General features: G+C 58.2%; 61 protein-coding genes (2 of these 61 only partly in view). 15 read left to right on the plus strand and 46 right to left on the minus strand.

Annotation, left to right across the window (positions count from 1 at the left end; translation table 11 throughout):
- Positions 1-565, minus strand: the 5' portion of a protein-coding gene (locus AB5Y90_RS18700; protein WP_123173786.1) for a PilW family protein. Its footprint begins 59 nt before the window's first position; the window shows 565 of its 624 coding nt (coding positions 1-565); it begins with the start codon at positions 563-565; its stop codon lies off the left edge, out of view.
- Positions 556-1098 carry a GspH/FimT family pseudopilin gene (locus tag AB5Y90_RS18705; protein ID WP_100646787.1) on the minus strand — a complete coding sequence of 181 codons (543 nt, stop codon included), beginning with the start codon at positions 1096-1098 and terminating at the stop codon, positions 556-558. The genes AB5Y90_RS18700 and AB5Y90_RS18705 overlap by 10 nt, the downstream gene beginning before the upstream one ends.
- Positions 1099-1193: 95 nt before the next feature.
- On the opposite strand from AB5Y90_RS18705, the gene AB5Y90_RS18710 reads away from it, so the two are divergent.
- A complete protein-coding gene (locus AB5Y90_RS18710) occupies positions 1194-1580 on the plus strand; it encodes a type IV pilin protein (RefSeq protein ID WP_100646788.1) in 387 nt (128 codons plus the stop codon).
- Between the two features lie 4 nt (positions 1581-1584).
- On the opposite strand, the gene tppA is transcribed toward AB5Y90_RS18710, so the two are convergent.
- The 12 genes from tppA to murJ all read right to left on the minus strand — a co-directional run bounded on the left by tppA (position 1585) and on the right by murJ (position 15546).
- Positions 1585-1986, minus strand: a complete 402-nt coding sequence (gene tppA / locus AB5Y90_RS18715; RefSeq protein WP_100646789.1) for a type IVa pilus pseudopilin TppA — start codon at positions 1984-1986, stop codon at positions 1585-1587.
- An 8-nt stretch (positions 1987-1994) separates the two neighbouring features.
- Positions 1995-5354 (minus strand): pilus assembly protein, encoded by a 3360-nt coding sequence (locus tag AB5Y90_RS18720; protein ID WP_368167560.1) that lies wholly within the window; start codon positions 5352-5354, stop codon positions 1995-1997.
- Between the two features lie 10 nt (positions 5355-5364).
- Entirely contained in the window at positions 5365-5841 is a 477-nt protein-coding gene (locus AB5Y90_RS18725; RefSeq protein WP_123173790.1) for a PilX N-terminal domain-containing pilus assembly protein, read from the minus strand.
- Positions 5842-5852: 11 nt separating this feature from the next.
- Positions 5853-6953 (minus strand): PilW family protein, encoded by a 1101-nt coding sequence (locus tag AB5Y90_RS18730; protein WP_123173791.1) that lies wholly within the window; start codon positions 6951-6953, stop codon positions 5853-5855.
- Positions 6950-7345 (minus strand): type IV pilus modification protein PilV, encoded by a 396-nt coding sequence (gene pilV / locus AB5Y90_RS18735; RefSeq protein ID WP_272950156.1) that lies wholly within the window; start codon positions 7343-7345, stop codon positions 6950-6952. The genes AB5Y90_RS18730 and pilV overlap by 4 nt, the downstream gene beginning before the upstream one ends.
- 14 nt (positions 7346-7359) lie before the next feature.
- Entirely contained in the window at positions 7360-7863 is a 504-nt protein-coding gene (tppE, locus tag AB5Y90_RS18740; RefSeq protein WP_100646794.1) for a type IVa pilus pseudopilin TppE, read from the minus strand.
- Positions 7864-8113: 250 nt separating this feature from the next.
- Positions 8114-9049 (minus strand): 4-hydroxy-3-methylbut-2-enyl diphosphate reductase, encoded by a 936-nt coding sequence (gene ispH, locus AB5Y90_RS18745; RefSeq protein WP_159143005.1) that lies wholly within the window; start codon positions 9047-9049, stop codon positions 8114-8116.
- On the minus strand, positions 9049-9501 hold the full coding sequence (gene fkpB / locus AB5Y90_RS18750) for an FKBP-type peptidyl-prolyl cis-trans isomerase (RefSeq protein ID WP_368167561.1): 453 nt from the start codon (positions 9499-9501) through the stop codon (positions 9049-9051). The genes ispH and fkpB overlap by 1 nt, the downstream gene beginning before the upstream one ends.
- Positions 9498-9995 (minus strand): signal peptidase II, encoded by a 498-nt coding sequence (gene lspA / locus AB5Y90_RS18755; protein WP_005340447.1) that lies wholly within the window; start codon positions 9993-9995, stop codon positions 9498-9500. Before lspA ends, fkpB begins: the two co-directional genes overlap by 4 nt.
- Entirely contained in the window at positions 9995-12856 is a 2862-nt protein-coding gene (gene ileS / locus AB5Y90_RS18760; RefSeq protein WP_368167562.1) for an isoleucine--tRNA ligase, read from the minus strand. Before ileS ends, lspA begins: the two co-directional genes overlap by 1 nt.
- Positions 12856-13830 (minus strand): bifunctional riboflavin kinase/FAD synthetase, encoded by a 975-nt coding sequence (gene ribF / locus AB5Y90_RS18765; protein WP_111901026.1) that lies wholly within the window; start codon positions 13828-13830, stop codon positions 12856-12858. The genes ileS and ribF overlap by 1 nt, the downstream gene beginning before the upstream one ends.
- Before the next feature lie 153 nt (positions 13831-13983).
- Entirely contained in the window at positions 13984-15546 is a 1563-nt protein-coding gene (murJ, locus tag AB5Y90_RS18770) for a murein biosynthesis integral membrane protein MurJ (RefSeq protein WP_005348927.1), read from the minus strand.
- 191 nt (positions 15547-15737) lie between these two features.
- On the opposite strand from murJ, the gene rpsT reads away from it, so the two are divergent.
- Complete coding sequence (gene rpsT / locus AB5Y90_RS18775) at positions 15738-16001, plus strand: 30S ribosomal protein S20 (protein WP_005308808.1); 264 nt, start codon at positions 15738-15740, stop codon at positions 15999-16001.
- A 49-nt stretch (positions 16002-16050) separates the two neighbouring features.
- On the opposite strand, the gene AB5Y90_RS18780 is transcribed toward rpsT, so the two are convergent.
- From AB5Y90_RS18780 to rppH, 8 genes are all read right to left on the minus strand, one after another.
- Entirely contained in the window at positions 16051-16353 is a 303-nt protein-coding gene (locus AB5Y90_RS18780; protein ID WP_013724128.1) for a metalloregulator ArsR/SmtB family transcription factor, read from the minus strand.
- A gap of 51 nt (positions 16354-16404) precedes the next feature.
- Positions 16405-17337: a transcriptional activator NhaR gene (gene nhaR / locus AB5Y90_RS18785; protein ID WP_005340434.1), complete on the minus strand. Its 933-nt coding sequence runs from the start codon at positions 17335-17337 to the stop codon at positions 16405-16407.
- Complete coding sequence (locus AB5Y90_RS18790; protein ID WP_005348920.1) at positions 17324-17731, minus strand: hypothetical protein; 408 nt, start codon at positions 17729-17731, stop codon at positions 17324-17326. Before AB5Y90_RS18790 ends, nhaR begins: the two co-directional genes overlap by 14 nt.
- A complete protein-coding gene (nhaA, locus tag AB5Y90_RS18795) occupies positions 17728-18918 on the minus strand; it encodes a Na+/H+ antiporter NhaA (protein ID WP_005358003.1) in 1191 nt (396 codons plus the stop codon). Before nhaA ends, AB5Y90_RS18790 begins: the two co-directional genes overlap by 4 nt.
- 223 nt (positions 18919-19141) lie before the next feature.
- Positions 19142-19936, minus strand: a complete 795-nt coding sequence (gene thyA, locus AB5Y90_RS18800) for a thymidylate synthase (RefSeq protein ID WP_005340427.1) — start codon at positions 19934-19936, stop codon at positions 19142-19144.
- Complete coding sequence (gene lgt / locus AB5Y90_RS18805) at positions 19936-20760, minus strand: prolipoprotein diacylglyceryl transferase (RefSeq protein WP_058058352.1); 825 nt, start codon at positions 20758-20760, stop codon at positions 19936-19938. Before lgt ends, thyA begins: the two co-directional genes overlap by 1 nt.
- 67 nt (positions 20761-20827) lie before the next feature.
- Entirely contained in the window at positions 20828-23107 is a 2280-nt protein-coding gene (ptsP, locus tag AB5Y90_RS18810; protein ID WP_005340422.1) for a phosphoenolpyruvate--protein phosphotransferase, read from the minus strand.
- Between the two features lie 14 nt (positions 23108-23121).
- Complete coding sequence (rppH, locus tag AB5Y90_RS18815) at positions 23122-23649, minus strand: RNA pyrophosphohydrolase (RefSeq protein WP_005340421.1); 528 nt, start codon at positions 23647-23649, stop codon at positions 23122-23124.
- Positions 23650-24382: 733 nt separating this feature from the next.
- Here rppH and mutH point away from each other — a divergent pair.
- The gene (gene mutH / locus AB5Y90_RS18820; protein WP_042084339.1) at positions 24383-25057 is read left to right on the plus strand and encodes a DNA mismatch repair endonuclease MutH; all 675 of its coding nucleotides are present in this window, start codon (positions 24383-24385) and stop codon (positions 25055-25057) included.
- An 80-nt stretch (positions 25058-25137) separates the two neighbouring features.
- Entirely contained in the window at positions 25138-25461 is a 324-nt protein-coding gene (locus AB5Y90_RS18825) for an isoamylase early set domain-containing protein (protein WP_005348910.1), read from the plus strand.
- A 108-nt stretch (positions 25462-25569) separates the two neighbouring features.
- On the opposite strand, the gene rplS is transcribed toward AB5Y90_RS18825, so the two are convergent.
- From rplS to ffh, 5 genes are all read right to left on the minus strand, one after another.
- Positions 25570-25917: a 50S ribosomal protein L19 gene (rplS, locus tag AB5Y90_RS18830; RefSeq protein WP_005313505.1), complete on the minus strand. Its 348-nt coding sequence runs from the start codon at positions 25915-25917 to the stop codon at positions 25570-25572.
- Positions 25918-25949: 32 nt separating this feature from the next.
- The gene (gene trmD, locus AB5Y90_RS18835) at positions 25950-26699 is read right to left on the minus strand and encodes a tRNA (guanosine(37)-N1)-methyltransferase TrmD (protein WP_005340400.1); all 750 of its coding nucleotides are present in this window, start codon (positions 26697-26699) and stop codon (positions 25950-25952) included.
- Positions 26700-26733: 34 nt separating this feature from the next.
- Positions 26734-27255 carry a ribosome maturation factor RimM gene (rimM, locus tag AB5Y90_RS18840; RefSeq protein ID WP_005340394.1) on the minus strand — a complete coding sequence of 174 codons (522 nt, stop codon included), beginning with the start codon at positions 27253-27255 and terminating at the stop codon, positions 26734-26736.
- A 24-nt stretch (positions 27256-27279) separates the two neighbouring features.
- A complete protein-coding gene (gene rpsP, locus AB5Y90_RS18845) occupies positions 27280-27528 on the minus strand; it encodes a 30S ribosomal protein S16 (RefSeq protein ID WP_005340392.1) in 249 nt (82 codons plus the stop codon).
- Between the two features lie 177 nt (positions 27529-27705).
- A complete protein-coding gene (gene ffh / locus AB5Y90_RS18850; protein WP_005357987.1) occupies positions 27706-29082 on the minus strand; it encodes a signal recognition particle protein in 1377 nt (458 codons plus the stop codon).
- Between the two features lie 202 nt (positions 29083-29284).
- On the opposite strand from ffh, the gene ccsA reads away from it, so the two are divergent.
- Positions 29285-30073 (plus strand): inner membrane protein YpjD, encoded by a 789-nt coding sequence (gene ccsA, locus AB5Y90_RS18855; RefSeq protein WP_005340390.1) that lies wholly within the window; start codon positions 29285-29287, stop codon positions 30071-30073.
- Between the two features lie 42 nt (positions 30074-30115).
- Positions 30116-31396, plus strand: coding sequence for an HlyC/CorC family transporter (locus AB5Y90_RS18860; RefSeq protein ID WP_216949688.1), 1281 nt, complete (start codon positions 30116-30118; stop codon positions 31394-31396).
- Between the two features lie 40 nt (positions 31397-31436).
- Here the strand turns inward: AB5Y90_RS18860 and AB5Y90_RS18865 are convergent, their stop codons facing one another.
- Positions 31437-31907: an Rrf2 family transcriptional regulator gene (locus AB5Y90_RS18865; RefSeq protein ID WP_005340388.1), complete on the minus strand. Its 471-nt coding sequence runs from the start codon at positions 31905-31907 to the stop codon at positions 31437-31439.
- A gap of 111 nt (positions 31908-32018) precedes the next feature.
- On the opposite strand from AB5Y90_RS18865, the gene hmpA reads away from it, so the two are divergent.
- Positions 32019-33212, plus strand: coding sequence for an NO-inducible flavohemoprotein (gene hmpA, locus AB5Y90_RS18870; protein ID WP_368167563.1), 1194 nt, complete (start codon positions 32019-32021; stop codon positions 33210-33212).
- 99 nt (positions 33213-33311) lie between these two features.
- Here the strand turns inward: hmpA and AB5Y90_RS18875 are convergent, their stop codons facing one another.
- The 6 genes from AB5Y90_RS18875 to AB5Y90_RS18900 form a co-directional block, all read right to left on the minus strand.
- Complete coding sequence (locus AB5Y90_RS18875; protein WP_005357982.1) at positions 33312-33896, minus strand: tetratricopeptide repeat protein; 585 nt, start codon at positions 33894-33896, stop codon at positions 33312-33314.
- Positions 33897-34291: 395 nt separating this feature from the next.
- A complete protein-coding gene (gene mdh / locus AB5Y90_RS18880) occupies positions 34292-35227 on the minus strand; it encodes a malate dehydrogenase (protein ID WP_005340384.1) in 936 nt (311 codons plus the stop codon).
- A 221-nt stretch (positions 35228-35448) separates the two neighbouring features.
- On the minus strand, positions 35449-36111 hold the full coding sequence (gene artM, locus AB5Y90_RS18885; RefSeq protein WP_005348902.1) for an arginine ABC transporter permease ArtM: 663 nt from the start codon (positions 36109-36111) through the stop codon (positions 35449-35451).
- Between the two features lie 3 nt (positions 36112-36114).
- Positions 36115-36765, minus strand: a complete 651-nt coding sequence (gene artQ, locus AB5Y90_RS18890; protein ID WP_043826111.1) for an arginine ABC transporter permease ArtQ — start codon at positions 36763-36765, stop codon at positions 36115-36117.
- 3 nt (positions 36766-36768) lie between these two features.
- Positions 36769-37506: a transporter substrate-binding domain-containing protein gene (locus AB5Y90_RS18895; protein WP_019445594.1), complete on the minus strand. Its 738-nt coding sequence runs from the start codon at positions 37504-37506 to the stop codon at positions 36769-36771.
- Between the two features lie 24 nt (positions 37507-37530).
- Complete coding sequence (locus tag AB5Y90_RS18900) at positions 37531-38271, minus strand: ATP-binding cassette domain-containing protein (RefSeq protein ID WP_005357971.1); 741 nt, start codon at positions 38269-38271, stop codon at positions 37531-37533.
- Between the two features lie 201 nt (positions 38272-38472).
- Between AB5Y90_RS18900 and argR the strand changes: the two genes are divergently transcribed.
- Complete coding sequence (gene argR / locus AB5Y90_RS18905) at positions 38473-38943, plus strand: transcriptional regulator ArgR (protein ID WP_005340378.1); 471 nt, start codon at positions 38473-38475, stop codon at positions 38941-38943.
- Between the two features lie 90 nt (positions 38944-39033).
- Here argR and AB5Y90_RS18910 read toward each other — a convergent pair whose 3' ends face one another.
- The 5 genes from AB5Y90_RS18910 to glnK all read right to left on the minus strand — a co-directional run bounded on the left by AB5Y90_RS18910 (position 39034) and on the right by glnK (position 44429).
- Positions 39034-39939 carry a Dyp-type peroxidase gene (locus AB5Y90_RS18910; protein ID WP_139430014.1) on the minus strand — a complete coding sequence of 302 codons (906 nt, stop codon included), beginning with the start codon at positions 39937-39939 and terminating at the stop codon, positions 39034-39036.
- Between the two features lie 103 nt (positions 39940-40042).
- Positions 40043-41077: an ABC transporter ATP-binding protein gene (locus tag AB5Y90_RS18915; RefSeq protein WP_368167564.1), complete on the minus strand. Its 1035-nt coding sequence runs from the start codon at positions 41075-41077 to the stop codon at positions 40043-40045.
- Between the two features lie 82 nt (positions 41078-41159).
- Positions 41160-42785, minus strand: a complete 1626-nt coding sequence (locus AB5Y90_RS18920) for an ABC transporter permease (protein WP_368167565.1) — start codon at positions 42783-42785, stop codon at positions 41160-41162.
- A gap of 39 nt (positions 42786-42824) precedes the next feature.
- On the minus strand, positions 42825-43832 hold the full coding sequence (locus AB5Y90_RS18925) for a Fe(3+) ABC transporter substrate-binding protein (RefSeq protein ID WP_368167578.1): 1008 nt from the start codon (positions 43830-43832) through the stop codon (positions 42825-42827).
- Between the two features lie 258 nt (positions 43833-44090).
- On the minus strand, positions 44091-44429 hold the full coding sequence (gene glnK / locus AB5Y90_RS18930) for a P-II family nitrogen regulator (RefSeq protein WP_005341406.1): 339 nt from the start codon (positions 44427-44429) through the stop codon (positions 44091-44093).
- Between the two features lie 201 nt (positions 44430-44630).
- On the opposite strand from glnK, the gene arfB reads away from it, so the two are divergent.
- Complete coding sequence (arfB, locus tag AB5Y90_RS18935) at positions 44631-45047, plus strand: alternative ribosome rescue aminoacyl-tRNA hydrolase ArfB (protein ID WP_021230947.1); 417 nt, start codon at positions 44631-44633, stop codon at positions 45045-45047.
- Between the two features lie 29 nt (positions 45048-45076).
- Positions 45077-45568, plus strand: coding sequence for a methylated-DNA--[protein]-cysteine S-methyltransferase (locus tag AB5Y90_RS18940; protein ID WP_274160552.1), 492 nt, complete (start codon positions 45077-45079; stop codon positions 45566-45568).
- A 359-nt stretch (positions 45569-45927) separates the two neighbouring features.
- Here the strand turns inward: AB5Y90_RS18940 and AB5Y90_RS18945 are convergent, their stop codons facing one another.
- From AB5Y90_RS18945 to tapT, 4 genes are all read right to left on the minus strand, one after another.
- On the minus strand, positions 45928-46353 hold the full coding sequence (locus AB5Y90_RS18945; protein WP_005340360.1) for a hypothetical protein: 426 nt from the start codon (positions 46351-46353) through the stop codon (positions 45928-45930).
- A gap of 194 nt (positions 46354-46547) precedes the next feature.
- Positions 46548-47321: a peroxide stress protein YaaA gene (gene yaaA / locus AB5Y90_RS18950; RefSeq protein ID WP_100646812.1), complete on the minus strand. Its 774-nt coding sequence runs from the start codon at positions 47319-47321 to the stop codon at positions 46548-46550.
- Between the two features lie 47 nt (positions 47322-47368).
- Positions 47369-48478 (minus strand): type IVa pilus ATPase TapU, encoded by a 1110-nt coding sequence (tapU, locus tag AB5Y90_RS18955; RefSeq protein WP_368167579.1) that lies wholly within the window; start codon positions 48476-48478, stop codon positions 47369-47371.
- Positions 48479-48506: 28 nt separating this feature from the next.
- A complete protein-coding gene (gene tapT / locus AB5Y90_RS18960) occupies positions 48507-49541 on the minus strand; it encodes a type IVa pilus ATPase TapT (protein WP_005340354.1) in 1035 nt (344 codons plus the stop codon).
- Positions 49542-49580: 39 nt separating this feature from the next.
- Between tapT and AB5Y90_RS18965 the strand changes: the two genes are divergently transcribed.
- From AB5Y90_RS18965 to AB5Y90_RS18985, 5 genes are all read left to right on the plus strand, one after another.
- On the plus strand, positions 49581-50282 hold the full coding sequence (locus AB5Y90_RS18965; RefSeq protein WP_368167566.1) for a YggS family pyridoxal phosphate-dependent enzyme: 702 nt from the start codon (positions 49581-49583) through the stop codon (positions 50280-50282).
- 142 nt (positions 50283-50424) lie between these two features.
- Complete coding sequence (proC, locus tag AB5Y90_RS18970) at positions 50425-51249, plus strand: pyrroline-5-carboxylate reductase (RefSeq protein ID WP_307895563.1); 825 nt, start codon at positions 50425-50427, stop codon at positions 51247-51249.
- An 11-nt stretch (positions 51250-51260) separates the two neighbouring features.
- On the plus strand, positions 51261-51812 hold the full coding sequence (locus tag AB5Y90_RS18975; RefSeq protein ID WP_005341416.1) for a YggT family protein: 552 nt from the start codon (positions 51261-51263) through the stop codon (positions 51810-51812).
- On the plus strand, positions 51812-52114 hold the full coding sequence (yggU, locus tag AB5Y90_RS18980) for a DUF167 family protein YggU (RefSeq protein WP_139461355.1): 303 nt from the start codon (positions 51812-51814) through the stop codon (positions 52112-52114). The genes AB5Y90_RS18975 and yggU overlap by 1 nt, the downstream gene beginning before the upstream one ends.
- 43 nt (positions 52115-52157) lie before the next feature.
- A complete protein-coding gene (locus AB5Y90_RS18985) occupies positions 52158-52577 on the plus strand; it encodes a DUF4426 domain-containing protein (protein ID WP_005340339.1) in 420 nt (139 codons plus the stop codon).
- Positions 52578-52667: 90 nt separating this feature from the next.
- Here the strand turns inward: AB5Y90_RS18985 and AB5Y90_RS18990 are convergent, their stop codons facing one another.
- The 3 genes from AB5Y90_RS18990 to AB5Y90_RS19000 form a co-directional block, all read right to left on the minus strand.
- Positions 52668-53864, minus strand: a complete 1197-nt coding sequence (locus AB5Y90_RS18990) for a NupC/NupG family nucleoside CNT transporter (protein WP_005348874.1) — start codon at positions 53862-53864, stop codon at positions 52668-52670.
- Between the two features lie 182 nt (positions 53865-54046).
- Entirely contained in the window at positions 54047-54982 is a 936-nt protein-coding gene (locus tag AB5Y90_RS18995; RefSeq protein WP_005340335.1) for a LysR family transcriptional regulator, read from the minus strand.
- Between the two features lie 82 nt (positions 54983-55064).
- A protein-coding gene (locus AB5Y90_RS19000; protein ID WP_307895564.1) for a glutathione peroxidase crosses the window boundary here: on the minus strand, positions 55065-55362 show its 3' portion. The gene runs 239 nt beyond the window's last position; only the last 298 of its 537 coding nucleotides appear in the window; its start codon lies beyond the right edge, outside the window; its stop codon occupies positions 55065-55067.

The raw sequence follows: 55362 nt of genomic DNA on the forward strand, positions 1-55362 counted from the left end.
ACGCTTTGAAACGACCGCTCACCATCAGTTGCAGCGCTCGTGCCCCGCTGCCCTGACTGCTCGGCAACAGTTTCAGCGTCATCCCGGTGATCTCAATGGTGTCATCGGTCGAAATAAAAGTGCCATTACCGCATGTTGTGGAACCAGTTCCCTGTTTGATTCCTTTATCAGCGCTCAGATAGCTGTATACCAAGGTGTCATCTGTGCCCAACACACCGTTCCCATCGTTGTCATAACGTACTCTGACACAGGTATACAAACCGGAACCGGTAGCTGTTTCATTCATCAAGTCTGTAACGGTATCAAAGTAGAAACTGGATCGGCTGCCAGAGGGGGCTGCAAGAAACTGGGTTGCGTTGGCGTCATAACCGGCCCGTTGAATGTCCCGAGCGATCATGTCGGTCAGAGCCTGTACTTCCTGATTCAAACGGCTGGTCTGCATGGCGGTATAGTTAGCCTTGAGGATGGTGGCAAACAATGATGTCACTGCGGCAACCAGCAGCAAACCAGCCACCATAGCCACCATCAGCTCGACCAGACTAAAGCCCCGCATCTTCAATTGCATGCAACCTCCCCGATCACACTGCTGACTGCACAGGTTCTCACTCGACCCAGATTGCTGGTGATCACTTTCATGCTTGCATTAGACGAGGTGACCGTAATATTGCCGCTTGGCAAAGTACCGCGACGGGGTGAGAAGGTGATGGGCCGAGTGTTGCTGGCACTCTCGGCATATGAGCCCGTCAGGATAATCCCGGGGAATTCACTAGCGTCAGCTCCTTTGCGCCCTTCCAAGCTGGAGCAAGTATCGCTGCAGCTTGCACAGCTGCTGTCACCATCAATACTGATGCGATAGCACCAGTTACTGGTACCGCTGTTGAAGATAATAAACTGCAAGGTGCGATTACGTTTGATCGCCTCTGACTTGAGCAGCATGATATCCGTGTATACGGCCTGAGTAGCCGCCTTGACCATCTGCTCCTGGCGCAATGACTGATAACTGGGGATCGCCACGGTCAGCAGCAACGCGACCAACGCGACAGCGATCATCAATTCAATCACGGTAAAACCGGCTGAGCGGCCTTCTGCGCATTCCATTGGCTAAAGACTCCTTTCTTTTCGCACATGCCAGTAGAGTATGAGGTCAGTGCTATCCTATAGTATCTACCTGTTTAACGAACCCTGCCGCGCCCATGAGAATCAAACAATCTGGAATCACCCTGCTGGAATTGATGGTGGTCGTTGCCATTGTTGCCATTATTGCTGCTGTCGCCTACCCGAGCTTTACCGACGGTCTGCGTAAATCTCGTCGAGCCGATGCCATCAAGGGCTTGTTGACCATGCAGCTCAAACAGGAAGAATTTCGCATCTCCAATGCCAGTTACAGCAGTGCGATAGCCAGTGTGGGCAACCCAACCAGCGACCACTACACCTTTAGCATTTCTGGCGCCACCGCCACCGCCTACACACTGGTAGCCACCAGCAAGGGGGCCCAGGTCGGCGACAAGGCCGGCAATACGGCCTGTGATACCCTGACTATCAACAAGGCCGACACCAAGACTCCTGCCGCCTGCTGGTAACTGACTACCAGCACTCGGCAGCCGTCATAGTGGCCATCGACACTCCCTGCAGCCCCCCCTGATCCAGAGTTAGCAGGCCGCAGGGGTCGCCATTCATCACACCGGTCGGAATAGCCGTCAGGGTATAACGGGCCCCGCTGACATTGAGCGCCATATTGTAATAAGCAGCACCACCATCCCTCGGCAGGGTCGCCAAACCGGCAGAAGCCAGGTTACCGGCGTCGTAATTGCCATTGGCAGTAAACTCCCGCTCCAGATATTGCGCCGCTTCCAGCAACACAGCCTTGGCTTCGGCCCGCTTGGCTGCCGCCATGTAGTTGTTGTAACTGGGGTACGCGATCGCGGCCAGAATGGCGACCACTGCGACCACTATCATCAACTCAATCAGGGTAAAACCACGTTCCATGCCAACCTCTACTCCAGTTGCAACCAGGACTGGCGGCCACCCAGATCGCCTGCCCCCTCTTCCAGCGTGACCGAGATATTTCCGCTGGAGCCGCTGATATATTTGCGCTCCATCTCGGCATCTTCCACTACGCTTGGCGTCGTGGTGAGCTCATCAAATTGCTTGCCGCTGACCGGCACCTTGATGTCATTGCCGGCTTCATCCTCGATCGCGACGTAATCATCATCGTTGACGGCCCCGTCGCCGTTAACGTCAAACACCGAGTAGGTGAGTCTGGCCCCCGAGATGGGATCCAGCTCCATCAGCCAGGAGCGGCCACCAAAGTCACAGGCATCCGCCGACGGGGTCAAGGTATTGAAGATCAGTCGCTTATGCCGATAGAGCATCTCGGAGACGGCACGCTCACCGACCCCCTTGCTCAAGCCTGGCGATTTCAATAGCAGATACCAACCCTTTTGGCTGGTGTAATTGACATTCCGGTTGGAGACCACCCTCACATTGAACTTGATAGTGGTGCCGTTGGCCACAAACTCATGGGTGATGCTCTGCTGCAACAGCTGGCTACTGAGCACGGTAGCCCCCGTATCCCAGATACCGTACACCGCTTCCAGCCTAGGCGTAGCGGGAACCAGTTTGTCATCATTGGTAAAATAACTGCCAGTCCCCATCATCACCATAACCCCCCCTTTAGGGTGCCGAATAGCTAAAGGACGCATGGTGATCGGCTGACGCGTACCGGCACTGCAGCTGCCATTACAGGCCTGGAACAGCGGCTTGGGCTTGTTGCCCGTTTTCAAAGCACTTCCCCACTGGGCACTGTTTTTGTCAGTCAGATCGAATTTCCACAGATTGCCGTGCAGGTCACCGGCATAGACATAGTCGACAACCCTGTCCCCGTCTTGATCTACCGGCAAGGGGGAAGATAGACCATTGGGCTCGCTGGAAGACCCTACCTCGGTATCAATCTCTTTGATGATGGCGCCAGTCGCCAGATCCAGTACAAACAGCCTCGCAGTCTGACTGGTGCTGTTGTAACCATTCGCAACCAGAGCAACCCATTTGTTGTCGGCTTTGACCCGCACCAGAGTGGGTGCCGCCAGTGCAACCCCCATTTCGCTATCGGTGAACTCCCACAGCATCTTGTCGGCGGTGAAGTTATCCGGGGCCGTCACATCGATGGCAAATACCGCCTTGCCACCGGCACCGGTGGATCCCAGCAAGATGCTCTTCCAGCGACTGCCCAGATAGGCATCGCCTACCCTGGGCGTCCCATCCACATAGTAGCGATGGCTGTAATTCGGTCTGGTCAACTGATTCAGCTCGCCCAGCAGGCTGGACGGGATATAGGCCAGTCGCTCGACACCGTCGGCGACTCGAAATCCGTGCAGCATACCGTCATTGGCACCGACATAGAGCATGGGTGGGCGCCGGGTAATCGCCGTCGAGCTTAGAAAAGCTTGGTAACCCTCCCGCTCGGTCTGGGTCAGACCGGCTGCACTGCTGTAACCGTAATCACGCTTGCCCACGTAGACGGGATCAGAATTGATGATGTCGCCGAGCAGATCACTACGATTACGAAACGCACCACCATTACGCTGCTCACCACTGCGATCACCGCGCAGATAGGCGACACGGCTTTCTCCCTGGTTGTCACCAGCGACATTGAATAGAGCCCGGTTGGTCACATTCAGCGTATCCCAACGAAAGGGGATGCCGACACCATCTTGCCGGGTGAAGATATTGCGTGCCGAAGGCTCGGGGATCAAGGTAGCGGCATCCCAAGCGATCTCCCCAAGGGTGCCATCGCTGTTCAGCGGGATCGAGACCAGTTGCCCCGACCAGTCGCCGCTGTTGTAGCGGGCTTGGTAGATGTGGGTATTGCTGTCCAGCCGGGTTGCGTTGGCGGTTACCGAGCTGGCGGAGCTGTTGCGCGCTGCGATCTGGGCAAGGGTACTGCTCAGAGCTGCGGCAAAGATGTCGGGGTCACCCGCGCTGAAAAAACTGCCCTTGCTGTTGAGTGCCGCGTGCCACAGGTCATCAATCTTGTACTCCGGAATGTAGGTCGCATTCTTGTACTCCTTGTCATCCGGATCATGGGGATTGGGCCAACGGCTCGGGATACCGTTGGCAGGATTAAGGGAACCGTTGACGCCGAGTCCGACGGTAAAGTTGACCAGATGCTGCCAATTGGCCGGATCCGCCGTGCTGGTCGGCACCTTGTTGGCGAGATCGGGGCGCAGATCGGTCTTCCAGTACTGGTAGGCCACATCGGCCAGCGTATTCTCGATGCTATCTTTGTCCTGATCGCCGACCCAGGGAGAATTTCCGTTCCAGTAGCCATCAGTCATCAGGATGTTGTAGCTCTGCCGGCAGGTGAGGTGGGGCAAGGTGCTGCCGGCACTGGCCGCCCAGGGGCCGTTTTTGTCGGTGCGGGAGAAGTACTCCCCCACGTCCTTCAGACTGGTGCGCAGCGGCGTGCCGGCGGCCGGAATATCGCGGCTGTAAAGGTCGCTGAAAAAGGCGCTGCGATCGGTTCCGGAGAAAGGCGCCACCCCGCGGATCACACTGCCGCTAGCGTTGATGGTGGCAAACCCCACCCGCAGGGCCTGCCCTTGGCTGGCAAAGGCACGGCCGACCCCGGCACGAGCCGCTAGGATCCGGGAGCGGTAGTAGGTATACCAGTTGGCAAAGTTCTGGATCTCCTCGTCATAGGTACAAACGGGGGCGCTCTTACAATCACTGCGATTGGGGCGACCGTCATAGACGGTGGCCACCGCTTTGTTTATCACCACCCGGGTATAGTTCTTGGCGTTGAATACATTGCCACTTCCCTTGTAGTCAAAATAGACAGCCGGCCAGAAACTCTCGTCTTGGTTGTAATAATAAGGAGAAAACTCAGTGTAATAGATGGCCCACCATGCTCGATTGGTTTCAGTCAGGTTGCGACAACCGGCCGCCGTCTTCATAGGGTTGTGAGGGGCACAGGTCACTTTGGCATTTGCCATCAAGGAGCCATCCGCATTGGCCCAGGGACGATAGGTCAGCTGCGGGTTGTAGTAGAGTTTGTTGTTGTTGCTTGAGCGGGTATAGGCATTGCGGTCGTTATTGCTGGTGAAGGTCACGGTCCGGTTGTCATAATCCTCGCTGCCATAGACATTGTCGGCTCTGGGGTAGACGTAGCGAGCGCTGTTCTCGATCAACCCCTCCGGCATCAACTCGAAATGCATCGAGCCTGAATCATCCAGGGTAAACATGATATTGGGATCGGCCCGGGTGCCGAGATAGAGGGGAACCTGGGCAATATCGAGCGCCGCCTGTGCCGAAGCACAGCAGAGCATCACTGAAAGGCCAAAACCAAGTTTGCCCATACACCGCCTCCTAGCGACTATAGGTCGATTGCAACAGCACCCGGCTCTCGTCAGAGAGACCAAATCCCCTTGCAGTAATACGATATAGACGACGCTCACTGATGGGCTCATCGACTGCCAGATCCTCGCTCCCCCCCTGGGTATAGGGCAACCGTTCGATAAAGTATTCGGGAGCGCGCCCCGCCAGACCACTGTTGGTATAGGTACGCCAGGCGGTCGAAGGGGAGGCAGGATCCACCGCGGTGTCGATAAATTCATACAGGCCCGCGCTGTTGTCATAGGGACCCGAGTTGCCAGCCTCGATATAGCGCTCGGCAGCGCGCAGGCCCGCTTCTGCCGCCTGCAATGCCTGCAGTGCCTCTTTCTGGTTACCCGCCATCTTCTCTTGCAACTGCGCCCCACGCATGCTGGCCATACCCAGCAGGCTCACCATGACCAGAAAAATCAGGCTGATCACCAGCGCCATCCCCTGCTGTCGATCCATCATGACTGGGCTCCTCAAGGTAGCCGATTGCGCAGCGCAACTGTGGTTTCGGCGACCCAGTACCAGTTGCGATCGGTCGCCCGGAAGGTGGCTCCGGCAAAGCTAAGGGCCTGCGGAGACGACACCACATTGCCTTGGTTACTGCGCATAAGAAGCTGTACTCCAATCCCCAGTACATTGTTCCAGTTTGGATTGCTGGCGGCGCTCACATAGCGATCTGCCGCCCGATCCCGGTTCTGATCCTCGCCGAATGTAAGTTGCATATTGGCCACCCCTTCGATAAGGGGCATACCTGCAGCCACCCCGTTCTTGCGATAAAGCGCATAGGGGCTGCTGGCTGAGGGGCGGGCGATATAGTAGAGACGGGTTTCCACCCTGTTCACGACCGAGCCAAGACCAAACCGCTCCTCGGGTGGGCTGCTGGCCCCCCCCCAGGAACTGCTGGCATTGCCTGGCGTATATTTGTTGTCATTGGAGTGGACGATATTGACCTCACGCCCCCCTGCCACACCCTGTACTTTGGTGACCTGAAATATTCTGGCCTTCTGACAGTCGGAGACCATGACGATATCTCCCTCGCACAGATCGCTATAACCCTGTGCGCCGGAACCACAATAGTCGGCCTTGCTGGATAGCTGCTGCACAAACAGCTGGGCGGCACTGTTATGATTATCACGACTGAGCGGAACCCCAACCCCAACCGGCCCCTGAACCAACAGGATATCGCTACCCGGCATGGGTCTGGGCTCGGAACCGCTGAACAGAGCAGACAGCTCGGCTGGCAAAGTGGACGTCACATTGTCGTAACCACGCAAAAAGGTGGTGAAGTTGTAGGGCAGTGCCGTACTGTTATTGAGGGTATTGGTGATATTGACCCCCTGTTTGCTGAGACACCCCTGATAGCCCACCATACGCAGCTCTTTTTGCAGCAGATTGGTGGCAAATCCGCTATCTTCCCGCACCCGGGCAATGGCCTCGCCAGTGAGATAGGTTTTGTGATTGCCGAGAAACACCTGAATCATGACCCCCACCGTTATCAGCGAGAGCACCAAGGCGATCATCACCTCGACCAAGCCGATCCCGTGCTGGTGTAGCGGCAAACCGCTCCTGCTCATAGGTCCGTCCTCAGGATCATGCTGCGCGACGCAGGATCAGTCGACAGCCGACTGCTATCCCACTGAATAGTGATGGTGGCCCTTCCGGCACTGACCGATACGGCGCCATCGCCACCTGGTAGCTCGGCTACGACCCGCTTCCAGTGTTGCAGATCCTGAACCGCCATAGAGCTACCCGAGACAGTTTCGCCCAAGTCGATATTGTATTGCCCGTTCAGAGCCGCGCTGCGATTAGCCCGCATCATGTCGTTGATCATGTATGCATACTGGGTCGCCTCGGTACGCGTCAGCGCCGACTGGTTACTCTTGAGAGCCTGCAGTTGCAGAGTCGCCATGCCCAGAATACCGATGGAGAGCACCAGTACCGAGATCATGATTTCAAGCAGTGACAAACCCCGTTCTCGCATCATGGGCAGCTAGCCTCGGTAATGGAAGGGCGACCAGCCACTGTGATGTTGATATCACGGGAGGGCTCATTCCGACACTCATCAGGACGCAGGGAAAATACCCGTGCCAACGGAGTGCGGCCATCAAGAAAACCCTCGCTATTAAAACGCAGCAGGGAGGTATTGCTGCTCAATACCCCGCCCCCCATGTCGGGAAAGCCTCGCAACAACTCACCATTATCCAGTATGCCGTTACCGTTGCCATCGACCCAGATCTGCCAGCCAGCCTCCCAGTGATGCTGGGTCAGGTTATCGGCAGAGGCGGAGAGGGTCACTACCGTGTTGCGGCGAATGGCTTCTGAGCGGGCAAGGTTGATGGCCGCAACAAAGTTGTTAGCCTGAGTATTGAGAGAAATAGTGCGCAGCAAAGCGTTGAAGGAAGGAACCCCCAACGTGAGTAACAAAGAGACGAGCGCTATGGTGACCATAAGCTCGATAAGGCTAAAACCTGAACGCAAAAACATCCTGTTTCGCTCTGATTTATTCCAGGAGGACAGACACACTCCATGTGTGCTAAGCCAGAATAAGGGCTTGCTGGCAGTCTATGCCGGGCACTTGGGGTTTCAATCCCGGCAATGCAAAAGTTCGAGCTACATCATCAATTTTTGCTGCGATCTGGTTGCGAACATGCACAAAGGACTCGTTGGGACCAAAAAAGCCACCTCAACGAGGTGGCTTTGGCAATACATGGTCATCCGGCGAGGATGAGACGCGTCAGATGATGCGCAGCTCGGGCGGTACCTCGAACACCACATTCTCTTTGCGACCCGGGTGCTCGGCCACCATCTTGCCACCCAGCTCCCGCAGGCGGGCAATCACATTTTGCACCAGCACCTCGGGGGCGGATGCACCGGCAGTGACGCCGATCGCCTTCACCCCTTCCAGCCAGCTCGCCTCGATCATCGACGCATCGTCGATAAGATAGGCTCTGGCGCCCACCTTCTCGGCCAGCTCGCGCAGCCGGTTGGAGTTGGAGGAGTTGCGAGACCCCACTACCAGCATGGCGTCCACCAGCCCCGCCATCTCCCGCACCGCATCCTGACGGTTCTGGGTGGCGTAGCAGATATCATCCTTGCGCGGCCCCTGGATCTTGGGGAAGTGCTTGCGCAGCGCATCGATAACATCAGAGGTCTCGTCCACGCTCAGGGTGGTCTGGGTGACAAAACAGAGATCATCCGGATTCTTCACCTTGAGCTTGGCCACATCTTCCGGTGTCTCCACCAGATACATACCGCCTTCGCGATTCTCGTACTGCCCCATGGTCCCGATCACCTCGGGGTGACCGGCGTGGCCGATGAGCACGGCTTCTGAGCCCTTGCGGCTGGCACGATGCACCTCCATATGCACCTTGGTCACCAGCGGGCAGGTGGCATCGAATACTTTGAGGGCGCGGGACTTGGCCATCTCGCGCACTGTCTTGGCCACACCGTGAGCAGAAAAGATGACGATGCTGTCGTCCGGCACCTCGTCCAGCTCCTCGACGAAGACTGCTCCAGCCTCTTTCAGCTTGTTCACCACATACCGGTTATGCACCACTTCGTGGCGGACATAGATGGGGGCACCAAACTTCTCCAGCGCGCTCTCGACAATACTGATGGCGCGATCGACACCGGCGCAAAAACCGCGAGGGTTAGCGAGCAGAATATCCATTAATGCACCTTCTCCTCATCATCAACGCCCAGGATCTCCATCTCGAAGGTGACGGTATGACCGGCCAGCGGGTGGTTGAAATCGACCGTGACCGACATCCCGGCTACCGCCCGGATAATGCCCGGCAGCTCGCTGCCATTGGGCTGATCGAACAGGATGATAGTGCCGACTTTTGGCTCCACATCGGCGCCAAATTTGGCACGGTCGAGATGGTAGATGTTGTCGGGATTGGAGAGACCAAAGGCCTCTTCCGGCGCCAGAGTAAAACTCTTGCTCTCCCCTTCGCACAGGCCCAGCAGACACTGCTCGAAGGTGGGGGTCAGGCTGCCATCGCCCATCCGCAGGCGGGCAGGTTTGCCGTGCAGCGCCGTGCTGTCGGCAACCGAGCCATCTTCCAGCTTGATGGAGAAGTGGAACAGCACGCTGCTGTTAGCGGTGATCTGCTGGCTCATGCCTGCTCCTTTTTCTCACCACGGAAACCGTCCAGCACGATCATGGCGGCCCCGATAAAGATAAAGCTGTCGGCCAGATTGAATGCCGGCCAGTGCGCACGCTGCCAGTAGAAGTCGAGGAAATCGACCACATGGCCCAACACCAGTCGATCAAAGACGTTGCCAAGGGCGCCGCCGATGATGAGTGAATAGGCGATACCGCTCCAACGCTGGGTCACCGACTGCTTGCGCAGCCAGTGGATCAGCAATCCACAGATGGCAAAAGCCAGCACCGCGAAGAACCAGCGCTGCCAGCCCCCCTGATCAGCCAGAAAGCTGAATGCGGCGCCCTTGTTGTAGACGTGAACCAGATTGAAGAAGGGGGTGATCTCCACCCCCGGGTAACCAAATGGCAGCAACTTGACCACGGCGAGCTTGCTCGCCTGGTCCAGTACAAAGGCCAGCACTGCCAGCCACAGCCAACGCAGGCCGCTTTTATGTTGAGTCATGTTCATCAGGCAAATTGACGAGTTTCGCCGTCACCCTCAACGTTGGTCACACAGCGACCACAGATCTCTTCGTGACCCGCGATGGTGCCCACATCTTCTACATGGTGCCAGCAGCGGTCGCACTTGGCGGCAGCAGACTGGGCCACGCTCAGCCACAGGTCATCACGCTCGGTCGCCACAGAGCCTTCCGGCGCAGTGTCAGCCTCAACAACCTTGGCTTTGGAGGTGAGCAGCACGAAGCGCAGCTCATCGGCCAGGGCATTCAGGCGTGCAGCCAGCTCCGGCTTGGCGAACAGGGTCAGTTCGGCCTGCAGGGAACCGCCGATACGCTTCTCGCCACGGGCCACTTCCAGCGCCTTGTTCACTTCACCACGCACGGTGAGGATCTCGGCCCAGAAATCGTCGTTGAGGGATTCACCCGATTCCAGACCGAACAGGCCGTCGTACCACTCTTCGGTGAACACGAACTCGCCGCGCTCACCCGGCAGCAGTGCCCAGATTTCATCAGCGGTGAAGCTCATGATCGGCGCCATCCAGCGCACCATAGCTTCTGCAATGTGATACAGAGCAGTCTGGCAGGAGCGACGGGCCAGGCTGTCAGCCTTGGCGGTGTACTGGCGATCCTTGATGACGTCCAGATAGAAGGAGCCCATCTCGATGGAGCAGAACTGCATCAGCTTCTGGGTTACACCGTGGAAGTTGTACTCATCGAATGCCGCCATGATCTCGGCCTGTACCGCTTTGGCACGACCGACAGCCCAGCGATCCACCACCACCATGTCGGCAGGCGCCACCATGTCGGTCGCCGGATTGAAGCCGTTCAGGTTGGCCAGCAGGAAGCGGGCAGTATTGCGAATACGACGATAAGCGTCGGCAGAGCGCTTGAGGATCTCGTCGGAGACAGTCATCTCGCCGGTGTAGTCAGTGCTCGCTACCCACAGACGCAGGATGTCGGCACCCAGCTTGTTCATTACGTCTTGCGGGCTGACCACGTTGCCGATGGACTTGGACATCTTGCGACCCTGACCATCCACAGTGAAGCCGTGAGTCAGTACCTGGTTGTAGGGAGCCTTGTCTTTCATGGCCACACCGATCATCAGGGAGGACATGAACCAGCCACGGTGCTGGTCAGAACCTTCCAGATACATGTCGGCCGGCTTGCCGTTGAACTCGGGACGGGCATCAACCACGGAAGCGTGGGTAGAACCGGAGTCAAACCAGACGTCGAGGGTGTCAGGCACCTTGTCGTACATGTCTGCATCGGCACCCAGCAGCTCGGCCTTGTCCAGATCCCACCATGCCTGAATGCCGGACTGCTCGACCCGCTTGGCTACTTCATGCATCAGGCGCACGGATTCCGGATGCAGTTCCTGGGTCTCTTTGTGGACGAACAGGGAGATGGGCACACCCCAGGTGCGCTGACGGGAGATACACCAGTCAGGACGGTTCTCGACCATCGCCTGAATGCGGTTTTTACCCCAAGCCGGTACCCAGCCGCTCTGGCCTTGCTGGGCAATGCCGTCCTTCTCGATGCGCTCGATCTCTTCCAGCGCGCGCTTGCGCAGACCCTTCTGCTCCATGCTGATGAACCACTGCGGGGTGGCACGGAAGATGATCGGGGTCTTGTGACGCCAGCAGTGCGGATAGGAGTGGTTGAACACCTTGTGGTGCAGCAGGGCGCCGCGCTCGGTCAGCACTTCGATCACGGAGGCGTTGGCCTTGAACACATGCTGGCCGGCAAACAGTTCGGTATCAGGCAGGTAAACGCCATTGCTGCCAACCGGGTTGGCCACTTCCAGACCGTACTTCTGACCGACCACAAAGTCTTCCTGGCCGTGGCCAGGGGCGGTGTGTACGGCGCCGGTACCGGCATCCAGGGTGACGTGATCACCCAGTACCACAGGCACATCGAAGCTGTAGAAGGGGTGGTTGAAGCGCAGCAACTCGAGCGCGGCGCCCTTGGCGTAACCCAGATTGTGGAACTTCTCGATACCGGCGCGATCCATGACGTCTTTGACCAGCTCGGCTGCCAGGATCAGACGCTCGGGGTGCTCACCTTCAACCTGCACCAGTGCGTAATCCAGATCGGCGTGCATGGCGATGGCGCGGTTGGCTGGCAGGGTCCACGGAGTGGTGGTCCAGATCACCGCAGAGATCGGGCCCTTGCCGGTGTGGCCTTCGGCGCAGTCAAACTTGGCGGCAACGGTCGCCTCATCAACAGCCTTGAAGCGCACATCGATAGAGGGGGAGTTCTTGTCGTAGTACTCAACCTCGGCTTCAGCCAGCGCGGAGCCGCAATCGGTACACCAGTGCACCGGCTTGGAGCCTTTGTGCAAGTGGCCGTTTTCAACGATCTTGGCCATGGAGCGGATGATGTTGGCTTCGGTGCCAAAATCCATGGTCAGGTAGGGGTGTTCCCAGTCGCCCAGCACACCCAGACGGATGAAGTCGGTCTTCTGCGCTTCGATCTGGGTCTTGGCATATTTGCGGCACTCGGCGCGGAATTCGGCAGCGGAAACCTTCTCGCCCGGCTTGCCGACCATGCCTTCCACTTTCAGTTCGATAGGCAGACCGTGGCAATCCCAACCCGGCACATAAGGGGAATCAAAACCGGAGAGGCCCTTGGACTTGATGATGATGTCTTTGAGGATCTTGTTGACCGAGTGACCGATGTGAATATTGCCGTTCGCATAGGGGGGGCCATCATGCAGAATGAAAGAAGGCTTGCCCGCTTTGGCGCGGCGAATAGCGCCGTAGAGATCCTGATCGTACCAACGCTTCAGCATGTTGGGTTCGCGCTTGGCCAGATCGCCACGCATCGGAAACTCGGTTTCCGGAAGATTCAGGGTGTGTTTATAGTCGCTCATCAGTCCTGGGTTCCCTTCTTTTCTAAAAGAGTGCTGGGTAAATTGAATTGTGGCAGCCCGAACCAGGCTCGGGCCGCCAGGGCATCTCGTTCGATCTGCTCTTTCAAGGCAGTGAAAGAGGCAAACTTCTGCTCTTCGCGCAGCTTGTGGCGAAGCAGCACCTTGACCTGCTGACCATATAGATCACCAGAAAAATCAAATAGATGTACTTCCAATCTGGCTTGTGTACCGCTCAAGGTTGGCCGTACACCCACATTGGCTACACCGGGGAAGGTCTTGCCGGAACATATCACTTCCACCGCAAACACGCCACCGACCGGGATCACCTGACGCTTGAGGGCCAGATTGGCGGTGGGAAAACCTATGGTGCGCCCCAGCTTGTCGCCGTGGGCCACCCGGCCGCTGATGGTGTAGGGGCGGCCAAGCATCAGCTCCACCTCCGCCATCCGGCCCGCCTTAAGTGCTTCACGCACCAAGGTGCTGCTGACCCGCTGCCGTTCGAGCTGGAAGCTCTGGGTACTGATCACCTCGAAGCCGAAGCGATGGCCCGCCTCCTCTAGCAGGTGGAAGTCCCCTTCCCGCCCCTTGCCGAAGCGAAAATCGTCGCCAACCACCAGATAGCGCACCCCGAGCTTCTCCACCAGCAACTGCTCGATGAAGGTCGAAGCCGCCTGCTCGGCGAAGCGGTGGCTGAAGCGCACGCAGAGCATGCGATCGATATCCAGCCCCTGCAGCGCTTCGTACTTTTCCCGCAACCGGCTCAGCCGGGCGGGCGCCGCCGTGCCGGCAAACAGCTCCAGCGGCTGCGGTTCAAACAGCATGACGCAGGCGGGCAATCCCAGCTGGGCCGCTTTCTCCTTGAGACGTGCCAATACCGCATGGTGACCCTGATGAACCCCATCAAAGTTGCCAATGGTTAATACACATCCCCGGTGACGGGGCTTGAGATTGTGAATGCCGCGAATAAGCTCCATCAGTGCCTTGTGCGTTGCTGCCATGGAAATCGGCGGATTATATATCAGGCAGCAGACATGGTCAGCCCTCATAGCCTGATTTCAACTATACGGGCCCATCACGCCCCCCGCGGCGCCATGAGGCACTATCCCCATGGCGCCGCAGGATCACGGCTACTGCTGCCCCGATTTAAGGTGACGCGGCCGAATGCCCAGCAGCAGCAACACCACGGCATAGACCGCAGCCCCCAGCGACAGCAGCATGGTCAGCTGCAAACTGGCCTTGCCCATGCTCCATGCCCCCCACTGGGCCAGATCCGGCGACAGGTAGGCGAGCACGCCTCCCATCAGCACGCTGGCGACCAGCAGCTTGAGGCAGAACACGCCGGTATGACGGGAGGGACGATAGACGCTCTGCTGGTACAACCCTTTGAACAGCAAAGCCGCATTCAGGGTACCCGAGCAGGCGGTCGAGAGCGCCAACCCCACGTAACCGAGCGGGTAGATGAAGATGAGGTTGCAGACCATGTTGGCAATCATCGACATCACCCCGATCCGCACCGGCGTCTTGGTGTCCTGACGGGCGTAGTAACCGGGCGCCAGCACCTTGATCAGCATCAGGGAGAGCAGACCGGTAGTGGAGGCCAGCAGGCTCGCGCTCGACATGCTCACTTCATGCAGGCCGAACTCGCCGCGCATGAACAGCACTCGCAAAATGGGCTCGCGCATCACCGCAATGCCTATCATGGCGGGCAGGCCGAGCAGCATCACCATCCGCACCCCCCAATCCATGGTGCGGGAGAAGTCGGCAGGGTCTGCATCTACATGCTTTTTCGCCAGCGCAGGCAGGATCACGGTACTGATGGCCACCGCAAACAGCCCGAGGGGGAACTCCAGCAGACGATCCGAGTAGTAGAGGTAACTGATGGCACCAGTCGCGAGGAAAGAAGCCAGCATGGTATTGACCAACAGGTTGATCTGGCTGACCGATACCCCGAACAGGGCGGGGATCATCAGGGTGCGGATCTTCACCACCCCAGGGTGATTCCATCCCCACTTGGGCCATACCAGCATGTTGATTTGGCGCAAAAAGGGGTACTGGAACAAAAACTGCACCAAACCGCCCAAAAAGACACCAATCGCCAGCGAGATCTCAGGTTTGTCCATCAGCGGCGCAATCCACCAGGCCGCCGCAATCATGGTGATGTTGAGAAACACCGGCGTAAACGACGAGACCGCAAAGCGGCCGAAGGTATTGAGGATGGCCCCCGCCATGGCGGTAAAGGTGATAAACCAGAGGTAAGGGAAGGTGATCTTGAGCATCAGACTGGCGAGCTCGAACTTCTCGGCCGCAGGGCCGCCGTGCAGCCAGTCCCAGAACCAGCCCCAGCCAAACAGCGCGGTCAGCACACCCGACCCCAGCACACCGAGCAGGGTGACCACAGTCACTATCCCCCCCAGCGTGCCCGCCACCGCCGCCAGCAATTCACGCACTTCCCCCTCGTCGCCATTTTTCTTGTACTCCGTCATCACGGGAACAAAGGCCTGGTTGAAGGCACCTTCGGCGAACAGACGACGCAGAAAGTTGGGAATGCGATTGGCAAAAAAGAAGACGTCGGCGGCCACCCCGGCACCGAGCAGATTTGCGATGACTACATCGCGAACCAAGCCCATTACGCGGGATGCCAGCGTCATTCCGGACACTATCATGCCGGATTTGATCAATTTCTTACTCAAGACGAGGCCTCTGGAACTGTCAGAATGAAAAGAATGCTGCTAGAATCGGCCGACAGTTTAACCGTCTCCCTACTGACACACCACCGGGAGGCGGTGTTTATTTGCACAAATCATTTGACAATATGTGGTTGGAAGGGCATATTTCCGGGCCTTTTCAATACACTCGCTAAGACAGTTTTAGGAGTTTTACCTTGGCTAACATCAAATCTGCTAAGAAGCGCGCTCTTCAGTCAGAAAAACGCCGTCAGCACAACGCCAGCCGTCGTTCCATGACCCGTACCTACCTGAAGAAAGTCATTGCTGCTATCGCCTCTGGCGACAAAGCTGCTGCGACTGCCGCTTTCGCTGTTGCTCAGCCGATCATGGATCGTATGGCGACCAAAGGCCTGATCCACAAGAACAAAGCTGCTCGTCACAAGAGCCGCCTGTCTGCCCAGATCAAAGCTATGGCTTAATCAGCGTCTGCTGATCAAAGCTGAAAAAACCGGCCTTAGTGCCGGTTTTTTATTTATCTGCGCTGCAATAAAGTCGATGCAGCAAACTGATCATTTCACGCACCTCATGGCTGCGCAGCGAATAGTAGACCGTCTGGGCCTCTTTGCGCGTCGTCACCAGCTCATCCCGCCGCAACAGCGCCAGGTGCTGTGACAAGGCCGACTGACTCAATCCCAATCGCTCGTTGAGCTCCCCCACTGACAGTTCGCGCTCCAGCAACTGGCACAGAATAAACAGCCGCCGCTCATTGGCCAGCGCCTTGAGCAAGGCCACCGCTTTACTCGCATTGGCTTCCATCTCTTCAAGTTGCATCACATCTCTCCTCTACCACTCATCGCCGATGATACGTGGTGACGGGCCGTTTTAAAACGACAGGGTAGCCGGCTGGATGGCGGAGAAGTTCTCTTGGCCGGAAAAGAGAAAGGTAAAATCGCTCTCGCAGACCCGCTTCACCGCCGGATGCTGGATCATCCGCTCGGCGAAGATGACGTAATACTCCTCCATCAGATCCTGCGTTTCCCCGATCAGCATCACCCCCTCCCCCTCGAGGATCTCCTCCCGATAGATGGTGGGAGCCATAAAGATGCCCTGATTGAAGAAGCCAAACGCCTTCATCAAGGCGGCATCATCAAACTCGCCAAGAATGCTGGGAGAAACCCCCTGCTGCTCGAACCACTGGGTCAGCTGACGCCCCATGGCAGTACGGCGACCGGGGATCAGTAGCTTGCGCTCCTCCAGACAGGCGGGAAAGGGCTTTTCAGGCAGCGGAGCCTTGCAGAAGAAGCTGACGCCACAGCCGCCCAGCCGTTTGGAGAGCAGCCCCGCATGTTGGCTGGAGTCCACCGGACAGTCGGAGAGGATCATATCGAGCTTGTGCTCGCTCAGCTGCTCCAGCAGCAGTTCGTGGGTTGATTCGAAACAGCGCAGATGGATGGAACCATCATTGGGGATGACAGAGAGCAGCACGCGACTGGCAAGGCGCTTGGAGAGGGCATCGGCGATGCCGACGTCGAACAGGATCTGGCTCTCCTTGCGGTAGTTGACGATATCGAGCATCTCGTAGGAGAGGCTGAACATCTTGTCGGCATAACGAAACACCAGTTGACCCAGCTCGGTCGCCTCAAGGGAGCGCCCCTTGCGTTTGAGCAGCTTGCCACCGAGGCGCTGCTCCAGCAGCTTGATCTGGCCGGTGACGGTTTGCGGGGTCAAAAAAAGGGCTTCCGCTGCCTGGGTAACGGAGCCCTTCTTCTGAGTCATCCAGAAATAGTAGAGATGGTTGTAGTTAAGGTGTGACATCCGATGGGGTTCCCGCTTGACGCGGACTCCGGTAGCAGCTGAGTTCAACCGCCAGAATGTCATACATGTCGCTAACCGAGTCAACCTTGTTCGCGCCAAACTGCTCCATCAGACTGGCCTTGAGGCGTGCCTTGTCAGGCATCCGGTCAGCGCAATAACGCTTGTTGGAACGCTTTACCATCTCGCCAGCCCGGCTGCTCAGCGCCCGCTCAGAGAAGGTCTCGCCAAAGCGCGCCTTGGCCTGCTTGTCCCCCAGCAGCAGGGCACTGTCTACCACTCCGTTCAGATAGGCAGAGCAGTTCGCCGAAGTGGCGTCCTGCTTGCAATCCTCCAGCCCGCCGGCCCAGGCCGCGGGGCTCAACAACAGCATCAACAACCCTGTATGCAGCTTCATAGTCCCTCCGTACTCTGTTCCCCTTCACCCTTGGGAAGGGCCATGCGCAAGGCCAGATAGCCGACTACCGCCGCCATGGTGGAGCCCACCAGGATCCCGAGGCGAGAGTAGCTGCCGTAATCCAGCCCACCGTGCTCGAAGGCGAGAGACGCGATAAACATCGACATGGTGAATCCGATGCCACAGAGGATGCTGACCGCAAAAATCTGCTTGAAGTTGACCCCGGGCGGCAACTGGGCGATGCCCAGCTTGACCGACAGCCAGCTGATGGTGAACACCCCGAGCGGCTTGCCGATAAACAGCCCCAGCATGATCCCCATAGGTACCGGACTCAGCAGGGAGGAGAGACCAATCCCCTCCAGCGATACCCCTGCGTTGGCAAAGGCAAACAGCGGCAGGATCAGATAGGCACTCCAGGGGTGCAACTTGTGCTCCAGATACTTGAGCGGCGAGGCATAACGCTTGCCGTTAAGCGGAACCATAAAGCCCACCACCACACCCGCCAGGGTCGCATGGACACCAGACTTGAGCACCGCAACCCAGAGCACCAGACCGACCAGCATGTAGAGGCTGATCCTGTCCTCACCACGACGATTCATCCAAAGCAGAGTGAGGGTTGCCAGAATACCGATGGCCAGCGCCTCCAGCGACAGCTGCTGGGTATAGAAGAGCGCGATGATGATGATGACGCCGAGGTCATCCATGATGGCCAACGCCAGCAGGAATACCTTGAGGCTCACCGGCACCCGCTTGCCAAGCAGCGCCATCACCCCGAGGGCAAAGGCGATGTCGGTCGCAGCCGGGATCGCCCAGCCAGCGCGCGCCACTTCGTCCGAGTAGTTGAAAAAGGCATAGATCAATGCCGGAGCCAGCATGCCGCCCACCGCCGCAATAGCCGGAAAAGTCGCTTGCACCCGAGAGGAGAGCGCCCCCTCCAGCATTTCACGCTTCACTTCCAGGCCAACCAGCAGGAAGAAGATCGCCATAAAGCCATCGTTGATCCAGAGCAGCAGCGGCTTGTTGATGTCGAGAGCCGCGATGCGCACCTGCACCGGCGTGTCGAGAAACGCCTGATACCCGCCAGCCAGCGCGGTATTGGCTAAAATCATTGCCAGCATGGCAGCCATGATCAGAATAATTCCGGAGGCGGCCTCCAGCTTCAGGAACTTTTTGATTACGTCACTCATGGTTAAATTTTCCACCGTATTGCTTTGGTTTGAGTCTATCCCTTGCAACAACCAATGGAAAATCGTTTCTTGCTGCTCAATACAACGAAAAAACCGAAGGCAAAATAGAACATACCTGCTATAAGCAGGTTTTTCCTCGTCTCTGGCTACCGTCTTATTAATCAATAAAATGAATTTTCAATTATTTAACTCCATAAAAAAGGCGCCCTGAGGCGCCTTGCTATCAGATGGCGACGGGCGCCTTGATGCCGGGATGGGGGTCATAACCCTCGATCTCGAAATCCTCGAACTTGTAGTCGAAGATGGAGTCAGGTTTGCGCTTGATCACTAGGGTCGGCAGCGGGCGCGGCTCGCGGGAGAGCTGCAGCGCAGTCTGCTCCATGTGGTTGGAGTAGAGATGCACATCACCGCCAGTCCAGACAAAGTCACCCACTTCCAGATTGCACTGCTGGGCCATCATGTGGGTCAGCAGGGCGTAGCTGGCGATGTTGAACGGCAGGCCGAGGAACACATCACAACTGCGCTGGTAGAGCTGGCAGGAGAGCTTGCCGTCCGCCACATAGAACTGGAAGAAGGCGTGGCAGGGAGCCAGCGCCATCTTGTCCAGCTCGCCCACGTTCCAGGCGGATACGATGATACGGCGCGAATCCGGGTTGTGCTTGATGTCATCCACCGCCTTCTGGATCTGGTCGATGACTGACCCGTCAGCGGCAGGCCAGGAGCGCCACTGAGCACCGTAAACCGGCCCCAGATCGCCATTCTCGTCGGCCCACTCATCCCAGATGCTGACGCCGTTTTCCTTCAGATAAGCGGTATTGGTATCGCCATTAAGGAACCAGAGCAGCTCGTGAATGATGGAGCGCAGGTGGCACTTCTTGGTGGTCACCAGCGGGAAACCTTCCGCCAGATTGAAGCGCATCTGATGGCCGAACAGGGAGACAGTACCGGTGCCGGTACGGTCTGACTTGACGGTGCCCTCATCGAGGATTTTCTGCATCAGGTCGAGATAAGCTCGCATTATTTCGCCTCCTTCACGGCATTACCGAACAACTGCGGACGCTTGTAGGCAACCCAAATCATCAGGGCACCGGCGATAATCATCGGGGTGGAGAGGATCTGGCCCATGCTGATCTCCTGGAAGTAGAGACCAAGCTGGCTGTCCGGCTGGCGCACAAACTCCACCAGGAAGCGGAACAGGCCGTAGAACAGCAGGAACATGCCGGAGATGGCACCGCGCGGCGGATTCTTGCGCCAGAACAGGTTGAGGATGATGAACAGCACCACCCCTTCCAGCGCGAACTGGTAGAGCTGGGAGGGATGACGCGGCTCGGGACCCGCCTCCGGGAAGATGATGGCCCAGGGCACATCGGTGACCCGGCCCCACAGCTCGCCGTTGAGGAAGTTGCCGATCCGGCCAACGCCGAGACCAAACGGAATGAGCGGTGCCACAAAGTCGGCCACGGTGAAGAAGTGGCGCTTGGTCTTGTGGGCAAACCAGATCATCGCGGTGATCACCCCGATCAGACCACCGTGGAACGACATACCGCCGGTCCAGATCTTGAACAGGTAGGTGGGATCCGCGAGGAAGAGATCGAAGTTGTAGAACAGCACGTAACCGACACGGCCACCGAGGATCACCCCGAGGAAGCCGTAAAACAGCAGATCCGACACCTCGTTGCGGGTCCAACCGCTGTTCGGTGCATCTGCACGACGGCCGGCAAGCCACATGGCAAACGCGAAACCGAACAGGTACATGAGACCATACCAGCGTACCGATAGTGGTCCCAAACTGAATGCTACGGGATCAATCTGCGAGAAAACCCAATATCCATCGTGCTGCATATGCGGCCCCAGTCAAAATAAAAGCCGCATTTTCCGATCATTCGTCAGCAGGGACAAGGCATGATTATCAATCACTCTGTTTCGATTTATGACCGGCTCGCAGTAAACCGCCCAAACCATGCTCCTCCAAATAGCGGGCAAACAGGCCGCGCAGTACGTGGGGGTTGTCATGTTTGAGGCCATCGGCCATCAGTTCGGTCAACTCGCTCAGGGTGGATTGACGCAGCACGTACTTGATCCGGGCGATGTTGTGGGTGTTCATACTGAAGCGGCGATAACCCATAGCAAGCAGCAGCAGCACACCGACCGGATCACCGGCCAGCTCGCCACACACCGACACCGGCTTCTGGTAGCGATGGGAAGCATCAACCAGCTGTTGCAGGGCGCGGATCACCGCAGGATGGAAGGCATCATAGATGTTGGCAACGCGGGAGTTGTTGCGATCCACCGCCAGCAGGTACTGGGTCAGGTCGTTACTGCCCACAGACCAGAAGTCGATGAGCGGCGCCATCTCCGGCAAAATAAAGAGGGCTGAGGGCACCTCGATCATCACCCCAAGGCTGGGGTAGCGGATCACCGCATCGCGGCTTGCCGCCTCTTCCGACACCTCTCGCCACGCCTGATCCAGCAGACGACGGGAGGCTTTGATTTCGCTAACGCTGCTGATCATCGGCAGCATGATGGCCAGATTGTCCAGCCCTTCACTAGCCCTTAGCATCGCCTTGAGCTGCACCAGAAACAGTTCGGGGTGATCCAGGGTGATCCGGATCCCCCGCCAGCCAAGGAAGGGGTTTTCCTCGACGATGGGGAAATAGGGCAACGGCTTGTCGCCGCCCACATCCAGCGTCCGCATGCAGACCGGCCGGTTGCGGTAGGTCTCCAGAATGCCGCGATAGCGGGCAGTCTGCTCCCACTCGGAGGGGAAACTCTCCTGCAGCATAAAGGGGATCTCGGTGCGATAGAGACCGACCCCGTCCGCCAGCTGATTGAGGGAGATCTCGGTATCGGCGCTGAGACCGGCGTTGAGCAGCAGGGAGACCTTGGTGCCGTCGGCCGTCTCGGATGGCAGGTTATCGACGCTGCGCACCAGGGTATCGAGCGCCCGCTCTTCGCTCAGCAGCTGACGATACTCGGTCAGTATCACCTGATTGGGCTCGATGAAGAGATCGCCACTGTAGCCATCGACGACCAGCATGCGACCACCGATGTCGCCGAGCGGCAGATCGACCCCCATGATGGCGGCGACCCCCATGGCGCGGGCCAGAATAGCCGCGTGGGAATTGGTCCCCCCCTTGAGCGAGACCACCCCGGTCAGATACTCGCGAGGTACTTCTGCCAGAATGGTGGCGGTCACCTCATCGGCAACCAGCACCACCGGCTCGCCGATGGAGATATGTTCCGGTTCATTCTGCACCAGTCGGCTGATCAGCCGCTGGGCAATATCCTTCACGTCGGTGGAGCGCTCCTGCAGGTAGGGATCCTTCATCCCCTTGAACTGCTCGATCAAGCGATCGCTGATCAGCTTGACCGCCGAGACCGCAGTCCAGTGCTCCTTGCTCACCTTGTTGCGAATGGGCTTGATATAGCCGGGATCGTTCAGAAGATGGAGGTAGATATCGAAGATCGCCACCGAATCCTGGCTGTAGCTCTCGCGAAAACGCAGCGCCAGACTCTCCAAGTCGTGCCGCACCTCCTCAACCGCCAGCTCCAGCCGCGCCAGCTGGCTGGCATGGTCTTCATCCTTGCGCGGAGTAATAGACGAGAGCGCCTTGCGGGGCCGCCACACCCAGGCCTTGGCCATGGCGATGCCGCTGGCACCGGCAATACCGCGCAACGGCTTGCTCCAGTCGGTCTTCTGCAACCACCCCTTGGCTTGCGCCTGGGCGATCCGCGCCGCCAGCTGGGCCGCCAGGGTGACCATGAAGGACTCTTCCCCCTCATCGAAGCGGCGACTCTCCTTCTGCTGCACCACCAGAATGCCGACCACCTGACGCTGATGCATGATGGGAGCGCCGAGGAAGGAGCGGAACGCCTCTTCGGCCACATCGGGCAGGAATTTGAAACTGGGATGCGCGGGGGCATCAGCCAAGTTGATCAGCTCTTCCCGCTGACCCACCAGACCGACTATGCCCTGCTCGTAGGGCAGAGTCACCTTGCCGACTGCGGACGGGGCCAAGCCGTCGGTAGCCGCCAAGCGATAGCGGCGCACCTCGGGCTCCGAGACATAGACGGAGCAGCAGTCCACTGCCATGGCGTGCCGGGTCTGGCTCACCAATGCCTGCAAGGCCTGCTCGAGGGTATTGGCCTCGGCCATGCTCTCGACGATACGTCTCAGTTCCGTTAACAACTAATCTGTGCTCCTTAACGGGCGCGATTGCGTCGCCCATCCTTCTTGTTGACCTGCACTGCCGGCACTGGCATCGCCAGCGGGGCAAACTCTTTCATGACCCGGCGGTAAACCTCCCGCTTGAACGAGACGACCTGACGCACTGGGTACCAGAAGCTGACCCAACGCCAGTCGTCAAATTCGGGATGGCCATGACAGCCGAACTGGATCCGCGACTCCTTGCCCGAATTCAGCTGTAACAGGAACCATTTTTGTTTTTGGCCAATACAGACCGGTGAACTGTCCCAGCGGACAAGACGTTTGGGTAAACGGTACTTTAGCCAGTTACGACTGGTGGCCATGATGGTCACATCTTCGGGCTTGAGGCCAATCTCCTCATACAGCTCTCGATACATGGCCTGCTCTGGCGTTTCACCATCATCAACCCCCCCCTGCGGAAACTGCCAGGAGTGCTGCCCATAGCGTTTAGCCCACAACACTTGTCCTTCACGGTTACAGATCACGATACCGACATTGGGACGAAATCCGTCGCCATCAATCACGTGATCACCTTATAAAGGCTGAATCTATAAGGAGATTGTTCCACATTCACTCCGTGGCAGCAAACAAGGAGTGAATCCCCTGTTTCATGAATAACTTTCAATTTCAAACATACTTATAAACAAATCTAAGGATCCGCTACCCCAAGTTGCCCACCCAGGCTGTGCATAAAGCTGTTAGCAAACGGGTATATACAGTACTTTTAAACTGTACGCGAAAAGTGCCCCTCCGTATCACCACGCGACATAAAATATAAAAAATCATTATTTTTTATAAGCTTGAGATAAAACAACTGGATCTAGATCCATGTTCCCCCAAGAGTCAGATACATGATCCGGATTGTGAACAAGTTCAACTGCTCAAAGATCCACCGCGGCGAAATTATCCACAGGAGTGGCACAATATCTACCCCGTTTAGCCTGTAAAAATGGGGTGGCATTCACAATTTTTTGTAACATATCAGCGACTCTAACCACTTTCATCCACTTATCCAAGATTTCTGTGGATAACTGTGTGTAACATCATGCACAAACCCTTGGACAACTATTTAGAGGTCAAACCAGACCAGGATCACTACTCGATAAAATAGACAAAATCCTTTAAAATCATAATGATGAGCTGATAGCCCCCAAATTCTCTGCATTTGATCTTATCCACTCAGGATCGGTTATAAAAACAGCGATCCTTCTCGGGATCCTCCCCTGTTAGAATATGGCGAGCAAGATGGAGCCAACTATGCCAAGCAATCCCCAATCCGAGCAGGAGTTATTGAGCCGCGCCTATGCCATGGCCGGCTTCACGCTGGCGCAGCTGGCCGCCGAGGCTGGTGTCGCAGTGCCCAAAGACCTGCGCCGTGACAAGGGGTGGGTCGGTCAGTTGATCGAGCTGCAACTCGGGGCCAGCGCAGGGAGCAAGCCGGAGCAGGACTTCCCGGAGCTGGGGATCGAACTCAAGACGATCCCCGTGGATCCTCAAGGCAAACCGCTGGAGACCACCTTCGTCTGCGTCGCCCCGCTGATCGGCGTCAGCGGCCAGCGCTGGGAGGAGTCCAACGTGCGCAACAAGCTCTCCCGGGTGCTCTGGATCCCGGTGGAAGGCAGTCGCGAGATCCCGGTTGGCGAACGGCGAGTCGGCATGCCGCTGATGTGGAGCCCGAATGAAGAGGAAGATCGGCTACTGCGTCAGGACTGGGAGGAGCTGATGGACATGATAGTGCTGGGAGAAGTGGAGCAGATCAGCGCGCGCCACGGCCAGGTGATGCAACTGCGGCCCAAGGCGGCCAACAACAAGGCGCTGACTCGCGCCATCGGCCGCGATGGTCAACCCATCATGACCCTGCCCCGCGGCTTCTATCTCAAGATCGACTTTACCCACAGTTTGCTGCAACGCTATTTTGCCTTGCCGACTTGATCTGCCTTATCAACATCTTTGTCATATGGTGGTATAAAAATAGACAGGAGCCATTTTTAACTCACAGACAAGGAGGCGTCATGCCACTGATCAAACAGTTTTTGAAGTCCAAGCCCGAGGTCAAGGTGACCTTTGCCGTAGAGAAAGAGGCGGCTGCAGGGGCGGAACAGGTGATGCTGATCGGCGAGTTCACCCAGTGGCAACCGGTCGAGCTGAAACGCATGAAGAGCGGCGAGTTCAAAGCCACCCTCAATCTGCCGACCGACGGCCCGGGGTACTTCGAATATTGCTACCAGCTCATCACACCGGCAGGGGAAACCCTCTACGAGAATGACTGGGCTGCGGACGACTATGTGCCAGGCCCCTTCGGGCGAGACAACTCGGTAGTTCGGGTCATCCAGTAACGGCTCCCAGATAGCCAATAGACGGATACAAAAAAGGCTCGCCATTGGCGAGCCTTTTCACTACCTGTCGAGCTATTTGCCGACATACCGACACCAATTCGAATCGAATTAGTTGAGCTTCTCTTTGATACGAGCAGCTTTGCCGGACAGGTTGCGCAGGTAGTACAGTTTGGCGCGGCGAACATCACCACGACGCTTCAGTTCTACACTGTGGATCAGCGGAGAGTGAGTCTGGAATACACGCTCAACACCTTCGCCGTTGGAGATCTTGCGAACGGTGAAAGCAGAGTGCAGACCGCGGTTACGCTTGGCAATAACGATGCCTTCGAAAGCCTGCAGACGCTCTTTACCACCTTCTTTAACACGAACTTGAACACGTACAGTGTCGCCCTGGGCAAAAGCCGGGATGTCGGTACGCAGTTGCTCTTGTTCAAGCTGCTGAATAATCTTGCTCATTGTCTTTCCTTACCTAGGATAAACTGAAAACTCTACTTAACGCTGTCACGCACTTCGCGGACATACTCGGCAAGAAGTGATTCTTGCTCGTCAGTCAGAGCTAGGTTGTTAATAAGTTCCGGCCTTCTTTGCCAGGTTCGTCCGAGCGACTGCTTGAGACGCCAGCGTCGAATCACTTCGTGATTGCCGCTTGTCAGCGCCTCGGGCACCGCCAATCCATCCAACACCTCCGGCCGAGTGTAGTGGGGATGATCCAGCAAACCATCCGTAAAGGAGTCTTGCTCGGCACTGGCCTGATCACCCAAAACCCCAGGGACCAGACGCGAAACCGCATCGATCAGGGTCATGGCAGGCAACTCGCCACCACTTAACACGTAATCCCCGATAGACCACTCTTCGTCGACTTCGGTTTGTATCACGCGTTCATCGATACCTTCGTATCGACCGGCTACCAGAATCAGTTTCTGATTCGTCGCCAACTCGGTTACGCCCGCTTGAGTCAGCTTGCGTCCCTGAGGAGAGAGATAGATGACTTTCGCCCCGTCTCCCGCCGCTTGCTTGGCTGCATGAATCGCGTCACGCAGCGGCTGAACCATCATTAACATGCCGGGCCCACCACCATAAGGACGATCATCGACCGTACGGTGTTTATCGTGGGTAAACTCCCGGGGGTTCCAGCACTCAATCTGCAGCAGGCCACTCTTGACGGCCCGACCCGTTACCCCGTGCTCGGTAATGGCTCGGAACATTTCAGGGAAGAGGCTAATAACCCCAATCCACATAAGAAACCTCCGGCACCCGTGTTAGCGCGGGAAACTAGAAACCAGGATCCCAATCAACTTCGATTGTTCGAGCAGTCAGATCAATATTCTTGATCACCTGCTCTTCCAGGAACGGAATCAACCGCTCCTTTGCACCAAAGGCATCTTTTACATTGGCCTCAACCACCAACACATCGTTGGAGCCGGTTTCCATCAATTCGGTCACCTTACCCAGGTCGTATCCCTTGGTGGTCACCACGGAGCAACCAATCAGGTCACGCCAGTAGAACTCACCTTCAGGCAACGCAGGCAACAGATCGGCGGGTACGCCAATCTCGACATTGGTCAATGCCAGGGCATCTTCGCGCACATCGATACCATCGAGTTTGCAAATCAGACCCTTGTTGTGACGTTTCCAGGATGAAACCCGAATTTCACGCCACGCCCCGTTCTGATTAATCAGCCAGGGGTTGTAATCGAAAATCGCTTCGGCAACATCGGTGAAGGAGTTCACTTTAAGCCAGCCCTTGATGCCATAAACGGTACCCAGGGTGCCCAGAACTACAGGTTTTTCCAACTTAACTCCTTACCGTTGGGCTGATTAAGCAGCTTTTTTAGCGTCTTTGATCAGCTTGGCAACGCGGTCAGAAACAGCGGCACCAGTAGCAACCCAATGCTCGATACGAGCCAGGTCCAGGTTCAGCTTTTCAGCTTGACCAGCAGCAACCGGGTTGAAGAAACCAACGCGCTCGATGAAGCGACCGTCACGGGCGCAACGGCTGTCAGAAACTACTACCTGGTAGAACGGACGCTTTTTCGCGCCACCACGTTGTAAACGAATGGTTACCATATCGTCCTCATTAACATCTAATGAACAAGGCCCGCAAACACGCGGACCCTAGCTTAAAATAAGCCGCGTAATTCTACTTGGATTCGTAATAATTGCAACCAAGCCAGCCATTTTTTGCGCAGAGCAGCAATGAAAAGGGGCCTGCCGCTGCAGACCCCCATCAACACCCAGGCCGGATCAGAACGGGCCGCGACCGCCACCGAAACCGGGGGGCATCATGTTCTTCATCTGGCTCATCATCTTGCGCATGCCGCCCTTGCCGGACATTTTCTTCATCATGCGCTGCATCTCGGTGAACTGCTTGAGCAGCTTGTTCACATCCTGCACCTGCATGCCGGAACCTGCGGCGATACGGCGTTTGCGGGAACCCTTGATGAGATCAGGGTGGGCGCGCTCCTTGGGCGTCATGGAGCTGATGATGGCCTCCATTCGCACAGTGAGCTTGTCATCCATCTGATCTTTAACGTTATCCGGCAGCCCGGACATGCCGGGCAGCTTGTCGAGCATCCCCATCATTCCGCCCATGTTGCGCATCTGGGCCAGCTGCTCGCGGAAATCTTCCAGATCGAAGCCTTTGCCACTCTTGACCTTGCTGGCCAGCTTGGCCGCTTTCTCTTTATCGACGTTGCGCTCGACTTCCTCGATCAGAGAGAGCACATCGCCCATACCGAGGATACGGGAGGCGAGACGATCCGGGTGGAACGGCTCCAGCGCATCGGTCTTTTCACCCATACCGATAAACTTGACCGGTTTGCCGGTGATGTGACGTACCGACAGAGCAGCACCACCTCGGGCATCGCCGTCCGCCTTGGTAAGGATGACACCGGTGAGCGGCAGCGCTTCGTTGAACGCCTTGGCGGTGTTGGCGGCATCCTGACCGGTCATGGCATCCACCACGAACAGGGTCTCGACCGGCTTGATGGTGGCATGCAGATCCTGGATCTCGGCCATCATCTCGCTATCAACGTGCAGACGACCGGCAGTATCGACGATCACCACGTCATAGAATTTCTTGCGCGCCTGATCGATGGCGGCGGTGGCGATATCGACCGGCTTCTGGCTGGCATCGCTCGGGAAGAAGTCGACACCGATGTCATTGGCCAGGGTTTCCAGCTGTTTGATCGCCGCCGGACGATAGACGTCGGCACTGACTACCAGCACCTTCTTCTTGCTGCGCTCTTTGAGCAGCTTGGCCAGTTTGCCAACTGTGGTGGTCTTACCGGCCCCCTGCAGACCGGCCATCAGGATGATCGCAGGCGGCTGGGCAGCCAGGTTGAGCTGTTCGTTGGCCTCCCCCATCACGGTGACCAGTTCACCGTGCACAATCTTGATGAATGCCTGGCCCGGGCTAAGGGATTTGGCCACTTCCTGCCCGACTGCGCGCTCTTTGACACGCGCCACGAAATCACGCACGACCGGCAGGGCGACATCCGCCTCGAGCAGCGCCATGCGGACTTCGCGCAGGGTTTCCTTGATATTGTCTTCGGTCAGGCGACCACGGCCACTGACATTGCGCAAGGTGCGCGAGAGTCGTTCAGTCAAATTCTCAAACATGACGGATTCCGGTTCTTGGCGTAATAAATTGGGGGCATTATAACCCAGAGCGGGCGCGAGGACGATTATTCGCCGCACCGCAGCAGCAGGGACCTTCTCCCTATATATGGGCAGATCGGCTGTTGCACAACTGGCGAGCACTTCTCGTGCAAGGTATACTGCCCCTCTTACCCTCAAAAGCTTGTGCAACAACGACCTGGTTATGATCGTAATCTCTGTTCTGGCCCTGGCGTTTTATCTGCTGGCCATCATCGCCTCCCTGCATCTGTTACTGAGCGCCAAGCCGGTGGGACAGCGCTCCCTGTTTGCCTGTATCGGATTGGCCCTGATCGCCCATGCCAGCGCCCTCGGTTCAGAGGTATTGCAGAGTTACGGCCAGAACCTGAGCATGCTCAACGTTGCCTCGCTGGTCAGCCTCATCATCAGTTGCTTCATGACTTGCGTAACCCGCCGCTTCAACGGCTGGATCCTGCTGCCGGTGGTCTACAGCTTCTCGGCCCTGTTGCTGGCTGCCAGCGCCTTGATCCCGGGTCGCTACATAACCCATCTGGAGGCCCACCCCCAGCTGTTGCTGCACATCGGCCTCGCCCTGATGGCCTACTCGGTATTGATGATCGCCTGTCTGTTTGCGCTGCAGCTCGCCTGTCTGGACAAACAGCTTAAATCGAGAAAAATCAGCAACCTGCCAGCCATGCCGCCACTGATGACAGTGGAAAAAAGGCTGTTTCAGTTGATCTCTGCAGGGGTGCTGCTACTGACACTCTCCATCGCCTCCGGCCTCTTCTTCCTCGAAGATATGTTCGCCCAGGGCAAGTCTCACAAGGCAGTGCTCTCCATCCTGGCATGGTGTGTCTACGTGTTGCTGCTGTGGGGTCATCACACCTATGGCTGGCGCGGCCGCAAAGTCATCACGCTCAGTCTGATCGGCAGCTTCATCCTGACTCTTGCCTACTTTGGCAGCCGCTTCGTCAAAGAAGTGCTGTTGAGCTGACATTTATACTCTTTTAGCCATACCATCCAACAGGAGCCCTTTTTGGACAGCATCTCAACGAGCACATTACTGATTGTTCTCGTTATCTTGATCCTTCTTTCCGCCTTTTTCTCCAGTTCCGAAACCGGCCTGATGTCCATCAACCGCTACAAACTGCGGCATCTGGCACAGACCAAACATAAAGCCGCACGTCGCGTCGAACAACTGCTCGCCCGCCCCGATCGCCTGCTGGGGCTGATCCTGATCGGCAACAATCTGGTCAATATCCTCGCCTCCGCCATCGCCACTATCGTCTGTATCCGGCTGTTTGGTGATCTCGGGGTCGCCATCGCCACCTTCGGCCTGACCCTGGTGGTACTGGTATTCGGTGAAGTGACCCCCAAGACCCTGGCCGCCATGTTTCCGGAGAAGATCGCCTATCCCGCCTCCTGGATCCTCAAGGGGTTGATGGTGCCGCTCTCGCCGCTGGTCTGGCTGATCAACGGCATCACCAGCGGCCTGCTCAAGATGCTGAAGATCAATCCCAACAAGGATGACTCCCTCAACACCGAGGAGCTGCGCACCATAGTCAATGAGGCGGGTAACCTGATCCCCCAGCGTCATCAGGAGATGCTGCTGAGCATTCTGGATCTCGACAAGATGCTGGTCGAGGACATCATGGTGCCGCGCAGCGATATCTACGCCATCGACATCAACGATGACTGGAAGAGCATCCAGCGCCAGCTGGCCCACTGCGCTCACACCAAGATCCTCCTCTATCGCGACAATATCGATGACGTTGTCGGCTTTTTGCACGCGCGCGATGCCCTGCGGCTGGTAGCCAGGGACCAGTTCAATAAATCGAGCCTGTTGCGAGAAGTGGACGAGATCTACTTCATTCCGGAAGGAACGCCGCTCAACGTGCAGCTGGCCAAATTCCAGCGCAACAAGGAGCGAATTGGTCTGATCGTCGACGAATACGGCGACATTCAGGGGCTAATCACTCTGGACGACATTCTGGAAGAGATCGTGGGCGACTTCACCACCTCCATGACGCCAGCGCCGAGCGACGAGATCCATCCCCAGTCAGATGGTTCTTATCTGGTCGAAGGCTCAGCCAATATTCGTGAGCTGAACAAGGAGATGAACTGGCACCTGCCCATCGACGGCCCGCGCACCCTCAACGGCCTGATCCTCGAATATCTGGAGGAGATCCCCCAGCCCAACATCGGGATCCGGCTGGCCGGTTATCCTATCGAGATCCTCGATGTGGAGAACAATATGGTCAAGATGGCGCGGATCATGCCGGCATCGTACCGGGCGGAGTCGGATCCGCAAGATTGAAAAAGGGCTGCCAGTGGCAGCCCTTTTCTATTGCTCATCGTCACTGTTCATCTTCGTCATCCGGCTCCAGCACCAGCGTCGGGATCAGCTCGCCAAACACTCTCTGTAGCTCGTCACGGTTGGCCAGCAGGTCTTGCAGCGTATAGCTGTCCATCACCGCCAGAAACGCATCCATCGCCTCTTTCAGCGCACTCTTGAGCAGACAGACAGAGACGATGTGGCAAGCGGGCGAGCCGCAGTCAATGCCGTCCAGATTGCCTTCCAGCGCCCTGATCACCTGCCCGATATTGATGGTGGCGGGATCGCAAGCCATGCGAATACCGCCATTCTTGCCACGCTGGGATTGCAGATAGCCCAGCTTCACCAGCTGATTGACCACCTTCACCATGTGGTTGCGGGAAACGCCATACAGGGCCGATACCTTGGCAACGCTCGACAACTCCCCTTCCGGCAGGGTGGCAAGATAGAGCAGGGCTCTCAATCCAAAATCTGTATAACTGGTTAGTCTCATAAAACCTGATTAGCGCGATGCGAAAAGTGGAGTATTGATTCAAATCAAATAAACATCTAGGATGCCACTTATTAAATGACATTTTATATGTTCAATTAGAACGAGGCCCCTATGCTAGATCAAACCACCGTTGCCGTCATCAAAAGCACCATTCCGCTGCTCGAATCGGCAGGCCCTGCCCTCACCCAGCACTTCTACCAGCGGATGTTCAGCCATAACCCGGAGCTGAAAGATATCTTCAACCTGGCCCACCAACGCAGTGGCGGCCAGCCGCTGGCCCTGTTCAATGCAGTCGCCGCGTATGCAAAGAATATCGACAATCTGGGAGCGCTCGCCGGTGCGGTCGAGCGGATTGCACACAAACATACCGGATTCCTGATCCAGCCGGAACAATATCACATTGTAGGTAGTCATCTCTTGGCCACGCTCAAAGAATTGGGCGGAAGTGCGGTCACCGACGAGGTGCTGGAGGCATGGGGCAAGGCGTATGGCGTGCTGGCCGACATCTTCATCGGCCGCGAGCAGGAGATCTATCAGGAGAAGGCCAATCAGGATGGCGGCTGGCAAGGTACCCGCACCTTCATCATCAAGGAGAAGCGAGCCGATAGCGACCTCATCACCTCCTTCCTGCTGGCGCCGGAAGATGGCAAGCCGGTACTGACCTTCAAACCGGGCCAATACCTCAGCATCAAGCTGGTTCACCCCGAGCTGGAATATCAGGAAATCCGCCAATACTCCCTCTCCGATGCCCCCAACGGGCAGGATTACCGCATCAGCGTCAAGCGTGAGCCGCAGGGTCAGGTCTCCAACCTGCTGCACGATCACCTGCAGGCGGGTGACAAGATCGAGGTGATGCCCCCTACCGGCGATTTCTACCTGAAAGCCGACAGCCAGACCCCGGTGGTACTGCTCTCAGCCGGTGTCGGCGTGACGCCGATGATGAGCATGCTCAACCAGCTGCTGGAAAGTACTCATCAGGCCGAGATCACCTGGCTGCACGCCTGCGAACAGGGCGCTGTACACGCCTTCCGGGAGGATATTCAGCAAAAATCCCGCCAGCATCCCAACTTGCTGAGCCGGGTCTGGTATCGGGAGCCGGAGGCCAGCGATGTACAGGGTGAAGATTACGACCTGGCCGGCACCATGGATCTGACTGCCGTGAAGGAGCGCATAACGCCGCAGGCCCACTACTACTTCTGTGGCCCTGTCGGCTTCATGCAGGAGATCAAGCGGCAGCTGCTGGCGGCTGGGGTGCCAGCGGGGCAGCTCCATTACGAAGTTTTTGGCCCCCACCAAGATCTCTGAGGCGCAGGCAGCCATATAACAGAGGGAGGTTCCGGCCTGTCATGGCACGGCGGCTGGAACCGGACCCACAGGTGCAGATCTGTGGGTCATTTTTTTGGATCAGTGCATCGCCTTGGCGCGGGCCACCACGTTGGCCGGCATCCGGTTGCCAAGACGGTTGAGCAGAGTCGCCGCCTTCTGGTGCAGCGCCTTGTCACCGATGACGGAGCCATGGAGCCAGCGATAGGCGTCCTCATAATCGAGCGGACTGCCCATCCCCTGCAACAGCATCTCGACCCACTCGATGCGAGCCCGCAGAAAACCGAGGCTGGCCGCCTCGCGCATCAGAGTTTCGGCTCGCACCAAATCCTTCTGCACCAAAGTTCCTTTCCAGTAGTAGCGACCCAGCTGCTCCAGCGCCGGCGCCAACCCCTGATTGGCCGCCTCCCACATATATTGAACCCCGAGCTCGGCGTTGGACTTGGTACAGACCCCCCACGCCAGCATATCCCCCCAGAGGAATTGATAGGCCGGGATCTTCATCACCGAGGCGCGCGCTTCGATATCCTGAGTCAGCTGACAGCGATCCTGTTTAACCTGAGTGAGGTGGCGCCCCTGCTCAATCCAGTTAAGAAGCTCGTCCTGACGATAGAGCGGCACCGCCTGCAACTCGCCAGCGGCCAGAGGTGCGGGAGGCGCAACCACAGCAGCAGGTTCCGCCGGTTTTGGCAGCGGCGCGGCCCCCTCGCCACTGCTGGCAGCGGGCGTGACCGGCTCGGCCGGAAGCAAGATGGGGACGGCCTCAGAGGGTGCTGGCGTAGCAGCAGAGACAGGCGCCGTTGCCACCGCAGCACTGCTTGTGGTCGGTGCCGATGCACTTGCTGCAGGCGCATCGCTCGATACGGCAGCCGATACCGCCTCGGCACCATAGAGGGGCGCGGTGAATGCACCGACAAGAACGAGAAGGGTAAGGGGTTTCATCATAAGGATCTCCTGCTGCACTCTGTTATCGGCACCAACCCCCATCCCCTTAGCCTGCCGGGCGGATCTCATCAATACAAAAGGGAGCCGAAGCTCCCTTGTTGGCACGGTTGACCCGCTTACTTGACGAAATCGACACCCAGCTGGATATCGGCTTTCAGAGTAGCCAGCATGCCTTCCATCGCTTCCTGCTCGAAGGCGCTCAGCTTACCGTAATCCAGTACGGTTTCGACGCCATTCTTGCCCAGCAGTACCGGCTGCGCGAAGAAGGTGGCGTGCTCGCCGTTGCCTTCCACGTAGGCGCACTCGACAACGTTGGCTTCGCCCTGCAGACCCTTGATGAGGGAGAGACCGAAACGGCAAGCCGCCTGACCCATGGAGAGAGTGGCAGAACCGCCACCGGCCTTGGCTTCAACCACTTCGGTACCGGCATTCTGGATGCGCTTGGTCATGGCAGCCACTTCTTCAGCGGTGAAGGAAGCGCCTTCAATCTGGGAGAGCAGCGGCAGAATGGTGACGCCACTGTGACCACCGATCACGTTGACGCGTACCTTGTCGATGTTCAACCCTTTGGCAGCGGCCACGAAGGTCTCGGCGCGGATCACGTCCAGGGTGGTGACACCGAACAGGCGACGCTTGTCATAGACACCGGCTTTCTTCAGCACTTCGGCGGCGATGGCTACAGTGGTGTTGACCGGGTTGGTGATGATGCCGATCAGTGCTTTCGGGCAAGTGGCCGCGCACTTCTCGACCAGATTCTTGACGATACCGGCGTTGATATTGAACAGGTCGGAGCGATCCATCCCCGGCTTGCGTGCCACACCGGCGGAGATCAGCACCACATCGGCCCCAACCAGCGCAGGAGTCGGATCTTCACCGCAGAAGCCCTTGATGGCGACGTCGGTAGGAATATGACTGAGGTCAACGGCCACACCCGGGGTAACCGGGGCAATGTCATACAAGCTCAGCTCGGAGCCGGCCGGCAGACGGTTTTTCAACAGCAGAGCGAGGGCTTGACCGATGCCACCAGCGGCACCCAGAACGGCAACTTTCATGATCAACTCCATGTTTAAGCGTAGGTTTAAGGTTGTTTGTTGTTGTGCGCCCAACCTTAATGGATCCCCCCATAAAAAACAATCTGATAACAGTTGCAGTCACGGGTTCTGTGAGCCACGAAACATGCGGGAGCAAAAATTGGAGGGAAATACAAAAAGTTGGAGGAGAAGCACAGTTTTTCTGCACTTCCCCTTACCATAAAGAGGTAGATTTGAAGGTCTCAGGATTGGAATGCCAGCGCCCGTTTTTCACACCAGCGAAAACCAATTGTTAACAATCCGTTCATCGCCAGATAAAGCCCGCCAGCCACCCCGAACACCGCCAGGGTATCGTAGGTCTGGGCGTTCAACCCCTGCGCCAGCCCCATGATGTCCATGATGGTGATGGTACTGGCGAGGGAGCTCCCCTTGAGCACCAGGATCACCTCGTTGGAGTAGGCAGGCACCAGATGGCGGGCGGCATGGCGCACCTTCATCCACAAGGTCTGGCGGCCGTTAAAGCCAAGCGCACGACACGCCTCTACTTCACCGGCCGGGATGGCATCGAGCGCCCCCTTGAACAACCGGGTGGAGTAGGCCGCCGTGTTGAGACCCAGCGCCAACACGGCGCAGAACCAGGGCTGCTTGAGCAGCGGCCAGAGCGGGCTGGCTTTCAGCCACTCGAACTGGCCCGGCCCGTAGTAAATCAGGAAGATCTGAATGAGCAGCGGCGTACCGGTAAAGAGCAGCACCCACAGCTGCACCAGCTGGGTCGCCACCGGCAGGCGCAGCTCCAGCACCCAGGTCATCAGGGCTGCCAACACAATCCCCAGCAGCAGGCTGAACAGGGTCAGCTCCAGCGTGGTAACCAGACCGCCCAGCAACGTAACGAGATACTCTTGCATCAGTTAGCCTCCGTAGCGGCGGGTGTAGCGGGCAGCCAACCCGAGGCCGTACTCGCTGACCAGACTGATAGCCAGATAGATGAGGGCCGCGGCGGCATACCAGGTGAACGGCTCATAGGTACTGGCCGAGGCCATCTGGGCCTGACGCATCATCTCGTTCACCCCGATAAGCGACACCAGCGCGGTATCTTTCAGCAATACCAGCCACTGGTTGCCGAGGCCCGGCAAGGCGTGGCGCCACGCCTGCGGCAACACGATGCGAAAAAAGATGTGGCTCTTGCTCAAACCCAGCGCCAGCGCCGCCAGCCGTTGACCTGAAGGCACCGCATTGAGCGCCGCCCGCAGGGTCTGGGTCGCATAGCTGGCGAACAGCAGGGAGAGCGCTAGCACGCCACAGGCAAACGGGCTGAACTCCACATACTCGCCAGTGATGAGGAACAACACCTGGGTCGAGCCGAAGTAGATGAACAGCACCACCAGCAACTCGGGCAGGCCACGGATCAGCGTGGTCAGGGTGGCCACCGGCCACACCAATGCACGCTGCTTGCTGAGCTCGGCGGCACTGAACGCCAGTGCCAATACCATGCCCCCGACCAGTGATGCCAAGGCCAGCCCGAGGGTCATCCAGGCTGCATCCAACAACAGGCTCAACATGGCTTACTGCGCGAAGTATTTGTCGAAGATTTTCTGATAGGTGCCGTTGGCCTTGATCTCGGCCAGCCCCTTGTTCAGCTGGGTCAGCAGCTCCTGATTACCCTTGGCGACCGCGATGCCAAAGCCGGTACCGAAGTACTTGGCATCCGTCACCGGTGCACCCACCACCGCATACTCCTTGTGCTGCTTCAGCCAGTCGGCTGCGACAGCGGTATCAGCAAACACACCGTCGGTACGGCCATTCATCATGTCGAGGAAGGCGCTCTGGTAGCTGGCGTACGGCACGGTCAGCAGACCCTTGCTCACCCAGTTATCCACCAGATAGGACTGGTGAGAGGTACCGTTCTGCACGCCGACTGTCTTGTCGACCATCTCTTCCGGCCCCTTGAAGGCCCCTTTCTTGGCGACGAATACTGCCGAGTTCTCGTAGTAGATGTCGGAGAAGTCGACCTGCGCGGAGCGCTCCGGGGTTACGTCCATGGCGGCAATGGCGGCATCATAGCGACGGAATTTCAGGCTGGGGATCAGGCTGTCAAAGGCCTGGTTGTGGAAGCTGCACTCCAGCTTGGCCTGCTCGCAGATGGCACGGGCCAGATCGATGTCAAAACCCTGAAACTCGTTCTTGTCATCCAGGTATTCGAACGGTGCGTAGGTGGCCTCGGTGGCGAACTTGATCTCTTTGGCCATGACGGAGGTACTCAACAGGCCCATGGCAGCAACCAACAACAGACTCTTTTTCATGACAGCTTCCTTATCGATTCAGTATCAATGCATCAAGAATTCGGCAAACCGGCTGGTTTGCGGGGATTGGAAAATGGCAGCGGTGCCGGATTCGATGATCCGCCCCTTCTCCAGATAAATCACCTGACTGGCCACCTTGCGGGCAAAGTCGACCTCGTGGGTCACCACCACCTGGGTAATGCCGGTCTGGCTCAGGTTGCGGATGATCTCGGCCACCTCCTTGGTGATCTCGGGATCGAGGGCAGCTGTCGGCTCGTCAAACAGCAGCACTTCCGGGTCCATCATCAGGGTACGGGCAATGGCCACCCGCTGCTGCTGGCCGCCAGAGAGACGGGCAGGCCAGGCATCGCGCTTGTCGGCCAGTTGCAGCTGGGCCAGCAGGTAGGCCCCCTTCTCGATGGCGGCCTCCTTGCTCATGCCGAGCACCTTGACCGGCGCTTCAATCAGATTCTCCATCACAGTGAGATGTGGCCAGAGATTGTACTGCTGGAACACCATCCCCACCTTGCGACGCAGCAGTTGGGACTGGCGGTTGAATTCGGCAGCAGAGAGGGAGTTCGGGAAAGAAAATTCACTTTCACCAATCCGCAGAACACCCGCATCCGGGGTATCCAGCAGGTTCATCATCCGTAGCAGGGAACTCTTGCCAGCACCGCTCGGGCCCAGCAACACCAAGGTTTCACCGGGAGATGTCCGAAAGCTGACCTGTTGCAGAACCGGCACCTTGTGCCAGGACTTCTCGATACCTATTAATTCAATACCCATACAGCCCAATTGAATAAGTTTTCAAAATTTCATCCCGATTCTATCCCTAATAAAGGTTGATGCAAGCCATTTTTGAATCAATATGCAGAACAAGCGCCGCTTCCTTGCAAAAAACGGCATATGAATGCAAAATGGCCCCGCTGTTCGTATCTGCCGCCTGTATCGCACAGGCCGCCACACCTCCTCATTCGTGAGACCAAGATGAAACACAACGACAAGCAAGAAAAACTGGCCAAGGCCTTTAAAGCCTTGCTGAAAGAAGAGCGCTTTGGCTCCCAGGCAGAAATCGTCACCGCCCTGCAAGAGCTGGGCTTCGAGAACATCAACCAGTCCAAGGTATCGCGCATGCTGAGCCGCTTCGGCGCCGTTCGCACTCGCAATGCCAAGATGGAGATGGTCTACTGCCTGCCGGTGGAACTGGGCGTGCCCACCACCTCCAGCCCGCTCAAGAATCTGGTACTGGACGTCGATCACAACGGCGCACTGGTGGTGATCCACACCAGCCCGGGCGCAGCCCAGCTGATCGCCCGCCTGCTCGACTCCCTCGGCAAGGCAGAGGGGATCCTCGGTACCATCGCCGGTGATGACACCATCTTCATCACCCCGACCAGCGACACCGATATCGAAGAGCTCTACCTCTCCGCCCTCGAGTTGTTCGAACAGACGCCGTAATGGCCGCTACCGCGTCATAGCGGTCACGCCAGAACGAAAAATCCCGGCCAAGGCCGGGATTTTTGTTTTCTGAGTCTTCGTCAGTCGGGCTTATTTACCCTGCGCCATCAAAAAACTTTCAGATGGAGCGAAGAAAGCCGCGCCGGTCACGGCCTTGGTGAAGCGCAGCAGGTGGTCAAAGTGGCTGCCCTCCCCCTTGTACATGCTGGCCAGCATGGCGTTGAAGTGCTGCGGAGTGCGGCAGCAGGAGATGAAGTAGAGCCCCTGCTCGGTCATGGTGCCCCAGGGCATGCTCTGGCGCAGGATCTCCATGGACTCCCCTTTCGGCGTCTTGAGGTTGACCCGCTTGATGTGGGCGGTCAGCGGTTTGGCGGCAGACTCATACTCGATGTTGTCGGGCTTGGTGCGACCGATAATGTCTTCCTGCTCTTTTTGCGCCAGCTTCTCCCAGTCGCTCATGGCGTGTACCCAGCGCTGAACGTGAATGTAGGAGCCACCGGCAAACTCGCCATCAGCCAGCAGCGCCACTTCGGCACGGTGTTCATCCTGCGGGTTCTCGGTGCCATCGACGAAACCGGTCAGGTCACGGCAATCCAGATTGCGGAAACCGCGCACCTCTTCGGCCAGCTCTACCAGTCCGGCCAGCAGTGCCATCACGCGGTGACCGGCGTGGTGCAGCACATCCACCCGATCGGCGCGCAGCTGAATAAAGAGATCAAACGGGGTGTTGGGGGCCTCCTGACCGTTGGCGGATTGCGCCATAAAGCTGCGGAACTGGGGCGGACGGGCGGCAGGGTAGAGACCATCCCAGGCATCGGCGCCAACGGCAACCAGACCGCTGAAACCGGCATCGGGGAAATCGGCGGCGACCGCCTGCCACAGGGCGGGCAGTTTGGCCAGACGGCCGACCAGTTCGGCGGCATCGCCGGTACGATTGAACATCAGATAGAGGGCGTGCAGATTCGGCTCTGCGCAGATCCCGGCTTGGGCTTTCATATATCTCTCCCCTGAGTAGGCGTTAGCGTTACGGGCTATTTGCGTTGCGCGATTATAAACCAGAGTGGATCCAGTTCTTTGATTTCACGACGATATCACGCGTTCAGGGCAAAGGGTCAAACAACACCAACCCATGGGGGGCAACCTTGATCCGTGCCCGCATCCCATCAAGGGGCTCGCCAATGCTCGCCTCCAGCTGCAGATCTCCACACTCGAACAGCACCCGGCAGTGGTGGCCGAGGAACTGCTGCTCCACCACCTTGAGCTCGCCATCTGCGGCGCTCTCCAGCAGCAGCTGCTGGGGTCTGAGCATCAGCTGCAACTGCTCGCCCACCGCCCGGCCATGAGGCTCGCTGCCACAAATGACCCCGAGCGCCGTCTGCACGCAGTAGCTGTCCACCACCTCGGCAGCCAGATAGTTGACCCCGCCGAGAAACTCCGCCACGAAGCGGTTTTGCGGGCGGCGATAGAGCTGCTCAGGCTGGCCCACCTGCTCGATGTGACCGGCGCGAAACAGCGCCAGCCGATCGGCGAAGGCGAACGCCTCCTCCTTGCTGTGGCTGACGAAGATGGCGCCGATCCCCTGCTGCTTGAGCAGGGCGCGGATCTCCAGGATCAGCTTCATCCGCACCTGGGTGTCGATGTTGGAGAAGGGTTCATCCAGCAGCATCAGCCGCGGCTTGCACACGAGAGCCCGGGCGATGGCCACCCGCTGCTGCTGACCGCCGGAGAGCTGGTGCGGATAGCGATCCCCCAGCCCCTGCAGATTGACCAGCGCCAGCGCCTCGTCCACCTGCTGCTGGCGGGCGCGGCGATCGAGTTTGGTCAGGCCAAAGCCGACGTTGTCAGCTACCGTCAGGTGGGGGAAGAGGGCGTAATCCTGAAAGATCATCCCGATATTGCGCGCCTCGGGCGGCACGCTGGCACCCGGCCCGTCGAGCAGGGTATCGCCGAGGCAAATCGTGCCCTCTGCCAACGGCAGCAGGCCAGCGATAGCCTTGAGCAGCGTGGTTTTGCCGCAGCCACTGGCTCCCAGCAGGCAGACGATCTCGTTGTCTGCCACCGTCAGGGAGAGCTGCTCCAGCACATTGCGGCCGTTGTAACGGCAGCTGACATTTTCAACCTGCAAACAGGACAAGGCTGACTTCCTCTCGTTTCTGGCGGCGCGCTGCCTTTCAGTTCAGCACACCGCATGCAATTTCATTGACCGACGCGGCGACTCAGTGGCCCGGACTGTCCAGACTGCGGTTGACCCAGATCAGCGGCAACAGTCCCACCAGCACGATGACGATGGCTCCGAGCGCGCCGCGCTCCAGCATCTCGTCCGAGACAAACTGATAGACGTGGGTCGCCAGGGTATCGAAGTTGAACGGCCGCAGCAGCAGGGCGGCGGGCAGCTCCTTCATGGATTCGATGAATACCAGCATGGCACCGGCAAACAGACCACGGCGCACCAGCGGCAGATGGACCCGCCGCAGCATGCCGCCATCCCCCTGCCCCAGGGAGCGGGCCGCCATGTCGAGGCTGGGGGAGATCTTGCCCATGCTGCTCTCCACCGAGCCGATGGCGATGGCCACGAAGCGCACCAAATAGCCGAACACGATGGCGGTAATGGTGCCGGTCAGCAGCAAGCCCGGCCCCTGACGCCCGAGCCACTCGGCCAGATCGTTGATGGCAAAGTCGAGGGCGGTGAGCGGCACCAGCACCCCGATGGCCAGCACGGTACCCGGCATGGCGTAGCCCATGGCGGCGATGCGCAGGGGCAGCAGACTCTTTATCCCGCCATCGAGACGGCGGAAGAAGCCAAGCAGCAGGGCGATGCCCATCGCCAGCAGAGCGGTCAGCGCCGAGATAGCCAAGCTGTTGCCGGCAAAGCGGACAAACTCCGGCGTCCATGACAACTCGAAGTAACGCACCCCGTAATCGAGCAGGATGACGAATGGCAGGCCAAAACCGGCCAGCACCAGCCCCCAGCACCAGAAAGCGGCCAGAGCGCGACTCATCCCCTTAAGCGGATAGCGCAGCGGCTGCTCATGGCCCATGGACTTCTGGAACACCTGCTGCCGACTGCGCGAGCGGCGCTCCAGCGCGATCAGCAGCACCACAGCCAGCAGCATCAGGCAGGAGAGTTTGGCCGCGGTGGCCAGACTGCCATAGCCAAGCCAGGTGTCGTAGACCGCTGTGGTCAGGGTGTTGATGGCAAAGAAGTGGACGGTGGCGAAATCGGCCAGCGTCTCCATGGCCACCAACGATACCGCCACCATGATGGCGGGGCGCGCCAGCGGCAGACTGAGACGACGAAAGCTCTGCCACGGGGTACAGCCGAGCAGGCGGCTGGAGTGGATCAGGCTGACTGACTGCTCGAGAAAAGAGGCGCGGGTCAGCAGATAGACATAGGGGAACAGCACCAGCGCCAGCACCCAGGCGGCGCCACCAAGGGAGCGAATGGCCGGAAACCAGTAATCGGCTGGACTGTTCCAGCCAAAGAGTGCTCGCAACCCGGCTTGAAGCGGGCCCGAGTAGTCGAGCAGGTCGGTATAGACGTAGGCGACGATATAGGAGGGCATGGCCATTGGCAGCATCAAAGCCCACTGCAGGGCACGCCGTCCCGGTACCTGACACATGGCCACCAGCCAGGCGGTAGGCACGCCAAACAGCAGGCTGAGCAGCACCACGCCGACCACCAGCCCCAGAGTATTACCGAGATAATCGAGCAACACGGTATCGGCGAGGTGGCGAAACAGCTCCCCCTCAGCCGAAAAGGCAGAGAAAAGCAGGGCTATAACCGGTAAACCCAGCAGCAGGGCGGTGGCCCAGCTGCCGGTCATCCATCCAAAATTTTTCATGAGACCACAGAGGTTGATGGGGCCGTTGGCCCCATCTGATTACAAGTCGAACTTTACTTCATCCAGCAACTGCAAGGCGTCCTTGCGGTGCTTGGCGTAATCGCTGACCGGTAGTGCGTCAGACTTGAAACTGCCCCAAGACTTGACCATGGCGGAAGGCTCGACTCCGGCCTTGACCGGATATTCGGCGTTCACGTCCGCATACATGTGCTGGGCGGTCTCGCCAGCCAGAAACTCCATCAGCTTCTGGGCCTCGGCCTTGTTCTTGGCATATTTGGTCATGGCCACGCCGCTCACGTTGACGTGGGCACCGCGGTCAGCCTGGTTCGGGAAGTTGATATAGACCGCATCCGCCCAGGACTTCTGCGCAGGATCTTTCAACATGGCGCCCAGATAATAGCTGTTGCCGAGCGACACGTCACAGATACCATCCTTGATCGCCTTGACCTGATCCCGGTCGTTGCCCTGCGGCTTGCGCGCCAGGTTGGCCTTGACCCCTTCCAGCCAGGTTTTGGTCTCGGCCATGCCGTGATGGGCAATCATGGAGGAGACCAGCGCCACATTGTACTCATGCTTGCCGCTGCGGGTGCAGATTTTCCCTTTGAATTCCGGTTTGGCCAGATCTTCGTAGCTGATGGTGCCCTGCTTGCCGAGGCGATCCTTGCTGGAGTAGATGGCGCGAACCCTGGTAGTCAGGGCGAACCAGCGATTCTCCGGATCACGATAGATGGCGGGGATGTTCTCCTGCAGGATCTTGCTGTCCACCGGCTGCACCAACCCCTTGTCCACCAGATCGGTCAGACGGCTGATATCGACGGTCAGCATCAGGTCGGCCGGAGAGAGTTTGCCTTCCCGCTCCAGACGCTCGTTCAACCCCTCTTTGGCGAACACCACGTTCACCTTGATGCCAGATTCCTTCTCGAACTGCTGGATGATGGGCTTGATCAGCTCATCCTGCCGGTTGGAGTAGACATTCACTTCCCCGGCCGCCAATGCCGACTGAGCTGCCAACGCAGAGAAAGCCAGTGCCAACATCTTCATTTTCATCATCCATTCCTTGATTAGCTATACAGAGTGATAACGATTTCCGTTTGCATTCTGCATACATCTTATAAGCGGATCAAGAAAGCTCGCCGTCGCCACATCACATATTTAATCGCCCATAATTGAAAAGGGCCGGATGGAATCCCATTCGGCCTCTTCTGAGCAAAACGTTATGTTGATCAGGCTTCAATAAGCGCTCACTCCATCGGGATTCCCCGAGCTCGGGAGGTCAACAGATCTGTACGTCACGGATGCGGTTCATCACAGCGCCTCGTCGTCACTCTCGCCGGTGCGGATGCGCACCGCTTGCAGCAAGTCGTAGACAAAAATCTTGCCGTCGCCGATCTTGCCGGTATAGGCCGCCTTGCAGATCGCCTCGATCACCCCTTCCACGTTATCATCGGCGGTAGCAATCTCCAGCTTCACCTTGGGCAGGAAGTCGACCTGATACTCGGCTCCCCGGTATAATTCGGTGTGTCCCTTCTGGCGGCCAAATCCCTTGACCTCGGACACGGTCAGCCCTTCCACCCCCAGGTTGGCAATAGCCTCGCGGACATCGTCCAACTTGAACGGTTTGATAATCGCACTAATCAGCTTCATCTGGTTGCTCCCAATCCATGGTGTGTCATTAATCGGGTTTCAATTCTTATGCCAAGTATTTTTATTGTTTTATTTCATATAGATAGAGTTTAATGCCTGCGCCATTCGCCAGGCACATCCCCATAACCGGCCAGCACGCCCCATAATGAGGCACCATGCTGCAGCGGTCAGCGGGTATGCACCAAACAAGAGCAAAACAGCATGTTAGTTATCTCCAACAGCGTCACGATTCCCTGGCATGAGCTGCAATTTCAGACCATGCGGGCACAGGGCAACGGTGGACAGCACGTCAACAAGACCGACTCCGCCGTCTGGTTGCGCTTCGATTACCGCAACTCTCCCAGCCTGACGCCCCTCTACAAGGAGGGTCTCGACAAGCTGAGCGACAGCCGGGTACACGATGGCTTTATCCTGATCCGGGTCGAGAGCCATCGCAGCCAGGACATGAACCGCAAGGAGGCGATGAGCCGTCTGGTGGAGTTGCTGAAAAAAGCAGCCTGGCGCCCCAAGGCTCGCCATGCCACCAAGCCGACCCGCAGCTCCCAGCGCAAACGGGTCGATGCCAAAAAGCGCAAGGGGGATATCAAGTCCGCCCGCGGCAAACCGGTTCTGGACTGAGCCCCCCCGCCCCCAAAGGATGTCAGCCGATGAGATACAGTTTTTGCGACAGCGCCCGCGGCCCCCTGCTGATCGCCATCGATCAGGATGGACTGCGTCACGTGGAGTTCATGCACGGGGAGCGCCCCGTCATGCCGCAAGCTGACTGGCAACGGGATGACAAGGCGCTGGCCCCCTATCTTGCCCAGTTCAATGCCTATTTCGCCGGAAAATTGCAGCAGTTCGATCTGCCCATGGCAGCGAAGGGCACCCCGTTCCAACAAACGGTGTGGAATGCTTTGTGCGATATCCCCTATGGCGAGACCGTGAGCTATCTCGAGATTGCCCAGGCGATAGGCAATCCCAAGGCGGTGCGGGCTGTGGGCGCTGCCAATGGGCGCAATCCGCTGAGCATCATAGTGCCCTGCCATCGGGTGATCGGACGCAGCGGCGAGCTGACCGGCTATGCTGGCGGCATTCCCATCAAGCGCTGGTTGCTGGCTCTGGAACAGACTGGCACAACATTCGAGCTGGCCCCATGAGACGATGAGCGCCTTGGAGAGGGCGGGACAATATGGTGACCAGAATGAAAAGGATTTCAGTCAGTGACCACGCTTTGCTGACAAGATGAACAGAAAATGAAGAATCGCCTCAGAACTACTTCAGATTGAGCTTGGCATGATGGCTCCATACTTGAATGGCACGGCTCATTCGCTGATTCAAGTAGCACCCATGTGACGCTTCCAATCTGTCTTTTTCCCCGCGCCTCCTCTGAGGCGCTTTTTTTGTGTCGACACAACAGGCCACCACTTGGGTTGAATGGCCTGAACGCCACAAAATCTGCGCCCGCCCAAAAACCAAGAGGCGAAGGATCATCCTTCGCCTCTGACGTAACAGCTGGCTACTCGCTCTGGGGCAGGAATTGCAGCTCCGGCGCCGAGGAGGTGAGCACATCGGCGCAATAATCCCAGGTCGAGATGCGATAGTGTTGCAGGTCTTCATCCAGATGCAGGCCGTCCGACTCCTGATGGAACCAGCTGGCAAAACGGGATGGGGTGATGAGCTGGATCTGCTCTTCGATAGCGTGACTATCCTTCCCCTCGGCCAGATCGCAATCTTCGATGACCCGCAGGGCGTAGATATGGCGAAAATAGACCCGGCAGAGGATTTGCGGGGGCAGATCGATGCTGCGTGCCCGACCCAGCATGATGGTCAGGGAGTCGCTCCAGAGATCCTGATGCAGCTCGGCAACGACCAGCCCGGGTGGGAGCTGGCGGGACGGAGCCCAAGGGACGGCAACCTGCCGAATGGCATTTTTCTGTTCCATATTCACCTCACGACGACTCGCTCCCTGTCTTGAGTCTATCTGAACCACATAGTCCCGGCGAAGGCAATCGATGGACAATAAAAACGGCAATAAAAAAGCCGACGTATCAAACGTCGGCGAATAAAAAGTGCTTACAACAGAGGATTCACATATTCAGACCCACGGGTCGAAAGATTGGTTCCCTCTTTTTGTAATTAATTTTCGGCGCGTTTAAACATCAGGGTATTGGCGTCCGACTCTTCCGGTACGAAGTAGTAGCCCTCGGCGTTGAAACCGGTCAGCTGCTCCACCTCGGTCAGACGGTGCTTGATGATGTGGCGAGCCATCATGCCGCGCGCCTTCTTGGCGTAGAAGCTGATGATCTTGAACTGGCCGTTTTTCTCATCCTTGAACACCGGTGTGACAATCCGCCCTTTCAGGCTCTTGGGTCGTACCGACTTGAAATACTCGTCGGAGGCCAGATTGATCAGCACTTCATCCCCCTGCGCTGCCAGCGCGTCGTTGAGGTGGTGAGTGATCACCTCCCCCCAGAACTGGTAGAGATCCTTGCCGCGACTATTGTTGAGCCTGGTCCCCATCTCCAGTCGATAGGGCATCATCAGGTCGAGGGGACGCAACACGCCATAGAGGCCGGAGAGCATCCGCAGGTGTGCCTGAGCGAAGTCAAAATCGGCCTCGCTGAAATCCTCTACCGCCAAACCGGTGTAGACATCCCCCTTGAAGGCCAGCAGCGCCTGACGGGCATTGGCGGGGGTGAAATCTGGCTGCCACTCGGCAAAACGGGCGGCATTGAGACCGGCCAGCTTGTCGCTGATCTTCATCAGTGTGGCGATCTGGTCAGGGCTCAGTTGGCGGGCTCGGCTAATCAGCTCGGCGGAGTGATCCAGCAGCTCGGGTTGGGTGAAACGGGGGGTCACCAGCGGTGACTCGTAATCCAGCGTCTTGGCCGGGGAAACCACAATCAGCATAACGTTCCTTTCTGGCTAGGGGCCGAACAGCGGATCGGCCCCATGTTTCATTCATCCAGCGTCACATTTTCCAGTGTGCCGGACCCCAGCTGCTCGCGACCGGAGAGCTTGATCAGCAGCCGCAGGTCGTTGGCCGAGTCGGCATGGGCGAGGGCCTCACTGTAGCCAATCTGGCCGGCGCAGAACAGGCTGAAAAGCGCCTGATCGAAGGTCTGCATGCCCAGTTCGGCAGATTTGGTCATCACCTCCTTGAGACGGTGCATCTCTCCCTTGCGGATTATGTCGGTGATGAGCGGGGTATTGAGCAGGATCTCGAATGCCGCACTGCGCCGCAAACCATCGACACTCGGCACCAGTTGCTGGGCGACAATAGCTCTGAGGTTGAAGGAGAGATCGAACAGAAACTGGCGGTGTTTGTCTTGCGGCACCAGATGGAGGATGCGATCCAGCGCCTGGTTGGCATTGTTGGCATGCAAAGTGGCGAGACAAAGGTGGCCGGTCTCGGCGAACTGCAGGGCAAACTCCATGGTCTCCTGACTGCGGATCTCACCGATCAGGATCACGTCCGGCGCCTGACGCAGCGAGCTTTTCAGCGCCACATCGAATGACTCGGTGTCGATCCCCACCTCTCGCTGGGTCACCAGACTGCGACCATGCTGATGGACGAACTCCACCGGATCTTCCACCGTCAGAATGTGACCATCGGCATGCTGGTTGCGATAGCCGATCATCGCCGCCTGGGTAGTCGATTTGCCCGCCCCGGTGGCGCCGACAAACAGCACCAGTCCCCGCTTGGCCATCGCCACCTCTTGCAGGATCTTGGGTAGCTGCAAATCTTCAAAGGTGGGAATGCGGGTCTCGATACGCCGCACCACCATGCCGGGCAGCTCCTGCTGCCAGAAGGCGCTGACCCGAAAACGACCAAGAGCCTCGCGATAGATCGCGTAGTTGGCCTCCTTGGTGCGGATATAGCGCTCGAAGAGATCGCTGCTGAGGGTATCCCTGACCAGCGTCAGAGCCCCCTTCTTGTCGAGCGCCTCCCCCCCCAGCGACACCAGATGGCCATTTACCTTGAGGGTGGGCGGCGAGCCCACCGTCACAAACAGATCCGATCCCTTTCGCTCGACCAGCTCGCTCAGCAGATCATCCAGATTCATCATCTATCCCTCCCTGGACGCGAGTCTCTTAAATGCTGTTGGGATCGACGGCCTTAGCCTTGGCATCGAGGGATGCCACCACGCCACGACTCACCAGCTGCTTGAGGCTCTGATCCATGGTCTGCATGCCGTGGGTCATCCCGGTCTGGATCACCGAGTAGAGCTGGGCAATCTTGTCCTCCCGGATCAGGTTACGCACCGCCGGAATGCCCATCATGATCTCGTGAGCCGCCACCCGACCGCCACCAATGCGCTTAAGCAGGGTCTGGGAGATAACCGCCCGCAGGGATTCGGAGAGCATGGAGCGCACCATGTCCTTCTCCGCGCCGGGGAAGACGTCGATGATACGGTCGATGGTCTTGGCCGCCGACGAGGTGTGCAGGGTGCCAAACACCAGATGGCCAGTTTCGGCGGCGGTCATGGCCAAACGAATGGTCTCAAGGTCGCGCATCTCGCCCACCAGAATGATGTCCGGGTCTTCCCGCAGTGCCGAGCGCAGGGCGTTGCTGAAGCTCTTGGTATCCCGGTGCACTTCCCGCTGGTTCACCAGACAGCGCTTGTTCTCGTGGACGAATTCGATGGGGTCCTCGATGGTGAGGATGTGGTGATGGAAGTTCTCGTTGATGTAGTTGACCATGGCCGCCAAAGTGGTCGACTTACCCGAGCCGGTCGGGCCGGTCACCAACACCAGACCCCGCGGGAACTCGGCAATCTTGCGGAAGATCTCCGGCGCATCGAGATCTTCGAGGCTCAGCACAGTGCTGGGGATGGTACGAAATACCGCGCCAGAGCCGCGCGCCTGCTGGAAGGCGTTGACCCGGAAACGGGCCAGATTGGGCACCTCGAACGAGAAGTCGACCTCGAAGTTCTCCTCCAGCTCCTTGCGCTGATGGTCGTTCATGATGTCGTAAATGAGGGCATGCACTTCCCGGTGTTCCAGGGCGGGCAAATTGATCTTGCGAACCTCACCATCAACCCTGATCATCGGGGGAACCCCGGCGGACAGGTGTAGATCCGAGGCTTTATGCTTTACACTGAAAGCCAATAACTCTGTGATATCCATAGACTTGTCATTCTCCCATCACAAGATCACTAACGAAATATGAACCAGATTGCCCAGCACCTGTTTCAGGTAAAGGAACGTATTGCCCAGGCCGCCGAACGGGCGAGCCGCAACCTGCAGCAGATCCGCCTGCTGGCCGTGAGCAAGACCAAGCCGGTCGAGGCCATCATGGTTGCCCATGCTGCAGGTCAGCGCTGCTTTGGCGAATCCTACGCTCAGGAAGCGGCGGCCAAGATCGATACCTTGCGCCAGCAGCCGGAATATAGCGACATAGAGTGGCACTTTATCGGCCCTTTGCAATCGAACAAATCCAAACTGGTCGCCGAACGGTTTGACTGGGTGCAGAGCGTGGATCGGGACAAGCTGATCGACCGCCTCAACAACCAGCGCCCAACTACAATGGCACCGCTAAATGTTTGTCTGCAAATCAATATTAGCGGAGAGAGCAGCAAATCCGGAACGTCGGAACAAGAGATTTTCCGCCTTGCCGAGCTGGTCTCCCACAGTGACCGACTGGTGCTGCGGGGGCTGATGGCCATTCCCGAACACACCAGTGACGAGACCGTCTTGGCCGCCCAAATGACCCGCATGCAGACTCTGTTCACCGAGCTTGCGCGACAATACCCCACGGTGGATACCCTCTCGATGGGGATGACCGAGGATCTTGAACTGGCGATAGCCCACGGCAGCACCATGGTGCGGGTCGGCACCGCCATCTTCGGCGCCCGTGACTACTCATAGGCAAGGCCAGCGGATAACCCATACGTCCGCCTCTTGCCGCGACTTCATCAACAGGAGCGTTTGATGGAACACCGAATTCTGGCGTCAGGTGGTGCAGGTAGCGCCAACCCCGCCGCGACCCCATGTGCAACAGGAGCATCTGATGCAGCATAGAACGCTGGCCTTTATCGGCGCGGGCAACATGAGCCGCAGCATCATCGCCGGACTGGTCAAGGCGGGTTATCCCGCCGGGCAGATCACGGCTGCCAACCCCAGTCTGCCCAAGCTGGAGGCGCTGGCGAGCGACTACGGCATTCGCATCACCCAGAGTAATGCCGAGGCGGCCCGCGACGCCGAAGTGATCGTGCTGGCGGTCAAGCCGCAGCTGATGGCTGGCATGCTGGCTGCGCTGGTTGCCGAGCTGGGCTCCCTTGAGGGCAAGTTGCTCATCTCCATCGCGGCCGGTATCAAGGTCGCGCGCCTTGGCGAGATGGCCGGTGGCCATGACCGCATCATCCGCACTATGCCCAATACCCCGGCCCTGCTGGGTCTGGGCATGACCGGCCTCTATGCGCCCGAGCATATTGGAGCCAGTGATCGCGAGTTTGCCGAGCAGATGATGCAGGCAGTCGGCAAGACCCTCTGGGTGGAGCAGGAGTCCGGCATCAACGGCGTCATCGCCGCGGCGGGCAGTGCCCCGGCCTACTTCTTCCTCTTTATGCAAGCCATCGCCGAAGAGGCAGAGGCGATGGGCTTCTCACCCGAGCAGGCACGCCTGCTGGTGCAGCAGACCGCGCTGGGCGCAGCCGCCATGGTGGAGCAAAACCCGGAGCTGGCGCTGCAGACCCTGCGTGAGCAGGTGACCAGCAAGGGCGGCACCACAGCCGAAGCCATCAAGACATTCCAGCAGCAGGGGCTGATGCCGCTGACTGCGCAAGCCATGCAGGCGGCCGTTGCTCGCGCCACCGAAATGGAAACCCTCTTCTAACAGGAGCCCAGATGAACACTGCTTACTTTCTGATTAACACCGTTTTCGATCTCTACCTGATGGTGATCCTGCTGCGCGTCTGGCTGCAGTGGGCCCGTGCCGACTTTTACAACCCGATGAGCCAGATGGTGGTCAAGCTGACCAATCCGCTGGTGATCCCGCTGCGCCGCGTTATCCCTGGCTTTGGCGGCATCGATCTCGCTTCCGTGGTGCTGGCGCTGGCCATCGCCTTCGCCAAGCTGGCCCTGCTCAAGAGCATGAACGTGCTGCTGGCGGACTGGCTCAGCATCAGCCTGTTTGCCGCGCTGACCGTGCTGAAGAAAGCGGGCTCGATGATCTTCTGGGTACTGCTGATCCGCGCCATCCTGAGCTGGGTCAGCCAGGGCCGCAACCCCATCGAATACGTGATGCATCAGCTGACCGAGCCGTTCCTCGCCCCTATCCGCCGCGTACTGCCGGCACTGGGCGGACTGGATCTCTCGGTGTTAGTCGCCTTTATCGGCCTGCAAGCCATCAACTACCTGCTGGGTGACCTGTTTGGCCAGCTGTGGTGGATGATTTGATGCCAGCCGTCCTGCAACAAGGGGATGAACTGGTACTGCATCTGGTGATCCAGCCCAAGGCGAGTCGGGATCAGATCATCGGATTGCATGGTGAAGAGCTGAAAGTGGCCATCACGGCGCCGCCCGTCGATGGCCAGGCCAACAGCCATCTGATCAAGTTTCTGGCCAAGCAGTTCAAGGTGGCCAAGGGACAGATCACCATAGTGCGGGGCGAACTGGGGCGGCACAAAACCGTCGCCATCGACAGCCCCAAACAGTGGCCACAAGAAGTGAGTGCGCTACTGAATGACACGCAAGGCTGAATGAATCGGCCTGCGCCAACCGTAGATATGAGAGGGATGACAGATGAAAACAGCCTGGATGAGTGGCCTGCTGGCACTGCTGATGACCCTGCCGCTCAAGGCAGAACAGATGAAGGAGCTGGGCCCCTGGCTGGTGCACTACAACGCCTTCAACTCCAGCTTCCTTACACCAGAGGTCGCCAAGGCGTATGGACTGGAGCGCAGCCGCTACAACGCCATCATCAATATCGCGGTACAGGACAAGCAGAAAGTGGCGCAAGCCGTGGGTATCACCGGTGAGGCCAAGAACCTGACCGGCACCATCCGCACCCTGAACTTTCAGGAGGTAAAAGAGGGGGATGCCATCTACTATCTGGCAACCCTCCCCTACCGCAACGAAGATACCTATCAGTTCACCCTGAAGATCATGGGCGGTGGGCAGCAACAGAACCTCAGCTTCCAGCAGACCTTCTACGTCGACTGAGCAGCAACAAGAAGCCCCGACCAAGGCCGGGGCTTCATTTTATCCATATGACAAGGGCGCCCTTGTTACATCTATTCCGTACAGCTGCTATTACAGGGCGAGGAACAGACCGGCCAGACAGGCGCTCATCAGGTTCGCCAGCACGCCGGAGAGAATGGCGCGCATGCCGTAACGGGCGATGAAGGATTTGCGCTCCGGCACCATGGAGCCCAGACCGCCGATCAGGATCGCCATGGAGGAGATGTTGGCAAAGCCGCACAGGGCGAAGGTCACGATGGCCTTGCTCGACTCGCTCAGGGTCTGATCCTGCACCAGACCGATAAAGGCGACGAACTCGTTGACCACGATCTTGGTACCGATCAGGGCGCCAGCGGCTTGCGCCTGATCCCAGGGCACACCGATCAGCCAGGAGACGGGGGCAAACAGCCAGCCCAGAATGATCTGGAAGCTCAGATCCAGCCCTACCAGACCGCCAGCCCAGCCGAGTAGGCCATTGAGCATGGCGATCACGCCAACGAAAGCCAGCAGGGTGGCACCGACCGCCACCGCGATATTGAGGCCGGACATGGCGCCATCGGCAGCCGCTTCGATCACATTGGTGGCGCGGGGGATCTCAACATCCTGATGGTGATCGACCTCTTCAGCTCCCGGCGGCACCAGGATTTTGGCCATCGCCAGACCGGCAGGGGCCGACATGAAGGCGGCAGCGATCAGGTATTTCAACTCAACCCCGAGGCTGGCATAGCCCACCAGGGTGCCACCGGCGACGGAAGCGAGACCACAGCTCATCACAGCGAAGAACTGGGAATCGGACATCTTGGAGAGGTAGGGTTTGACCACCAGCGGCGCCTCCACCATACCGACGAAGATGTTGGCGGTCGCGGAGAGGCTCTCGGCACGGCCGGTGCCCAGCAATTTCTGCAAGCCACCACCCAGCAGGGCGATCACCCGCGGCATGATGCCGATGTGATAGAGGATGGCGATCACCGCAGAGAAGAAGATGATGACCGGCAATACGTTGAAGGCAAAGATGAAGCCCAGCTTGAACTTGGCCAGATCGCCGAACAGGAAGGCGATCCCCTCCTGACCATAACCGATCACGCTACTTACGCTCTCGCTGACCCCGTTCAGCACGTGCTGACCAGCAGGCAACCAGAGCACCAGACCGGCAAACATGATTTGCAGGCAGAGGGCAAGGCCAACTGTTCGCAACGGGATACGACGACGATTATCAGAGCAGATGACGGCAAGCGCCAGGATACTCAGGATGCCGAGCAGGGCAATCATAGGGACTCCATCAGGTGGGGCAAAAGATGGGCGCGGATTCTGCGCCTCTCACCCCGTCACTGCAAGTCCGCTTGGTTACAACCCTGTTAGAAAAAACGTTTGCACGATATCGGTTGCGCCAACTGGCTGATTTGGTTCGATTTTAGTATCAGGAGAAATCGAGAGTTCTTATATGGAAACAATTATTCCTCACCGCCGGACAATTTACCCCCGAGCCAGGGGGCCAGTCGCTGCTCCCAATAGGGCTCGGGGCCAAAGCGGGCCTTGAGAAAATCGATGAAGAGACGGATCTTGGGATCCAGATGTTCACGCCGGGCATAAACGGCGTGTACCGCCATCTGTTGGTTCGGTCGCCACCCTGGCAGCACAGGGATCAGCTTGCCGCTCTGTAACTCCTTGTCCAGCAAGTAGTTGGCAATATAGGCGATACCGAGCCCGGCCAGTGCCGCATCCCGCACCGCCTCCGCCATATCCACCCGATAGTTGCCCGCCACCTGCACCGTCTGGCGCTCCTTGCCCTGGCGAAACGACCACTGGTGATAGCGCCGCTCCCGACTCTGGTAAGTGATGCAGTTGTGCTGGGCCAGATCCTTGGGATGAAGTGGCGTGCCGTGGCTCAGCAGATAATCCGGCGACGCCGCCACCACGAAGCCAATGTCGGCCAGCCGCTGTCCCACCAGCCCTTCCGGCTTGTCCTCATAGGTGGTGAGCCAGAGATCCAGCCCCTCATCCACCAGATTGGTTCTGTGGTCGAACAGCGAGACCTCCAGCTCCAACTCGGGATAGCGATCCTGAAACGCCTTGAGATGAGGAATGACGTGCAAGCGGCCAAAAGATTGGCCCACCCCGAGATGGAGCACGCCACTCACCTTGCCACGCCGCTCGGCGATCATGGAGTCAGCCTCCTGCGCCACCGCCACCAGCGCATGACAGTGACGGGCATACTCCTGACCCAGCTCGGTCAGGACGAAGCGGCGGGTGGTGCGCTGGACCAGCTGGGCGCCAAGGGTGGTCTCCAGCAGCGCCAGCTGCTTGCTGATATGGGATTTGGAGACCCCGAGACGACGGGCGGCGGCAGAGATCCCCTGCTCGCGCACCAGCGCATCGAAGATCACCATTTGAGGAAGACGTTGCAGCACAGGATAACCGGATTGAGTGGCGGGAGCCCATTATTCCAGAGCCGCCCGCCAAGGGGTAGGGTCAGAGCCCCAGCGCCCGGGTGATCTGCAGTTTGAGGGGGTCGTCAGCCGGATTCTGGTTGGCGCCGTAGCTGGCGATCAGCTTGCCATCGCGCCCCACCAGATACTTGTGGAAGTTCCAGTTCGGCTCATCCCCATCAGCGGCCGCCGCCAGCCCCTTGTACAGTGGCACAGCATCGGAGCCCCGCACCGCTACCCGATTGAACATCGGGAAGGTGACCCCATAGTCGCGGCGGCATACCTCGGCAGTCTTGGTCTCGTTGCCCGCCTCCTGCCAGAAATCGCTAGAGGGGAAACCC

Source organism: Aeromonas sp. R4-1 (genome assembly GCF_040908325.1).
GTDB classification, from domain to species: Bacteria; Pseudomonadota; Gammaproteobacteria; order Enterobacterales; family Aeromonadaceae; genus Aeromonas; species Aeromonas veronii.

Bases quoted from the DNA above. Each gene is read 5' to 3' on its own strand.
- AB5Y90_RS18705 (WP_100646787.1), bottom strand. From the start codon at position 1,098: ATGGAATGCGCAGAAGGCCGCTCAGCCGGTTTTACCGTGATTGAATTG.
- AB5Y90_RS18710 (WP_100646788.1), top strand. From the start codon at position 1,194: ATGAGAATCAAACAATCTGGAATCACCCTGCTGGAATTGATGGTGGTC.
- tppA (WP_100646789.1), bottom strand. From the start codon at position 1,986: ATGGAACGTGGTTTTACCCTGATTGAGTTGATGATAGTGGTCGCAGTG.
- AB5Y90_RS18720 (WP_368167560.1), bottom strand. From the start codon at position 5,354: ATGGGCAAACTTGGTTTTGGCCTTTCAGTGATGCTCTGCTGTGCTTCG.
- AB5Y90_RS18725 (WP_123173790.1), bottom strand. From the start codon at position 5,841: ATGATGGATCGACAGCAGGGGATGGCGCTGGTGATCAGCCTGATTTTT.
- AB5Y90_RS18730 (WP_123173791.1), bottom strand. From the start codon at position 6,953: ATGAGCAGGAGCGGTTTGCCGCTACACCAGCACGGGATCGGCTTGGTC.
- tppE (WP_100646794.1), bottom strand. From the start codon at position 7,863: ATGTTTTTGCGTTCAGGTTTTAGCCTTATCGAGCTTATGGTCACCATA.
- ispH (WP_159143005.1), bottom strand. From the start codon at position 9,049: ATGGATATTCTGCTCGCTAACCCTCGCGGTTTTTGCGCCGGTGTCGAT.
- fkpB (WP_368167561.1), bottom strand. From the start codon at position 9,501: ATGAGCCAGCAGATCACCGCTAACAGCAGCGTGCTGTTCCACTTCTCC.
- lspA (WP_005340447.1), bottom strand. From the start codon at position 9,995: ATGAACATGACTCAACATAAAAGCGGCCTGCGTTGGCTGTGGCTGGCA.
- ileS (WP_368167562.1), bottom strand. From the start codon at position 12,856: ATGAGCGACTATAAACACACCCTGAATCTTCCGGAAACCGAGTTTCCG.
- ribF (WP_111901026.1), bottom strand. From the start codon at position 13,830: ATGGAGCTTATTCGCGGCATTCACAATCTCAAGCCCCGTCACCGGGGA.
- AB5Y90_RS18780 (WP_013724128.1), bottom strand. From the start codon at position 16,353: ATGCAACTTGAAGAGATGGAAGCCAATGCGAGTAAAGCGGTGGCCTTG.
- nhaR (WP_005340434.1), bottom strand. From the start codon at position 17,337: ATGTCACACCTTAACTACAACCATCTCTACTATTTCTGGATGACTCAG.
- AB5Y90_RS18790 (WP_005348920.1), bottom strand. From the start codon at position 17,731: ATGAAGCTGCATACAGGGTTGTTGATGCTGTTGTTGAGCCCCGCGGCC.
- nhaA (WP_005358003.1), bottom strand. From the start codon at position 18,918: ATGAGTGACGTAATCAAAAAGTTCCTGAAGCTGGAGGCCGCCTCCGGA.
- thyA (WP_005340427.1), bottom strand. From the start codon at position 19,936: ATGCGAGCTTATCTCGACCTGATGCAGAAAATCCTCGATGAGGGCACC.
- lgt (WP_058058352.1), bottom strand. From the start codon at position 20,760: ATGCAGCACGATGGATATTGGGTTTTCTCGCAGATTGATCCCGTAGCA.
- mutH (WP_042084339.1), top strand. From the start codon at position 24,383: ATGCCAAGCAATCCCCAATCCGAGCAGGAGTTATTGAGCCGCGCCTAT.
- AB5Y90_RS18825 (WP_005348910.1), top strand. From the start codon at position 25,138: ATGCCACTGATCAAACAGTTTTTGAAGTCCAAGCCCGAGGTCAAGGTG.
- rplS (WP_005313505.1), bottom strand. From the start codon at position 25,917: ATGAGCAAGATTATTCAGCAGCTTGAACAAGAGCAACTGCGTACCGAC.
- trmD (WP_005340400.1), bottom strand. From the start codon at position 26,699: ATGTGGATTGGGGTTATTAGCCTCTTCCCTGAAATGTTCCGAGCCATT.
- rpsP (WP_005340392.1), bottom strand. From the start codon at position 27,528: ATGGTAACCATTCGTTTACAACGTGGTGGCGCGAAAAAGCGTCCGTTC.
- ffh (WP_005357987.1), bottom strand. From the start codon at position 29,082: ATGTTTGAGAATTTGACTGAACGACTCTCGCGCACCTTGCGCAATGTC.
- ccsA (WP_005340390.1), top strand. From the start codon at position 29,285: ATGATCGTAATCTCTGTTCTGGCCCTGGCGTTTTATCTGCTGGCCATC.
- AB5Y90_RS18865 (WP_005340388.1), bottom strand. From the start codon at position 31,907: ATGAGACTAACCAGTTATACAGATTTTGGATTGAGAGCCCTGCTCTAT.
- hmpA (WP_368167563.1), top strand. From the start codon at position 32,019: ATGCTAGATCAAACCACCGTTGCCGTCATCAAAAGCACCATTCCGCTG.
- mdh (WP_005340384.1), bottom strand. From the start codon at position 35,227: ATGAAAGTTGCCGTTCTGGGTGCCGCTGGTGGCATCGGTCAAGCCCTC.
- artM (WP_005348902.1), bottom strand. From the start codon at position 36,111: ATGCAAGAGTATCTCGTTACGTTGCTGGGCGGTCTGGTTACCACGCTG.
- artQ (WP_043826111.1), bottom strand. From the start codon at position 36,765: ATGTTGAGCCTGTTGTTGGATGCAGCCTGGATGACCCTCGGGCTGGCC.
- AB5Y90_RS18895 (WP_019445594.1), bottom strand. From the start codon at position 37,506: ATGAAAAAGAGTCTGTTGTTGGTTGCTGCCATGGGCCTGTTGAGTACC.
- AB5Y90_RS18900 (WP_005357971.1), bottom strand. From the start codon at position 38,271: ATGGGTATTGAATTAATAGGTATCGAGAAGTCCTGGCACAAGGTGCCG.
- argR (WP_005340378.1), top strand. From the start codon at position 38,473: ATGAAACACAACGACAAGCAAGAAAAACTGGCCAAGGCCTTTAAAGCC.
- AB5Y90_RS18910 (WP_139430014.1), bottom strand. From the start codon at position 39,939: ATGAAAGCCCAAGCCGGGATCTGCGCAGAGCCGAATCTGCACGCCCTC.
- AB5Y90_RS18920 (WP_368167565.1), bottom strand. From the start codon at position 42,785: ATGAAAAATTTTGGATGGATGACCGGCAGCTGGGCCACCGCCCTGCTG.
- AB5Y90_RS18925 (WP_368167578.1), bottom strand. From the start codon at position 43,832: ATGAAAATGAAGATGTTGGCACTGGCTTTCTCTGCGTTGGCAGCTCAG.
- glnK (WP_005341406.1), bottom strand. From the start codon at position 44,429: ATGAAGCTGATTAGTGCGATTATCAAACCGTTCAAGTTGGACGATGTC.
- arfB (WP_021230947.1), top strand. From the start codon at position 44,631: ATGTTAGTTATCTCCAACAGCGTCACGATTCCCTGGCATGAGCTGCAA.
- AB5Y90_RS18940 (WP_274160552.1), top strand. From the start codon at position 45,077: ATGAGATACAGTTTTTGCGACAGCGCCCGCGGCCCCCTGCTGATCGCC.
- AB5Y90_RS18945 (WP_005340360.1), bottom strand. From the start codon at position 46,353: ATGGAACAGAAAAATGCCATTCGGCAGGTTGCCGTCCCTTGGGCTCCG.
- yaaA (WP_100646812.1), bottom strand. From the start codon at position 47,321: ATGCTGATTGTGGTTTCCCCGGCCAAGACGCTGGATTACGAGTCACCG.
- tapU (WP_368167579.1), bottom strand. From the start codon at position 48,478: ATGAATCTGGATGATCTGCTGAGCGAGCTGGTCGAGCGAAAGGGATCG.
- tapT (WP_005340354.1), bottom strand. From the start codon at position 49,541: ATGGATATCACAGAGTTATTGGCTTTCAGTGTAAAGCATAAAGCCTCG.
- AB5Y90_RS18965 (WP_368167566.1), top strand. From the start codon at position 49,581: ATGAACCAGATTGCCCAGCACCTGTTTCAGGTAAAGGAACGTATTGCC.
- proC (WP_307895563.1), top strand. From the start codon at position 50,425: ATGCAGCATAGAACGCTGGCCTTTATCGGCGCGGGCAACATGAGCCGC.
- AB5Y90_RS18975 (WP_005341416.1), top strand. From the start codon at position 51,261: ATGAACACTGCTTACTTTCTGATTAACACCGTTTTCGATCTCTACCTG.
- yggU (WP_139461355.1), top strand. From the start codon at position 51,812: ATGCCAGCCGTCCTGCAACAAGGGGATGAACTGGTACTGCATCTGGTG.
- AB5Y90_RS18985 (WP_005340339.1), top strand. From the start codon at position 52,158: ATGAAAACAGCCTGGATGAGTGGCCTGCTGGCACTGCTGATGACCCTG.
- AB5Y90_RS18990 (WP_005348874.1), bottom strand. From the start codon at position 53,864: ATGATTGCCCTGCTCGGCATCCTGAGTATCCTGGCGCTTGCCGTCATC.
- AB5Y90_RS18995 (WP_005340335.1), bottom strand. From the start codon at position 54,982: ATGGTGATCTTCGATGCGCTGGTGCGCGAGCAGGGGATCTCTGCCGCC.